The sequence below is a fragment of the Bifidobacterium pullorum DSM 20433 genome, assembly GCF_000771405.1.
GTDB lineage: Bacteria > Actinomycetota > Actinomycetes > Actinomycetales > Bifidobacteriaceae > Bifidobacterium > Bifidobacterium pullorum.
The window spans coordinates 1-41,920 of the sequence record NZ_JDUI01000015.1; the positions used below are offsets into that span (position 1 = coordinate 1).

At 64.3% G+C, this 41,920-nt stretch carries 31 protein-coding genes, 1 tRNA gene and 2 pseudogenes; 6 read left to right on the top strand and 28 right to left on the bottom strand.

Annotated elements, in window-relative coordinates; all coding sequences use genetic code 11:
• Positions 1-84: 84 nt before the first annotated feature.
• The 5 genes from OU11_RS07870 to OU11_RS07890 form a co-directional block, all read right to left on the bottom strand.
• Positions 85-1,494 (bottom strand): DEAD/DEAH box helicase, encoded by a 1,410-nt coding sequence (locus OU11_RS07870; RefSeq protein WP_033515943.1) that lies wholly within the window; start codon positions 1,492-1,494, stop codon positions 85-87.
• A gap of 47 nt (positions 1,495-1,541) precedes the next feature.
• Positions 1,542-2,219, bottom strand: a complete 678-nt coding sequence (gene orn, locus OU11_RS07875; protein ID WP_033515945.1) for an oligoribonuclease — start codon at positions 2,217-2,219, stop codon at positions 1,542-1,544.
• Between the two features lie 241 nt (positions 2,220-2,460).
• Positions 2,461-4,011 (bottom strand): IMP dehydrogenase, encoded by a 1,551-nt coding sequence (gene guaB, locus OU11_RS07880; RefSeq protein WP_033515947.1) that lies wholly within the window; start codon positions 4,009-4,011, stop codon positions 2,461-2,463.
• Positions 4,012-4,092: 81 nt separating this feature from the next.
• Entirely contained in the window at positions 4,093-5,316 is a 1,224-nt protein-coding gene (locus OU11_RS07885) for an MraY family glycosyltransferase (RefSeq protein ID WP_052122790.1), read from the bottom strand.
• Entirely contained in the window at positions 5,313-5,972 is a 660-nt protein-coding gene (locus OU11_RS07890; protein ID WP_033515949.1) for an L-threonylcarbamoyladenylate synthase, read from the bottom strand. The genes OU11_RS07885 and OU11_RS07890 overlap by 4 nt, the downstream gene beginning before the upstream one ends.
• Before the next feature lie 179 nt (positions 5,973-6,151).
• Here OU11_RS07890 and OU11_RS07895 point away from each other — a divergent pair, with 179 nt between their 5' ends.
• The gene (locus OU11_RS07895; protein WP_052122791.1) at positions 6,152-6,841 is read left to right on the top strand and encodes a sugar O-acetyltransferase; all 690 of its coding nucleotides are present in this window, start codon (positions 6,152-6,154) and stop codon (positions 6,839-6,841) included.
• Here the strand turns inward: OU11_RS07895 and OU11_RS09500 are convergent.
• The 6 genes from OU11_RS09500 to OU11_RS07925 all read right to left on the bottom strand — a co-directional run bounded on the left by OU11_RS09500 (position 6,829) and on the right by OU11_RS07925 (position 11,788).
• Entirely contained in the window at positions 6,829-7,995 is a 1,167-nt protein-coding gene (locus OU11_RS09500) for a N5-glutamine methyltransferase family protein (RefSeq protein ID WP_033515994.1), read from the bottom strand. The genes OU11_RS07895 and OU11_RS09500 overlap by 13 nt on opposite strands.
• A gap of 2 nt (positions 7,996-7,997) precedes the next feature.
• The gene (prfA, locus tag OU11_RS07905) at positions 7,998-9,086 is read right to left on the bottom strand and encodes a peptide chain release factor 1 (RefSeq protein WP_033515951.1); all 1,089 of its coding nucleotides are present in this window, start codon (positions 9,084-9,086) and stop codon (positions 7,998-8,000) included.
• 101 nt (positions 9,087-9,187) lie between these two features.
• Positions 9,188-9,400 carry a 50S ribosomal protein L31 gene (gene rpmE / locus OU11_RS07910; RefSeq protein WP_033507737.1) on the bottom strand — a complete coding sequence of 71 codons (213 nt, stop codon included), beginning with the start codon at positions 9,398-9,400 and terminating at the stop codon, positions 9,188-9,190.
• Positions 9,401-9,577: 177 nt separating this feature from the next.
• Positions 9,578-9,651: transfer RNA gene (locus OU11_RS07915), tRNA-Ile, on the bottom strand.
• Positions 9,652-9,694: 43 nt separating this feature from the next.
• On the bottom strand, positions 9,695-10,309 hold the full coding sequence (locus OU11_RS07920; protein WP_033515995.1) for an ECF transporter S component: 615 nt from the start codon (positions 10,307-10,309) through the stop codon (positions 9,695-9,697).
• Between the two features lie 255 nt (positions 10,310-10,564).
• The gene (locus tag OU11_RS07925; RefSeq protein ID WP_033515953.1) at positions 10,565-11,788 is read right to left on the bottom strand and encodes an ROK family transcriptional regulator; all 1,224 of its coding nucleotides are present in this window, start codon (positions 11,786-11,788) and stop codon (positions 10,565-10,567) included.
• A gap of 182 nt (positions 11,789-11,970) precedes the next feature.
• On the opposite strand from OU11_RS07925, the gene OU11_RS07930 reads away from it, so the two are divergent.
• Positions 11,971-13,500 carry a xylulokinase gene (locus OU11_RS07930; RefSeq protein WP_033515959.1) on the top strand — a complete coding sequence of 510 codons (1,530 nt, stop codon included), beginning with the start codon at positions 11,971-11,973 and terminating at the stop codon, positions 13,498-13,500.
• A 111-nt stretch (positions 13,501-13,611) separates the two neighbouring features.
• Positions 13,612-14,511: a nucleoside hydrolase gene (locus tag OU11_RS07935; protein WP_033515996.1), complete on the top strand. Its 900-nt coding sequence runs from the start codon at positions 13,612-13,614 to the stop codon at positions 14,509-14,511.
• Positions 14,512-14,520: 9 nt separating this feature from the next.
• On the opposite strand, the gene OU11_RS07940 is transcribed toward OU11_RS07935, so the two are convergent.
• From OU11_RS07940 to OU11_RS07955, 4 genes are all read right to left on the bottom strand, one after another.
• Positions 14,521-15,141, bottom strand: coding sequence for a sugar O-acetyltransferase (locus OU11_RS07940; RefSeq protein ID WP_033515960.1), 621 nt, complete (start codon positions 15,139-15,141; stop codon positions 14,521-14,523).
• A 74-nt stretch (positions 15,142-15,215) separates the two neighbouring features.
• Positions 15,216-16,301, bottom strand: a complete 1,086-nt coding sequence (locus tag OU11_RS07945) for a Gfo/Idh/MocA family protein (protein ID WP_033515962.1) — start codon at positions 16,299-16,301, stop codon at positions 15,216-15,218.
• Between the two features lie 11 nt (positions 16,302-16,312).
• The gene (locus OU11_RS07950) at positions 16,313-17,512 is read right to left on the bottom strand and encodes an iron-containing alcohol dehydrogenase (protein WP_033515964.1); all 1,200 of its coding nucleotides are present in this window, start codon (positions 17,510-17,512) and stop codon (positions 16,313-16,315) included.
• 28 nt (positions 17,513-17,540) lie between these two features.
• Entirely contained in the window at positions 17,541-19,313 is a 1,773-nt protein-coding gene (locus OU11_RS07955; protein WP_052122792.1) for a sialate O-acetylesterase, read from the bottom strand.
• 233 nt (positions 19,314-19,546) lie between these two features.
• Here OU11_RS07955 and OU11_RS09620 point away from each other — a divergent pair.
• Positions 19,547-19,670: pseudogene (locus OU11_RS09620) on the top strand (transposase); the annotation flags it as partial.
• Between the two features lie 342 nt (positions 19,671-20,012).
• Here OU11_RS09620 and OU11_RS07965 read toward each other — a convergent pair.
• The 10 genes from OU11_RS07965 to OU11_RS08010 all read right to left on the bottom strand — a co-directional run bounded on the left by OU11_RS07965 (position 20,013) and on the right by OU11_RS08010 (position 34,704).
• Complete coding sequence (locus OU11_RS07965) at positions 20,013-22,553, bottom strand: endo-1,4-beta-xylanase (RefSeq protein WP_033515976.1); 2,541 nt, start codon at positions 22,551-22,553, stop codon at positions 20,013-20,015.
• Between the two features lie 200 nt (positions 22,554-22,753).
• Positions 22,754-23,881: a family 8 glycosyl hydrolase gene (locus OU11_RS07970; RefSeq protein ID WP_033515981.1), complete on the bottom strand. Its 1,128-nt coding sequence runs from the start codon at positions 23,879-23,881 to the stop codon at positions 22,754-22,756.
• A 27-nt stretch (positions 23,882-23,908) separates the two neighbouring features.
• A complete protein-coding gene (locus OU11_RS07975) occupies positions 23,909-25,384 on the bottom strand; it encodes a carboxylesterase/lipase family protein (RefSeq protein ID WP_081963536.1) in 1,476 nt (491 codons plus the stop codon).
• Between the two features lie 34 nt (positions 25,385-25,418).
• Positions 25,419-27,386 (bottom strand): right-handed parallel beta-helix repeat-containing protein, encoded by a 1,968-nt coding sequence (locus OU11_RS07980; protein WP_033515983.1) that lies wholly within the window; start codon positions 27,384-27,386, stop codon positions 25,419-25,421.
• 205 nt (positions 27,387-27,591) lie between these two features.
• Entirely contained in the window at positions 27,592-29,211 is a 1,620-nt protein-coding gene (locus OU11_RS07985) for a glycoside hydrolase family 43 protein (protein WP_033515984.1), read from the bottom strand.
• Positions 29,212-29,301: 90 nt separating this feature from the next.
• Positions 29,302-30,123: an ABC transporter ATP-binding protein gene (locus OU11_RS07990; RefSeq protein WP_188599645.1), complete on the bottom strand. Its 822-nt coding sequence runs from the start codon at positions 30,121-30,123 to the stop codon at positions 29,302-29,304.
• Positions 30,124-30,134: 11 nt separating this feature from the next.
• On the bottom strand, positions 30,135-30,986 hold the full coding sequence (locus OU11_RS07995) for an ABC transporter ATP-binding protein (protein WP_033515985.1): 852 nt from the start codon (positions 30,984-30,986) through the stop codon (positions 30,135-30,137).
• A gap of 5 nt (positions 30,987-30,991) precedes the next feature.
• Positions 30,992-31,930, bottom strand: a complete 939-nt coding sequence (locus OU11_RS08000; protein WP_223224089.1) for an ABC transporter permease — start codon at positions 31,928-31,930, stop codon at positions 30,992-30,994.
• Positions 31,931-31,941: 11 nt separating this feature from the next.
• Positions 31,942-32,934, bottom strand: coding sequence for an ABC transporter permease (locus tag OU11_RS08005; RefSeq protein WP_033507725.1), 993 nt, complete (start codon positions 32,932-32,934; stop codon positions 31,942-31,944).
• 78 nt (positions 32,935-33,012) lie between these two features.
• On the bottom strand, positions 33,013-34,704 hold the full coding sequence (locus OU11_RS08010) for an ABC transporter substrate-binding protein (protein WP_033515986.1): 1,692 nt from the start codon (positions 34,702-34,704) through the stop codon (positions 33,013-33,015).
• A gap of 394 nt (positions 34,705-35,098) precedes the next feature.
• On the opposite strand from OU11_RS08010, the gene OU11_RS08015 reads away from it, so the two are divergent.
• Complete coding sequence (locus OU11_RS08015; RefSeq protein ID WP_033515987.1) at positions 35,099-36,142, top strand: LacI family DNA-binding transcriptional regulator; 1,044 nt, start codon at positions 35,099-35,101, stop codon at positions 36,140-36,142.
• Between the two features lie 198 nt (positions 36,143-36,340).
• A pseudogene (locus OU11_RS08700) lies at positions 36,341-37,325 on the top strand (ISL3 family transposase).
• A 580-nt stretch (positions 37,326-37,905) separates the two neighbouring features.
• On the opposite strand, the gene OU11_RS08025 reads toward OU11_RS08700, so the two are convergent.
• The 3 genes from OU11_RS08025 to OU11_RS08035 form a co-directional block, all read right to left on the bottom strand.
• Entirely contained in the window at positions 37,906-38,775 is an 870-nt protein-coding gene (locus tag OU11_RS08025; RefSeq protein ID WP_033515988.1) for a carbohydrate ABC transporter permease, read from the bottom strand.
• 1 nt (position 38,776) lies between these two features.
• Positions 38,777-39,814, bottom strand: a complete 1,038-nt coding sequence (locus OU11_RS08030) for a carbohydrate ABC transporter permease (RefSeq protein WP_033515990.1) — start codon at positions 39,812-39,814, stop codon at positions 38,777-38,779.
• Positions 39,815-39,958: 144 nt separating this feature from the next.
• Positions 39,959-41,236, bottom strand: a complete 1,278-nt coding sequence (locus OU11_RS08035) for an ABC transporter substrate-binding protein (RefSeq protein ID WP_033515991.1) — start codon at positions 41,234-41,236, stop codon at positions 39,959-39,961.
• Positions 41,237-41,920 lie beyond the last annotated feature (684 nt).

Here is a 41,920-nt window from a genome sequence, read left to right on the forward strand (position 1 = left end):
TTTCGCGCTCACTTATTTATGACAAACCTCGATTCCACCATTGTTTAGATTCCGCGAGCCCGCAGTCACACACAAGGAATGCTGTCAGAACAGTTCGGCCTGTTCGAATTCGTCGGATTCGGCTGGGGTGTCCGTATGCGGGGCGAAGGCGGCGGGGCCGTCCGTGGCCAGCAGCTCGGCTGCGGCATCGGAGCGGCGACGCAGGATCGAATCGAGCATCACCGCGTCGGGAGAGACCAGGAACGCGCGATTGTTGATGCCGCCCAGATACAGGCCGTCGAGATTCTCCACGCGCGAGAGCGCCACATACCCCATGCCGGGCGCGAACGTCCGCCGCAGGTCCATCACGGCCCGGTCCAGCGTCATGCCCTGCGACTTGTGGATCGTGATCGCCCATGCGCAGCGCAGCGGCACCTGTTTGACGCTGGCGAGCACGGTCTCGCCGTCCATCATCTCCCAGGAGGCCTGCTTCAACGTGACGATGTTGCCGTTCTCGAACTCCACGATCGGCCAGCCGCCCTTGGATTCGGGCGCGAACCCGCGCACCGTGCCGATTGACCCGTTGACGTACTGGTGGTCGGCGTCGTTGCGCAGCGCCATCACGGCGGCCCCGGTCTTCAACACCAGATGCTCCGGCGCGAGCATGTTCTTCTTCAACCGGTCCACCAGATTCACCGGCCCCGCCGATTCGGCGTAGAACTCGTGCTCGTCGTCCTCGATCTGTGCGAGCCGCAGGTCGTTCAGCCCGTCGGCCTGCCGGTTGACCGGGAACAGGTGCACGGCCACCTCGCCGGGCGCAGGTTCCAGCCCCAACCGGGAGGAGAGCACCATGCGGTCGTCGTCATCCACCATCCCCTGCCGGATATCGGTGAGCACGGTGAGCAGCTCGCCAGTGTCCTGACGGTGCTGCTCGGTCAGGTAGCAGACGACCGGGTTCAGTTCCGGCCAGACCAACGATTCGGTGACGAAGCCTTCCGGATTGCGCCCGGCCTTGGCGTAGCGTTCGCGGGCGGCCACGAATTCCGGAGCCGGGGCGATGACATCATTGTTGCGCCCGGAGACGCTGACCGGCGGCAACTGGAAGAAGTCGCCGGAGAGCACGACCTGCATGCCGCCGAACGGGCGCGGATCATGCCGGATGATGCGGCAGACCTGGTCGACCATGTCGAACAGCCAGGCGTGCATCATCGAGACCTCGTCGATGACGAGGATGTCGGTGTCCTGGATCTTGCGCCGGCGGCGCGAACGGATGAGTTTGATCAGCGGTTCGGTCAGTGCGGTGGCCACGCCGATGCCGCTCCACGAGTGGATGGTCTGGCCGTTGATATGCGTGGAGGCGATGCCGGTGGACGCGGTGACGGCCACGCTGGCGCCCTCGGCGCGGGCGTTATGGATGAACTCGTTGAGCACATACGTCTTGCCCGCGCCGGGCGCGCCGGTGAGGAACACGTTCGCCCCGGCGTCCAGAATCGCCAACGCCTCGGATTGCAGCATGCCGCGTCCTTCCCGATATCATCCGAACCGCCGGTCCTCGCCGCGGTTCAATCCCCCAGCGGATTGCCGTTCTGCTCGTACGTACGCAGCAGGCTCGTCTGCTCGATGCGTGCGGCGGCATCAGCCGCGGCCTGATCGTCGGGGCCGGGCGCGGGCACAAACAGCAGGTCACGGTAGTAGCGCAGCTCGTCGATCGACTCGATGATGTCGGCGAGCGCGCGGTGTCCGCCATGCTTGGCCGGCTTGTGGTTGTACGCGGCCGGATACCAGCGGCGGGAGAGTTCCTTGATTGTGCTCACGTCGATGACACGGTAGTGCAGGTGTTCCATCAGGCCGGGCATGTAGCGGTCGAGGAACTTCTTGTCGGAGCCGACCGAATTGCCGGCCAGCAGCGGGCGCACGCCCTGGGGAGTGAAGCGCCGCACGTATTCGATGACCTTGGCTTCGGCTTCGGAGACGTCCAGGCCGTGTTCCCATTCGTTGATCAGTCCGGAGTGGGTGTGCATCCTGCGCACGAAGTCGTTCATCTGGTCCACGGCGGCTTGGCTGGGTTTGATGACATAGTCGACGCCTTCGTCGAGCACATTCAGGTCGAAGTCGGTGGGGACCACGGAGATCTCGACCAGTTCGTCGTGGAAGATGTCCAGTCCGGTCATCTCGCAGTCGATCCAGATCAGGCGCGAATCCTGCGCCGTGTAGGTCTCGTTGTCGTGTGCGTCCACCATCGTGAGCCTCGTTTCTTCTGGGCGTGTACGGAACATCTCAGTATACCGCGCTGGCTGTCAGCGGCAGTACCGACATGATACAAATTGGGCGATCACCTTGTACTTGACAATTGTCAAGTACAAGGTGACCGCCCTACACGTATCCGTTCGTGCGGTCACACCGCGGAACGGCTTGGCTCTGCCCGATTGCCGCATTCCTCCGTTTCCGTATCCGGGACGGAGGAATGCGGTCGAATCGACGTCAGTTGGCGTGGAAGCCGGAGTAGTTCGGGGCTTCGGAGGTCATCACGATGTCATGCGGGTGCGATTCGCGCAGGCCCGCGTCGGTGATGCGGACGAAGCGGCCGCGTTCCGGCATCTCCTTGATGTTGTGCGCGCCGATGTAGAACATCGACTGGTGCAGGCCGCCGATCATCTGGTAGAGCACGGCGTTCAGCGGGCCGCGGTACGGCACCTCGCCCTCGACGCCCTCCGGGATGACCTTGTCGCTGCTGGTCACGTCGGCCTGGAAGTAGCGGTCCTTCGAATAGCTCTTCTTGCCGCGCGGGGCCATGGCGCCCAGCGAGCCCATGCCGCGGTACAGCTTGTACTGCTTGCCGTGCAGGAGCACCTTCTCGCCCGGGGCCTCCTCGCAGCCGGCCAGGGTGCCGCCGAGCATGACGGAGCTTGCGCCGGCCACCAGGGCCTTGGCGATGTCGCCCGAGTAGTGGATGCCGCCGTCGGCGATGCAGGGCACGCCCGCGGCGCGGCAGGCCAGCGCGGCCTCGTACACGGCGGTCAGCTGCGGGACGCCGACGCCGGCGACCACGCGGGTGGTGCAGATCGAGCCGGGGCCGATGCCGACCTTGACGGCGTCCGCACCGGCGTCGATCATCGCCTGGGCACCCTCACGGGTGGCGATGTTGCCGCCGATGATCTGTACGTCGCGGAAGGCCGGATCGTTCTTCAGACGACGGATCATGTCGAGGGCCAGACGGGCCTGGCCGTTCGCGGTGTCGACGACGAGCGCGTCGACGCCCGCCTCCATCAGCGCGGAGGCGCGCTGCCAGGCGTCGCCGAGGAAGCCGACGCCGGCGGCCACGCGCAGACGGCCCTGGCCGTCCTTGGTGGCGTCCGGGTACTGCTCGGTCTTGACGAAGTCCTTGACGGTAATCAGGCCGGCGAGCTTGCCGTCCTCGTCGATCAGCGGCAGCTTCTCCACCTTGTGCTGAGCGAGCAGACGGTGGGCGTCCTCCTTGGAGATGTTCGCCGGACCGGTGACCAGGTTCTCACGGGTCATGACGTCCTTGACCTTGAGGTGGTCGTAATCGTCGGACGGGATGAAGCGCATGTCGCGGTTGGTGATGATGCCGACGAGGCGGTTCTCCTTGTCCACGACCGGCAGGCCGGAGATGTGGAAGCGGCCGCACAGCTTGTCCAGGTCGGCCAGGGTGACGTCCGGGTTCACGGTCAGCGGGTTGGTGATCATGCCGGATTCGGAACGCTTGACCACATCCACCTGGGCGGCCTGATCGTCGATCGACAGGTTGCGGTGCAGCACGCCGATGCCGCCGTTACGCGCCATGGCGATGGCCATCTCGGCCTCGGTGACGGTATCCATGGCGGCGGAGATCATCGGGACCTTCATCGTGATCTCGCGGGTCAGATGCGTGGTGGTGTCCACCTCGGACGGAATGACATCCGTCTCGTTCGGCAGCAGCAGCACGTCATCATAGGCGAGGCCAAGCTTTTCGAAAATCGGGGGAAGCGGAGCGTACGCGGATTCTGCGTTCATATCAAGGTTTGTAGCCATAGGCCCACTCTAAAAGCAGGGACTGACACGCCGCCGCCGTGTGTCGCCGCAGCCCGTCACCTTGTTTTTCCGGTGCCGCCGTCAGCCCGAAACCCCGTCCGGCTCCCCGGCACCGGTGCCGGCGGACGTACTGCCGCCATCGCCTTCGGATGGCTTCGGACCGTGCACCGCAGCCTCCCGCCGCGCCGCCTCCAGTCGCGCGTTCTCCGCACGCAACTCCGGGATGCGGTGCTTGAGATACGGGTACATCGTGGCCACGGTCAGCAGTATCACCGCAATGACGAATCCGATGGCCACGAACCGTGCGGGGAAGAACAGGATCATGATCGACCCGAAGGAGATCAGCGCCGCCCACCCCCATAGGATCAGCACGGCGCCCTGCACGGAATGGCCGATTCTCAGCATCCGGTGATGCAGGTGCATACGGTCGGGGTGCATCGGCGACTGTCCTTTGCGTACACGCCGCACAATCGCCATGCACATGTCCAGCACCGGCAGGAACAGCACGAGCACCGGCAGCAGAATCGGCATGAACACCGGCAGATAGATGCTGGTGTGGATCGACGCCGGATCGAGACGGCCGGTCATGATGATCGAGGCGCAGGTGATGAGGTAGCCGAGCAGCATCGACCCGGAGTCCCCCATGAACAGCTTGGCCGGATGCCAGTTGTGCAGGATAAAGCCCACGCAGATACCGACCATGGCCACGTCGATCAGCGTGGCCATCGACGCGTAGGACGGCGAGGAACGGGCGATGATATAGGAGTAGATCGCGAACGCGATGCCGCCGATCGCCACGATGCCGGAGGCCAGACCGTCCAGGCCGTCCACGAAGTTCACCGCGTTGATCGATACGACGATCAGGAACGCCGTAATCGCGATCGACAGGCTCGGCGAAGCCGCGAACAGGGCACCGATCGGCAGCGAGATGATTTGCAGGCCTCCCCAGGCCACGAACACGGAAATCAGCAGCTGACCGGCCATCTTGAGCATCCAGTCGAGATCCCACAGGTCGTCGGCCATGCCCAACAGGCAGATTGCCACCGCGCCGATCAGCACCACCCAGGCCTGGTGGTTGTTCTGGAACAGGCCGCTGACGAACGGTATCCTGCTGGCGAACAGCATGGCCACGGCGAATCCCAGCATCATGGCGAGGCCGCCCATGCGCGGCGTCGGCACCGTATGCACGTCGCGGGCGCGCACCTTGCCGACCGCGCCGATCTGGATGGCGAGGTGCCGGATCAGCGGGGTGAGCAGATAGGTCGCCCCGCCGGCGATGGCGGCGATGAACAGGTAGACCCTCATGCGCCGAGACCTCCGCCGTTCACGATCAACGCCCTGCGGATCACCGATTCGCGGATCACACCCTCACGCAGGATCGCGATGCCGTCCCGAGCCAGCGGGTCGGCGGCCACCACCGTGCTGGAGACATGCCCCTGGGTCGGGCCGCCGTCCAGATACAGGTCCACGGAGTCGCCCAGCGCCTCGACCGCCTCCTCGACGGTCTGCGCGCTCTCGCCGCCCGAACGGTTCGCGCTCGACGCGGCCAGCGGACCGGTCGCCTTCAGGATGCGCAGACTCAGCGCGGAATTCGGAATACGGATGCCCTGCGTGCGCACGCCCGACGGCGTCTGACGGACCGTGGCCAACGTGCAATCCTCGCGCGCCACGGCGATCGGCGAGAAGGCCCCCGGCAGGAACGCCGCGGCCAGGCGGTTCAGCGGCACCGGCAGGTCGAGTCCCACGGCATCCAGCTCGTCGATCGAGGACAGCAGCACCTGCAGCGCCTTGAACCGCGGACGCCCCTTGATCTCGTAGATGCGGTCGATCGCCGCGGTGTTGCACGGATCGCAGGCCACGCCGTACACCGTATCGGTCGGCACCACCACCAGACCACCGTTACGGACGATTTCGGCCGCCTCGGCAAGGGAATCGTCATCGACCTTGCGAATCGCACTCATCGGCACCTCCCGTTCACGTTCTGCTTACAACCTTACTATGGCATCATCAGTATGCGACGAACCGATGCATCACGGTCACGGACGACGGAAACGGGTCACGGCCACGGACGATGACCACGGATGCCGTGACAATGGACTCTGACACATCGTTGCACACGCATTCCAAGGAAAGGACGCCGATGACCGCCGCACAGCACGACCCGCAGCCGCTGCCCGCCCCGATCCCTCCCGTCGAGCTGCGTACGCCGCGCCGCTCGGAACGCGAGGAGATGCTGGACGGAAAACTCTACAATCCCGCCGATCCGGAGCTGACGGCGCTGCGCGAGCGCGCCGGCGACCTGTGCACACAATTCAACGCGCTGCCGCGCGGCGATCACGAGACCCGCGCCGCGGTGCTCGACGAATTGCTCCCCCACCATGGCGAAAACCTGGACATCCTGGGACCGGTGTTCTTCGACTATGGCGTGCACACCACCATGGGCGACCGCGTGTTCGCGAACTTCAACTTCACGGTGTTGGACTGCGCGCCGGTGACGATCGGCGACGATGTGTTGTTCGGGCCGAACGTGTCCTTGCTGCCGCCGATGCATCCGCTGCGCTGGCAGGACCGCAATGTGCGCAAGGCGGCGGACGGCTCCTATTACGACTATGAGTACGGCCGGCCGATCGTCATCGGGTCGAACTGCTGGTTCGGCGGCAATGTCACCGTGTTGGGCGGCGTGACCATCGGCGAGGGATGCGTGATCGGCGCCGGCGCCGTGGTGACCAAGGACATCCCGCCGCATTCGGTGGCGGTGGGCAATCCCGCGCGGGTGATCCGCACGATCACCGACGCCGATGCCTCGGCGTTGCAGGATTACGCGCAATAGTCGTCGCACCAAGCGACCAGATACCGAGGTCGGCCGGTCCAATCATGACCGGTATGGGCCTGGGCGAAGCCATGGACCTGCGCGTATGCGACCAGCGCGGTGCCTTGGCTGATGTCATGCTCCATGACAAGCAGACCGCCCGGGCGCAGCAGCGCGGCGGCCCGGTCGATGATGCGTTCGGGAATCAACAGACCATCCGGGGAGCCACCGTACAATGCCAGTTCAGGGTCATGATCGCGCACCTCGGGCTGTTCGGGGATTTCGGATTCGGGCACATACGGCGGGTTCGTGACCACCAGATCCACGGTGCCGTCCAGTTCGGCCAACGTGTTGGAATCGGTGGCATCCCCGAGTACCAGATGATACCGGCGTCCCATGCCGGCGCCAGCCGTTTCCCGAGAAGCTCCACCATCCTCGAATCCCGTATCCGCTTGCCCCGCATCCGGGATTCGAGGTACGGAATCATGATTGTCGCCGGAGCGTTCGCATCCGGTCGATCCCAATACGGCCTCGGCATTGCGCCGCGTCCATGTGGCGGTGCGTTCGCTGAGTTCGACGGCCCAGACCTCGGCGTCGGCGGTTTCGGTCACGATCGACAGGCCGATCGCGCCGCTGCCGGCGCACAGGTCGACGACGCGCGGCACGGTGATGTGCTGCGCCACAAGCCAATCCAATCCCTCCTGCACCACGAGTTCGGTTTCGGGGCGTGGGATGAACACCCCCGGACCAACGGCGAGGTCGAGATAGCGGAACGGCGCATGCCCGACGATGTACTGCAACGGCTCGCGGACCGCACGGCGGGCGAGCATGGCGGCGAAACGTTGGTATTGGGAGGATTGGGGCGTCACGGAACAGCCCCAATCATCGGAAGCCGAGAAGTTCCTGTCTTGTGGGACTGGCGGCAGTTCCCCCGTCTGCCGCGAGGGAGCCCCCTCGTCGGAGGGGGCAGATGAGGCGGAAGAATGAATTGTCAGTGCCTCATCAGAAGGGGCAAGGGCGTTGAGAGGGGTGGATAGGAGCATGGCCTTGTCGATGTCGCTGAGCGTGCAGCCGTAGGCCTCGGTCAGGAGCAGCTTGGCGTCGTGCTCCGGGGTGTCGATACCGGCGTCGCGCAGCACGGCGGCTGCGCGACGGACCACCTCTTCAACACGCATCATCAGCTCTGGCGCGCGAGGCGTTCGGCCTCGTCGGCCTGGATGTCCGAGTCGATGACGGCCTGCAGGTCGCCATCGAGCACCTGGTCCAGGTTGTAGGCCTTGTAGTTCGTGCGATGGTCGACGATGCGGTTCTCCGGGAAGTTGTACGTGCGGATGCGTTCGGAACGGTCGAGCGAACGCACCTGGGAGTGGCGCAGGTCGGCGGCCTCGGCGGCCTCCTGCTCGTGCTTCATGGCCAGCAGGCGGGACTTGAGCACACGCAGCGCGGCCGCACGGTTCTGGATCTGCGACTTCTCGTCCTGCATGCTCACCACGATGCCGGTCGGGATATGCGTCATGCGCACCGCCGAATACGTGGTGTTCACCGACTGGCCGCCAGGGCCGGAGCTCATGAAGATGTCGATCTTCAGGTCCTTCGGATCGATCTCGATCTCGTCGTTGTCGTCATCGGCCTCGGGGAACACGATCACGCCGGCCGCGGAGGTCTGGATGCGTCCCTGCGATTCGGTGACGGGGATGCGCTGCACGCGGTGCACGCCGCCCTCGTACTTCAGGCTCGCCCACACGCCATCCTCCGGCGCGGGGGTGCCCTTGGCACGGATGGCCACCTGCACATCCTTGATGCCGCCCAATTCGGTGCGGTTCTCGCTCTGGATGACGGTAGTCCAGCCTCGCTTCTCCGCATACCGCAGATACATGCGCAGCAGGTCGCCGGCGAACAGCGCGGCCTCCTCGCCGCCGGTGCCGGCCTTGATCTCCATGATGGTGTCACGCGCGTCGTCCGGGTCGCGCGGAATCAGCGCCGTACGCAGCTTCTCCTGGACGGCGGGCAGCTCGGATTCCAGACGCTTGGCCTCCTCCGCGAAATCCGGATCCTCGGCGGCCATCTCGCGGGCGGCCTCCAGATCGTCGCGCACCTGCATATAGGCGGTGTATGCGGACACGATCGAACCGAGCTCGGCGTGACGACGGCCCAGCTTGCGCATCTTGTCCGGATCGGAGGCCACCTCCGGCTGGCTCATCTCCTGCTCGATGCGGCGATACTCCTCCAACGCGGTCTGCGCCGCGGGGAACTGTTCGTCTGCCATGTCTCCTCTTTCCGTGGTGTCTGCTGCGGATATACAAAAACGCCAGTCCCGCGGCGGCGCGCCGAAGCGCGCCATACCGAACGGGGCTGGCGTCGAAGAAGCTACTTGCTGCGCTTGCCGTAGCGCTTCTCGAAGCGGGCCACGCGGCCACCGGTGTCGAGGATCTTCTGCTTGCCGGTGTAGAACGGATGGCACTTCGAGCACACGTCGGCCGTCATGGCTTCGCCCTTGTAGGTCGAACGGGTGACGAAGGTGTTGCCGCACGAGCACGTGACCTGAACGGCATGATAATCGGGATGAATACCCTGCTTCATGGTGTCTCCTAAGGAATTCGGGGGACCCGGGTCGCCATGCCCCTATGGCTGGCGTGAACCGGAACCTATGGGATTATAGGCACGCGGCCGGACAGACCCGTTGGTGTGTCGCGTGCGGACGGCGGACCGTCCGGCCCCGGACCGGCGGGTCCCGGGTCGGACGATTCGGGAAACGAGTGGGGCCGCAGGGGCTTGAACCCTGGACCGGCGGATTATGAGTCCGATGCTCTAACCGACTGAGCTACGGCCCCACGTTGGGAAACCAACTCGACCACTATAGCAAACAGCCGGACGTTACGCGGCGAACCGCGCACGCCCTGATGCGAAGCGGTCCAACGCCCCCGTGGCGGCGATCGCGCGGTACAGGTACCAGCTCATCACGCCGGCGATCAGCACGCCGCCGACCAGTTCGCTGACCATATGCACAATGCCGCGCGCGCTGAGGAACGCCACGCCCTGATACCGGAACAACATCAGGTACACGCCGTATTCCACGGCGACCAACGCCCCCGACACCATGCTGATCAGCAGGTTGTAGACGCGGTACCGGGTGACCATGAACGGAATCTCGGCGAACAGTCCCTGCAGCGCCGCGGCGGCGAACACGAACCCGACCGAGAACTGGTTGCCCAGCAACATCTCGGCGGCGCTGCCGACCAGGTTCACATAGATCGCGGCGCCCGGCTTGCGCAGGATGATCACGGCCAGGGTGCCGGAGAAGTACCACAGCGGATGCAGTACGCTGGCCAGGCCCGGCAGGATGCCGCCGATTAGCGGAGAAAGCCACGCGTAGGCGAAGTTGAACCCCCAGAACACCAGTCCGCAGGCCACGCCCAATGCCGCACCCACGGCGATGTCCGCCGCGGTCCACCGCCAATGGCGGTTCTCCGGCTTGGATGACTGCCCCATGGGCGACGGTTCGGTGGTGATGATGTTGTCGGTTGAAGAATCGGTACGGTCGACCATGGGATGCTCCTGTTCCCTCATGGCTGCGCACAGCAATGGAGCGACAGCCGCTCACGCGTGCGGCTGGCGGACGATTCAGGATGTCGCCGCCGTACGCCATGTTCCGGGATGAGGAAATCGAGCCCCACACGACCGGCCTGCCGTCGCAGGCGCCCCTTGACCTGCGCAGCCCGGGCGGGGACGCCACGAGCCACTGTATCAGGCGGACACGAATCGCATCGGATTGTCGACGAAATGCCGCAGTCCCATCGCGGCGGCGCCGACCAGAGCCGGGCGCGAGGTGACGTCGGCCATCAGCACCTTGGCGCGGACCTCCGGGTATCCCAGCACCTGCCGCTGCAACGCGCTCTGCATCTGCACGGCGATCTCGGAACCGAACTGCGACCAGACGCCGCCCAGCACCACCGTTTCGATGTCGCACACGTTGATCGCCGAGGCGATGGAGGACACCATCGCCTCGATGGCCTTGTTCACCACGGCGGCCGCCCTGACGTCGCCGGCGCACCACCGGTCGATCAGCTCGTCGACCGATTCGCGACGCGCCGCGGCGGAGCCGCTGGCGATGCCCGCCGATTCCACCATCGCACGCCGTCCCGCATACGTCTCCAGACAGCCCCGCCGCCCGCACCGGCACACCGGTCCGCGCAGCTCCACCGACGTGTGGCCGAGTTCGCCGCCGAAGCCATGGTCGCCGATCTCCACATGGCCGTTGCGCACCACGGCGCCGCCGATGCCAACGTCGGTGGACAGGTAGATGAACGATTCGGAGGGGCCCACGATGCCGTCGCCGTCACGGCGCATGGCGTATCCGGGAATCTGCGCGAGCGCGGCCATATTCGCCTCGTTACCCGCGGTCACGTCCAGACGGCGCATCACGTCGAACCGGGTGAGGTCGAGCTGCTCCCACCCCAGGTTGCGGGCCATCAGCAGGCGCATGTCGCCCGTCACCAGGCCCGGCAGCGCCAGACCCGCCCCGGCCACCGTGTATCCGCGTTCGGCGAGCAGGGCCTCCTGTTCCAATGCCAAGGTGTTCAGTTCCGCGAACACCTCGTCGGCGTCGGGAGCGGACATGTCCGCATCGACCCACCGCTCCGAGATCACGGTGCCGTCCAAGTCCAGCACGATGACGCCGTAACCGTCCGTGTTCACCTGCAGGCCGATGCCGCAGTACCGCCCCCCGGCGATCAGCAGCGGCGTGCTCGGACGGCCGTACGACGACTGCACGCTCGGCTCCCCCTCGCGCACCACGCCGTCGTCGACGAGCATGGAGACCAGCAGCGACATGGTGGCCTTGGTCAGTCCGGTGCGTTTGGCCAGTTCGGCGCGGCTCAACGGCTCGGTGGTGCGCAGCAGGATGTCGATCACCACCGAAAGGTTGTGGTTGCGCAGGTCGTCTTGGTTGATTCGCCGCAATGCTGCCATGTCGGCTATCCTCCTCGTTATGTGCTTTGGTGCTTCATCGCCTCTGGCGTGCCTCCCACCGCAATGTGAATGGTACACACACCAGTATAGTTCATTCGTCTAACTATTTGGGTATGATGGAACCGTAATTCGGACAAACGCCGTCGGAGCACCGTTTCGGCGGCATGTTGCAAGGAGGCACAATGAGCAGAGTTCTGGTGGCCGGCGTGGACACCTCCACCCAGTCGACCAAGGTGCGCGTCACCGATGCCGCTACCGGCGAGATGGTCCGCTTCGGACAGGCCAAGCATCCCGATGGCACCAGCGTGAACCCCGAAGCCTGGTGGCAGGCGTTCCAGGAGGCGGCAGAGCAGGCCGGCGGGCTCGACGACGTGGCCGCGCTGGCGGTCGGCGGACAGCAGCACGGCATGGTGCTGCTCGACGACCACGGCCGCGTGATCCGCGACGCGCTGCTGTGGAACGACACCCGTTCCGCCACCAACGCCGACGTGCTCATCGCCCGCCTCGGCGAGGCCGAGAAGGCCGCCGACGGCAGCGAGGACGACCTGTCCGACGACCCGACGATGCGCGGCCGTCAGCGCTGGGTCAAGGCGGTCGGCTCGTCACTGGTCGCATCGCTGACCATCACCAAGGTGGCGTGGGTCGCCGCCAACGAACCGGAGAACGCCGCGCGCATCGCCGCGATCTGCCTGCCGCACGACTGGCTGAGCTGGCGCATCGCCGGACACGGCCCGCTGGGCGAGGATGCGACCGCCGAGGAGCTGAAGGCGAACCTGGACGCGCTGTTCACCGACCGTTCCGATGCCTCCGGCACCGCCTACTTCGACGCGACCGCCAACGAATACCGCCGCGACCTACTCGCCATGGCCCTGGGCCGCAGCGAGGAGGAGATCGCCGACATCGTGCTGCCGCGCGTGCTCGGCCCGACCGAAACCGGTGACGTGGCCGATCCGGCCATCGCGGGCAAGGACGTCGAGGGCGGCTGCCCGATCGGCCCCGGCGGCGGCGACAACGCGATGGCGTCGCTGGGCCTGAGCATGGGCGTGGGCGACGTGAGCATCTCGCTGGGCACCTCGGGCGTGGCCGCGGCCATCTCCCCCGTGCCGGCCTATGACATGACCGCCTCGGTCACCGGCTTCGCCGACTGCACCGGCCACTGGCTGCCGCTGGCCTGCACGATCAACGGCTCGCGCATCTCCGACGCCGGCCGCGCCGCGCTCGGCGTGGACTATGACGAGCTGGCCGAACTGGCCGCCGCCTCGGAGCCGGGTGCCGGCGGCATCACCCTGGTGCCGTATTTCGACGGCGAGCGCACCCCGAACCGCCCGGACGCCACCGCGGCGCTGTACGGAATGACGCTGGCGAACACCAAGCGCGAGAACATCGCCCGCGCGTTCGTGGAAGGTCTGCTGTGCTCGCAGCGCGACTGCCTTGAGCTGGTCAAGGGCCTGGGTGTGGACGTCAAGCGCATCCTGCTGATTGGCGGCGGCGCCAAGTCCGCGGCCGTGCGCGCGCTGGCCCCCGCCATCCTCGGCATGGACGTGGAGCTGCCGGAGACCGACGAGTACGTGGCGATCGGCGCCGCCCGTCAGGCCGCTTGGCTGCTGTCCGGCGAGGCCGAGCCGCCGGCGTGGCCGGTCAAGGTCGAGACCACGCTGACCGGCGAGCCGACCCCGCAGGTGTACGAGCAGTACGTGCGCTGGCGCGGCTGATTGCATCTGACACCAATCTGTGCGGCCTGGACGAAGGAATCCATTTCCTCGTCCAGGCCGCATGCGTTGAAAATCCAGCATAATTCGGATATCCTGATTCAGGAGTTTTTGATGATAGGTCATTACACCGTCCGCAACGACAAGCGCATCCGCGTCATCATCGATACGGATGCCGGGTGCGAAGCCGACGATCCCTTCGCCATCGCGCAGGCGCTGCTCACTCCGAAGTTCATCGTCAGGGCGATCTGCGCAGAACATTTCGCCGAACCCGGCAGCATGGAACGGTCCGCGAACGTCGCCGTACACGTACGAGATCTGATTGGCTCGGACGTTCCGGTGATGCGCGGCCACGATGGTCCGATCGGCAGTCCCAGCGAGATGTGTCCCCCACTGTCCGAAGCGGCCGCGTTCATCATCGACGAGGCGCTGCGCGAGGACGATCACCCGTTGTTCGTACTCTGCTTGGGAGCCATCACCAACGTGGCGGAGGCGTTGCGGGTGCGACCCGATATCGCACGCCGCATGACGGTGGTATGGATCGGCACCCAGAACGCCGATCCCGAACGTGAGGCGATACGCGAGTTCAACGCCGGCAACGACATCACCGCCGGCAACGAGGTGCTTTCGAGCGGCGTGGCGATGTGGATCATCCCGCTTTCGGCGTATTCCACGATGAACGTGAGCATCGCGGAATTGGACATGCGGGTGCGTCCGTGCGGCGAACTCGGGCGTTGGCTGTTCCAGCAACTCGTCGATTACAACAACAGCGATGTGGCCGCATGGACGTGCGGTGACGGCTGGTCGTTGGGCGACTGCCCCGCCGTGGCGGTGGCCATCAAACCCGATTGCGGCCGGTTCCGAACCGTGTCAGCTCCCATCATCGGAGCTGACACGGTGTCCCGATTCGACGCCTCACGCCCGACAGTCCGACTCTACGACACGGTGGACAGCCGGTTCACACTAGGCGATCTGTTTGCCAAGCTCGCACTGTTCGCGCAAGCTCAGCAGTAACGCCATCCGCTATTCGATTTCGGCGAACGCCGGATCGTGGTCCGGCAGCGGTTTGATGACACGGCACGGATTGCCGACCGCGATCGAGTTCGCGGGAATGTCGCCCACGACCACCGATCCGGCGCCGATGATCGAGTTGTCACCGATGACGGCGCCCGGGCAGATCGTCACGTTCGCGCCCAGCCACACGTTCGAGCCGATGCGCACCGGCGTGGTGTGTTCCCAGCCGTCCAGACGGGTCGCCGCATCCAATGCATGATTCGGAGTGCAGATCGTGCATCGCGGCCCGATCAGGCAGTCGGAACCAATCTCGACGTATCCGCCGCCAACGATCAGGAAATCCTTGTTGATGAACGTACGATCGCCGATCGTCAGCCCGATGCCGTAATCCAGATTGATCGGGGGTCGGAAGTCGACGCCGTCCCCGGTACCCGGCACCAGGTCGTAGAACAGGCGCATCGCCTCGTCCTGATTCTCGAAGAAGACGCGGTTGATGCGGTCGCAGGTCGATTGCGCCTGCCAGGTCAGGTCAGGCAGCGATTGCGACTTGCGGTACTGCATCGGACGCCCTTCGAACAAGCGACGCACATCGTCGTCGGTTTCCAACAGGGTGTTGAGGTCAACGGTCATGAGCTGACGATCCTTTCCATATCGACGGCATTCAGCCACCATTGTCGGGCCAATTCCCGACGGATGGCGTCGTTTCACCGCGCATCCATCCACGGCTCGCCTTCCACCCGCACATCGGCGCAGGTGCGCGCCGATTCGCCGATGGCCAGACCGAGCGCATGGTCGTGGATGCCTGCGGCGAGCGGGTAGATTTCGGGCCCTTCGCCGCGCGCGTACCGGCCCATCGCGATGAGGTGGTCGGCTACAGCCAGATCATCCTCCGACAGGTAGGATCCCGGGCAGGGGTTGCGCCAGATGACCGAACCATCGAAGCTGGCCGTCGCCACCTCATTGCCTTCAAGGTTCATGTCGCGCCCGAGCCTGCGGTACTCGATCCGCGACGGCATCGGCACGCCATCTTTGAAGCGCATCACCGCATCATCCACGATTTCACCGAGACTGCCGCGGATGACAATCCGTCGGGACAGCAGAGGGTTCCACCACTGGTTGTCCACGAAGTTGTACAGACCATACCGGCCGCCACCAAAATCGATGGTGGCGATCTGAGTCTCCAACGGTTTGGGTTGCGGGTTCTCCTCCCACCCGTCGAAATGCAGCGGATCCAGCATCGGCGCAGTGAATGAGCGGGCGTTGACAGTGGCTGGTTCGAAGCCGATACCCAGATAGTCTCGAATCAGGGCGACTGCGTGATACATGTGCGTAGAAGCGATCTCCACCGAATTCGGCGTGCCCACCACGCCGGAGCGCACCAGCGCGAGCCGTGAGGCGTGGCCGGGCATCCGATAGTACTGTTCGCCCACCTGCACCAGTTCGGCACGGTCGGCGATGCGGGCCCACAATGCCCGCAGCCCATCCATATCAGGGGCCGGCGGGGTCTCACAGTACACATACCGTCCCTGTTCGGCCAGCTGCGCCACAAGCCCGGGCGTGGCCGGCCAAGACACCACCACCGCCACGAAATCGGCGGAAGTGGCGGCCACGGCATCGGCATCGGTGGTCGTGGGCACCCCGTAGTCGCGCGCGATCGCCTCGAGCCGGTCGGCGTGATGCCCAACGACGAGGTTCACCCGTAGCTTGTCAGGCACGGCCTGCGCCATGCGGCACAGGAACCGGCTGCGCCAGCCGTCCCCGATAACGATCATTGAATATGGTTCAGCCATAATCGCTCCTTTCAGAACACGACCGGTGTCACGCAGGATGCGAGGATGGCGCGCGCGTCATCGCGGGTGATGTGGCGGTAGGAGCCGCCGACCTCGCCGGCATGGTCGGCGAGCTTGTCCAGCGTGGCCGAATCGGAGGGAATGCCGACCTCGGGGAGCGTGAGCGGGGCGCCGACTAGGCGCAGGAAATCGACGTAGCGTTCGATGCCCTCCTCGGCCACTTCGCGTTCGGATTTGCCGGTCGGGTCCACACCCCACACGTTGACCGCCCAACGGGCGAAACGCGCGGTGGCTTCGGGGCGCGACGTGTAGACGTACTTCATCCAGTGCGGATGGACCACGGCCAGACCGGCGCCGTGCGGGATGTCGAAGTAGGCGGAGAGCGCATGCTCGATGCCGTGCGTGACCCAATCCTCCTCCTTGCCGCGCGAAATGATGCGGTTGAGGGCAAGCGTGGAATCCCACATCGCGTTGCTGCGGGCCTCATAGCTGCGCGGATGGCGGCGGCAGGCGCGCCAGGAGCGCAGGATATGCCGTTGGATGGCCTCGGCCATCTCATCGGAGAGGTTGTCGTCGCTGGGTAGCGAGAAATACTGCTCGCAGGTGTGGCAGAACATGTCCACGAATCCGTAGGTGGTCTGTTCGACCGGCAGGGTGAGCAGATAGGTCGGGTCGAGCACCGAGAACTTCGGCGTCAACGGGAACGAGGTGTACCCCAGCTTGCGGTTGCGGGCCCAGTTGGTCAGCACGGCCGCATCCCCCATCTCGGAGCCGGTGGCCGCCGTGGTCAGCACCACGCCAAGCGGCACGAGGTTCTCGGGAGCGGGCTTGCCGGTTTCGACGTAGTCGTCCCACAAGTCCTCGTCCTCGCCCAATCCGGAGCCGAGCGAGATGAATTTGGCGCAGTCGATGACCGAACCGCCGCCGACGGCCAGGATCAGGGACACGCCATGTTCCTTGACCAGATTCACGCCTTCGAGGACCTTGTCGAGCCTCGGGTTCGGCGTCACGCCGGACAGTTCGATGACCTCGTTGCCGGCCTCGCGCAGCGCGGCCGTCACGTCGTCATAGGCGCCGTTGCGCTTGATCGAGCCGCCGCCGTAGACCAGCAGCACGGCTCCGGGGCGCGACTTGGCCTCCTCGGCCACGTGCACGGCCTGGCCTTCGCCGAAATAGATCTTGACGGGATTGTGGAAGATGAAGTTTCTCATACGTTCATTCCTTTCATGAACGGTTACGTCATGCAATGGGTTCGGCGAACGGCGGAACCGGCAGCCCGTTCGCCCCGCACAGCAGTCCACGGCTCGGGGCGTTGCGCCACGCGTACCGTACGGCCGTCGGTCTGCGCCACGGCACGGCGATGATTACGGCGTTGCCGTCGATGCTCGCCGGTACGGCGTGCCGGGAGCCGTCCTCCCACACCAATTCGAACTCGCCTGGATCTGCGCCGTCTAATGTGTCCAAGCCGCAATCGCCGGTGCCGTCGTCGAAGGTGATGGTCAGCCGGCCATCGGCCAGGCGCACATCGGTCGGCTCCGGCGAGCGCGGCGCGTCGTCCTTGCCGTAGACGAGGCGTTGCGCCGCGGCGAACAGGCGGTCTGCGACCACGCTCTTGTTCCACGGGTGCAGGTCGTTCCAATCGCCCGCGTCGAGGGTCACCACGGCGGCGACGTCCTCGATCGACTTGGCGGCCTGCCACTGGTGTTTGCGGACGAGTGCCCAGCCGCCGTCCTCCACACCGTCGATGGAGAACACCGGCAGCTGCACGATGAGGAACGGCAGCCGCTGCTGCCCCCATGCCTTGCGCCAGCAGCCGATCATCGCGGCCAGCATACGGCCGTAGTCGTCCGCCACGTCGCCGGTGTTCGACTCGCCCTGGTACCACAGCGCGGCGCGTGCGGCGTACCCGGCGCAGGTCGCGGTCATGCCGTTGTACAGGCCGAGCGGCTTCCAGCGCACGAAGTCCTCGCCGGGGCAGTCCGCGTCCGTGCGTGCGCCGATGGAGTAGGTCCAGGTGCCGTCGAGATTGTACGAGTCGTCGCCCATGTCGAGGTGCATGTGCTTGCCCGGCGTCACGCGGCCCGTGCCGTGTTCGACGACCAGGCGCACGTCGATCTCGTTGCATCCGGCCTTCAGCACGCCTTCGGGCACCATGTAGTCGCGGGAGAGGTACTGGTGTTCGGACTGGCCGACTTTGACCCCGTTGACGAAGGCTTCGTCGGAGTCGACCATGGCACCGAGATGCAGCGCCGCCGATTGTCCGGCCGCGTAGGCGGGCAGCGTGACCGTGCGGCGCAGGTGGATCACGCCGCGGAATCCGGTCAGTCGCGGATCGGCGTCCTTCAGGAACGCGGGCAATGTGAGCGTGCCGTGGCCCAGGTTCTCGGATTGGGCTTCGGTCTCTCGGGTCCGCAGGTCCTCATACCAGCGATTCATCGCGGCGATGCTCTGCTCGCTGCGGGTGCGGGCCACCTCGTCGTCGCGGTAGGGTTCCAGATCGGCGAGCGCCTTCGGCCATGCGGCGAGCGTCTGCTCGTCCATCCACGATTCGATCGGCGAGCCGCCGAGTGTGATATTGAGCAGGCCGACCGGCACGCCCAGCCACTGCCGGATCATCCGGCCGAAGAAATAGCCGACGCCGGTGAACTCGTCGAGCGTGTCGGCGGCCGCGCCAACCCAGCGGACCGGCTCGTCGAAATCGCGGCGAGGACCATGGAAGTCGAACCGGACGGGCACTTTGCAGTGGCGCAGCAGGGGGTCAGGGTCGCGTGCGAACTCGGACGGGTACCGCCAGCGCAGGAATTCCATCTGGTATTCCATATTCGACTGTCCCGCGCAGATGAACACCTCGCCCGCGTAGACGTCGTGCGCGATCACCGGTTCGTCGTTGTCATCGACCCGTACCTCCAACCGGTAGGGGCCTCCAGGCTCCAGCGGACCTAGCTGCACAGTCCAGTCGCCATCGTCCGTGGTCACGGCGTCGGACGATTGATCGGCGACGGTAATCCGCACCTGCGAACGAGACCTTCCAGTTCCCCAAATTCTCAACGGGGCACCTGACTGTAACACTCCCCCTTCGCCGAACAGCGGCGAAAGCGTTACGGCATCTTGCCCCTTATTCATCGTCTTCATCGTTCCTCCCACTCTTCGATAACGTCCGGATTGTTGCGCACTTTGGTTGAGCTCTGAAAGGAGACATGGGGCTGCGGACGTTTTCTTGGAGATAGTCATGCAGCCCCCAACCGATCGACCAATGGCGCAACCGGCCATTGGGACATTCGTACCCGTACCTGTTCATGGACGGCGTGCGGCGACAGGCGCACGTGGGGCGGGTCGGTGGAGAACGTGAGCGTGCTCGTCGCGGTCGGATACCCCAGATGCTCCACAACCTGCTTCGTGGACATCGGTGTGGAGAAATACAGCTCCACCGCCCGTTCACGCTCCTCGCGACCGGACACGGCAACAATCCTTCCGCTCAGTCTCCAAGAAAACGTCCACAGCCCCCAACCACTCTTCCTTGTACCATCGATACTCTCAGGAAGCACCGCTATTATTGAAGGGCCATTCCATAGGCTTGCACCACCAATGCCATGGCCTATGGAATGACCGGAACTGAGCGCTTACGCTCTCAGCTTGTGCACCCGCTTGCGGCCTTGTCGTCCGGCATTGCAGGGGCCGAAACGATTCGGCGCGCTGGCGGGTGTACAAGTCTCATCGACGCCGAGCGATGACCAGCCCGCATCCGGCGGCAACCAGCAGCAGCGCCACCACGGCGATTCCGATGACCGCGGAACCGGTCTGCGGCATCTTGTCGTCGTTGTCAGCATCGTCGGAAGGCCGCGGCTTCTCGTCGCCAGGCTTCTCGGTATCCTCACCGGGGGTTTCCTCGTCGCCAGGCTTCTCGGTATCCTCGCCAGGAGTCTCCTCGTCACCGGGGGTCTCGGGATCTTCTCCACCCGGGGTCTCGGTTTCGGAGGGATCGGCCAGCAGACGCAGCACGCCCCAATGGGACGCCGTCTGATAGCCGGCACCGGTCGGATCGGCCCAGTTGCGGATGCCGATTCGAGCACCGTTCTTCGCGTCGTTGATCTGGAAGTCGACACCTTCGAAGGTGCCGGCCTCAGCCGTTCCCAGATCGATGGCCATCTCGACGACATAGCCGCCATCGACGAGCTTGCCGGCGGTCTGGACCATGGACTTCTGGACATCCTCCGACGCGCCGGAGCCGAAGCTCAGCTCCGCACCATCGGCGGACACGCGAATCTGCTGGATGTCGTTGGTATACTGGCCGCTCTTGGTGTTGCCACGGTCGATGTACACCTCAACGGAGTCCTTCTCCCACGGATTCGAGTTGGTCAGATCGATGTCCGCGTCGGTCACTTCCATGAGGACATACAGCTTGCCGTCCGACCACAGGGTCTTGGCGGTAGCGGTCGCCTCGGGGGAAGGCGTGGCGGCGGTCACCTTACCCACGGGAACCTCGTTGGCTTCCGCCCAGACGGAATCCGACGGGTCGGCGTCAACGACCGGAGCCTGGGCGTCGGCGGGAACCTTCACGGCTTCCGTGTAGCTCAGCGGCTCGGCCAGCGTGACGGCGCCAGTGTCGTTCGTGCTCCACGCGCTGGTCTCCGTGGTGGCGGAATCCGTCGCGATGACGTTCATCTCGACGATGTCCTTCTCTGCACCGGTGTACGGGATATCGGCCACGACTTCGTATCCGGCATCAGACGAAACGACGTTGGCCTGCACACCCTCGCCGCCGGTCACACCGTTGCGGCCGATCGTATACTCGGCGTCACCCACACGCACGGTGACGGTGTCGTCATCCGCCGCGCTGGCATCGGCGACATCCGCGTAGACGACCAGAGAGCCGTCCTTCCAATAGACATTGAACGAGCCGGAAACGGCGTCATACGCAGACGGGGTCATCTCGACCAGCGAAAGACGTTCCCACGGAGAGGACGCGCCGGACTCGGCCACGGTACCGGGAAGCGCCGAGTCGATGCCCACGGCGTCATCCTTGAATGCGTTCATGCTCTTCAACGGCTCGGGAAGGTTGGCGCTATCACCGATGTAGCCGATGTACGCCGGCTTCTTCTCCAGGTTGTCGTCGAACAGCAGCGGCGCGCCCTCCTTGTTGCGCCAGGACTGGTCGTCGCTCAGCCCCCACACCGAAACCGAGAACAGCTGGTCGGCGTGCCTGTGGATGATCTGGTTGACGTCGTAGTAGTACCGTCCCTGCTCGATGAGCTTCGCCTCCGTAACCGGCGTTCCGGTGGCGACGTCCAGTTCGGTGATGGCCTGCTTCTTGCCGAGCGAGGACATATCGGTCAGCGCGTCGTCGAGATTCGACGAGGCCGTGGTCAACGACACATGGAACTGGTGACCGATGCCGTCAAAGGGAACCCCCTGCTGGATCATGCGTTCCAGAAGCGCCTTGTAGCGGGAACGCTTGCCCGCCTGCTCGGTGCCGTAATCGTTGATGAACAACGTCACCGGATGCTCCGCGTCGTCGGCGGCGTAGACGTCGTTCAGATACGTATTCGCGTTCCGGAACGCGTCATAGATGTAGTCCTCGCCCCCATAGGTCTGATACCACAGCGAATTGCGCATGCCGTTGGTGGCGGGGTCGTCGCTGTCGTTCACGGTCTCGTTGACCACGTCGAACGCGACGACGGGATTGGTCGGGCTGCCGAATTTTCCGAATTCGTCGGAGATGGCCTCCGCCACGTTCTCGATGTGCCTGCGCTGGCGTTCCTGCATCGTGGCCTTGTCGGCAAGCGGGCAGCTGGTGACGCCGGGGTTGTCGTTGGTGTCATGGCACCATTCGTCGGCCTGGAAGAACCAGTCGGGCGTCTGCGAGTGCCAGACCAGAACATGGCCGTAGACCTTGATGCCGTTCTCGCTGGCGAACGTCAGCAGGTTCCGCGCGTCATCCGACATGCGGAAATTATGCTGGTCGTCGTACCAGCCTTCCGGCTTCAGCGAGTTCTCCGGGGTGATCTGGTCGAAGTTCTCGACCAGGGCCTTCTCCTTGTCCTGGTTGAGGGTGTATGTCTCGATGGCGACACCAGCGTTGATTCCCAGCGGATTGTATTCGCCCTTGATGCCGCCCGGATAGTCGGGGTCGGCCGCCATGGCCGTCGGGGCGAACGCCAGCGGCACCAGCATGGCTGCGGCCGCAAGCGCCGCGACGATGCCACGGCGCTTGGACGCCCCACGCTCATCGGTTGTATTGAACAATGTATCCATCACTTTCCTCATTGATAATGGTGTATTCCTTGTCCGGCCCGCGTATCGGGCCGTTCGGTTCGGCAGCCACTCTGCCCCGAACCCGTTTGCTCGCACCTCCTTCCCTCTTGTCTCTCGCTGACGCATTGGCGCGTCAGCCTTGTTCCGAACCCATCGAACGGAGCGGCTCCGCAACCGATGGGTTCAAGACTGTCGGCACCTCACCAGGTGCGGTACTCCCCCGCCAGCGCCAGGAACGCGAAGGCGTAGAGGAAGTTGTCGTAGTAGCGGCGCGTGCCGGTGCGGATCGGGGTGTCCCACAGCAGGCGCACCCAGCGGATCGCGTTGTCGAGCGCGTCCGGCTCCTGCGAGTGCATCGCGGCGAGCGAGCCTTCGGCGGTGGCGGCGATGAAGCCGACCGGGTGCAGCACGGTCTCGTCCACCGGCGTGCCGTCGATCGCATACACGCAGGTGCGGTCGTGTTCGAGGAAGAAACGCTGCAGACGCGCATTCGCATCGCACAGTTCCGGCACGACGCCGTTCCACAGGCAGTCCAGCCCGATGTTGCCGGCGGTGCGGTAGGCGTCGGAGTAGAAATGCCAGTGGTCGCGCTCGTCGACGTGCGGCGTGCCATCATAGTTTGAGTATTCGGGGTTCATGCCGGTCTGCGGGTGGCAGGCGGTGACCAGGTACTCGCGGCTCGCCTTGGCGGCCTGCGCCCAGAACGGACGGTCGGCCTCGTCGGCGCGCTCGGCGAACACCTCGTAGAAGTGCGGCAGATGGTAGGACGGGTCGGTCCATTCGGTTTCCGGGATGAACTTGATCAGATGGTTCTCCGGGTTCCACATCGGATAGCCTTCACCGTCCTCGCCCTGGTGCACGCAGGTGTGGAGGATCGAGCGGGCGTGGCGGGAGTACTCGTACACGCCTTCGCCGTCGCCCCATCGCGCGGAGGCCAGGAACAGGTCCATCGCGAAGTATTCCTCGCCGTCCGGGGCCGGACCGTCGGCGTTCGGTACGCCGCTGGGGTCCACAGACCAGGCGAAGTAGCCCTGGTGCAGGCCCTCGGTCATGAACATGTATTTCATGACCCAACCCCACAGCTTGTCGAACACGTCCTTGCGGCCGTACTGCACGGCGATCATCATCGCGTAGCTCATGCCCTCGGTGCGCACGTCGTGGTTGCCGGTGTCCATCACGTACCCCAGGCCTTCGTCGTTCTCCCAGTAAATCTTGTCCGGGCCTTCGAACATCTCATACCAGTTGCGCTCCAGGCGGGCCTGGATGGCCTCGCGGCTGTAGCCGCACTGTTCGAACAGGCTGGTTTCGGAAGCGTTGTGGTCGGTCATCGGTGTTCTCCTTCGTGTTCTCGTGGTTCAGTTGGTCGTCGCGCTGCCCCATTGCAGCAACGCGTTGCGTTCGGCGTTCGTACTCCAGTCGCGGATCATGCGGGTCCGATGGCCGAGGCGCATGGCGTCGTCGCCGAACGGGGCGTACCGCGTCCATTCCGGCAGCGGCGTGCCGTCCGCATCGGGGCCGTTCGGGTCGCCGGTGGCGGCGAAGTTCGTCCAGTAGGCGACCATCCGGCGCGACAGGTCGTAGTGCCATCCGACGAACGGACGCCAGCAGGTGGCCAGCGTGCCGAACGAGAACCACAGTTCCGACGAGTGGAACGCGCCGGCGTCGTCCCCGGGCATGGTCACGTCGAACCGGTAGTAGTACGGCGCCTTGCGGCCGCTGCGGATCCATTCGGCGATCAGTTTGAGGTTGCCGACCTCGCCCGCGGGCAGCTGGGTGCCGTCGGTGTCGGTCTCCATGAACTCGCCGGTGGTGTTGCCCAGCATGATCTCGACCTCGTTCTGTTCCCCGCGTGCGATGGTGCGCGCGAACTGGTCGGTGAGGAACCGCCCGTCCACGCACGGCACCCAGTTGACCATCATCGACCATTCGCCTTCGCGGCCGGAGTCGGGCGGCACCGGCAGGTCCTCGGCCGCCTTGAGCAGGTCCGCGGCCGGCACCTGGCGCGCCTCATCGAGCGAGGAGACGCCCAGCGCGGCGAACAGCCGTTCGGCGTTGCGGTGGGATTGGTCGAAGGACTGCTGCTGGCGGTTGAACAGGCCGAGGCCTGCGCCGGACTGCATGATGGCCCGGCCGAACAGGCCCTTGTTCATCGGCGAGCAGATCTGCGCGAGCACGCTGCCCGCGCCCGCCGACTGGCCGAAGATGGTGATGTTCTCCGGGTCGCCGCCGAACGCGGCGATATGCTCGTGCACCCATTGGATGCCGGCGCGCTGGTCCAGGAGTCCGAAGTTCGCGTACGGCTCGCCGTCCTGACGCGCCTGCGACTGTTCACGCAGCCATTCGTGCGTCAGGAAGCCGAACACGTTGAGTCGGTAGGTCAGGGAGACCACCACCACGCCGCGGCGTGCGAGGGCGGAGGCGTCGAACTCCTTTTCGGCGGTGCAGCCGGACTGGTATGCGCCGCCGTGAATCCACACCATCACCGGCAGCGGGCGATCCGTGCTCACCCGTGTGTCCTCGTCGCTGCCGCGCAGCGCGGGGGTCCACACGTTCAGATAGAGGCAGTCCTCGTCGAGCGCGATGGCGGGGTCCGTGCCCCATTCGCGGTCATAGAACTCGTTCGAGTCTCCCGGTGTGGGCTGCGGACAGGCGGGGGCGAAGTCGTGCGCCGCCAGCGTGCCCGCCCAAGCTGCCACCGGCTGGGGTGCGCGCCAGCGCAGGTCGCCGACCGGCGGCGCGGCGAACGGGATACCACGGAAGACCGTGATCTCGGGTTCCGGTGCCGCAATGCCTTCGACGGCGCCGCAGCCGGTGTGGACGATGCGTAGCATGATCAGCTCCTTTGCTTGTCTGTTCGTGGTGCGCTCAGCGTGCGCGCCGGCCGATCACGAAACGGTTGGTTCCCGGATGCAGTTGCGCGAACGGCCCCGGCGCCACCGTACGGTTCCGCCGCTCGCCGGCGATGTCCGTGTCGAAGAGGATCGGGGTGCCGTTCGGGTTCTCGTACAGTGCCTCGACGATGCGCGGCGTGCCCAGATCCGCGGTGCCGACGATCGGCACGCGTTCGCTCGCCAATGCGGCGGGCACCTCGACGCTCACCACCGGGCCGTCATCGCTCTCATCCACGGCGATGGTCAACGGCGCGTCGATGTGGACCACGTCCCGTTCCTGTTCCGCCACCGGCACGCCGCAGTAGGCGTTGCCGCCGACGTACAACGGCTGCACCGGGGACGGGTCGCCGCCGCCCTGCAGGCCTTCGGCCACCGCCTTGTGGATGCTGGCGACGTATTCCTCCATCGAAGTCGGGTATCCGGCGTAGGCGCCGAGCGCGACCTCGCCGGGGCAGTCCCCGCCGCCGTCGGGCTGGGTGAACACGTTGTTGTAGTAGCGGTCGTCGCCGCCGGAGACGAACGCGCAGCCGGCCACCTCGGTGGTGTGCGGGAAATGGTACGGCGTGGAGCGGTCCATCACACGATGCAGGTCGATGCGGCCGGCGATCAGGTTGTGCACGAACGCGGTGCCCTGCGCGAACTGCTGGAACGTGCAGGGCGAGGCGAAGACGTTGTTGTCGAGCAGGCACGGCCCGTGGGTGACCTCGATCATCAGGTCGCGCACATTGTGGTGGAACACGTTCGCGCTGACGCGCGTGCCCTGCGCCTGCCAGTCAAGCCACAGGCCGAGCGAGCAGTCGTGGATGTCGTTGTGGTGGATCTGCGTGTCCAGCGCGGCGTGGAACTTGATGCCGGCCACCTCCCATCCGAAGAATTCACGCTTGAGGCCGATATGGTGGCAGTGGTTGTAGGCGATCTCGCTGAACGCGCAGCCCATATGGCCGACGATCGCGTTCTGTCCGCAGTGGTGGATGGTGTTGCCGATGACCTGGTGGCCGCCGACCACGCCTTTGGTCCAGCCGACGCGCAGTCCCTTGAACACGGCTTCGAGCTGATACTGGTAGCCGGTCTTGCGTTCGGTGCGGTACCACTCGTTGTCTCCGGTGGAGGCCTCCTTGCCCAGGCAGACCGCCGAGCATTTGGCGTCGTGCAGGATGTTGTCGCGGATGATCCACCCACGCGCCCAGTTGGGGCCGACCATGCCGATCTGCGGGGCCGTCGGCGGCGCCCACGGCGTGGCGGCCTGCGCCATCTCGAATCCGATGACGCTGATGTAGTCGATGTGGGTGCGCGAGGGGAAGAAGCAGCTGCGGCGCACGTTGATCTCGACCATCTCGGCGTTAGGGTCGGCTCCCTGGAAATTGGCCCAGATGGTGGTGGTTTCGGCGCGTTCGTCGACCTCGCAGTACCACACGTAGCGGGTCTGGTCGGGGTCGTCCACCGGACGGGTGACCTGCAGCGCGTTGTCGGTCAGCGTCGTGCGGATCTGCGGGTCGTCGAGCTCGGCGGGGTCGGTGACCTCGTAGAACGACCGGCCGTTGAGGTAGACGTTGCCCAGATGCTTCGGTGCATCGGTGTTGCGGTCCGGCGTGTTCAGCCAGTCGCCGAAGATCGGTTCGAGGTACGGGTTGAACGCGCCGAAGAACGTGTTGGGCAGCGTCACCTTCCATACATTGCCGCGATCGTGCTCCCAGGTGGTGATGCGTTCGGATCCCTTGATGACGGGACGCTCCCCCTCGGCCGCGCGATAGGTGATGCGTTCCAGATCGCTGACGCCGCCGTGGGCGGGATCGACCTGTTCGCGGTAGACGCCCTCATGCACGATGACGGTGTCCCCCGGGCGGGCCAGTTCGGCGGCCTTCGAAATCGTGGCGAACGGGTGCGCGAGGTCGCCCGCGGACAGATCGTCGCCATCGGGACGGACGTGGAACTCGAAAGCCATGATGCTGCAACTCCTTTGTCGTTGGCGTTTGGAAATCCGGCCGCACCGGCGCGGCCACCAATCATACAACGTTATACTTTACGGTTTTTTCAAGCGTTCCCTCGATGCGGGGTGTGCCGGATGTCTTCCGGCTGAGGGAGGGAGACGGGAACCCGCCTCCCTCCGGCGTTGCGCGTCGCCTCCCCCGCCGGAGGGAGGCTGGAACTCACAGCTCCTTGTAGTCGAAGTGGTCGAAGGTGGCCACCTCGCCGTAGCCGGAGTAGTCGACCGCGGCCAGACCCACGAATGCTCCGGTGAAGAAGCCGCCATATGTCTGGTTCACGTAGTCGTCGGAAAGGATCTTCGCATCCAGCTTGACCGGCAGCTCGGTCCAGGTCTGCCCGTCGAACGAGTACTCGTAGGTGTACCACTGGGTGCGCACCTTGGCGCGCAGCCACACACGCTCGACACCCTCGGGCACGACCACGGCGTTCTCGCGCAGGAACGAGGTGTAGTTGTTGCGGTCGTTCTGCGCCACCTCGATCACGCGGCACTTGCGGTCCTCGTCATACGTGACGAATGCCCACGACCAGTGCTGGTCGTTGTAGTAGTTCGTCAGACCGGCCATCGCCTGGTAGGTCTTCGGGTCGAACTCGACGCACGTTTCGGCGTCGAAATCGAACGCCTGCCAGCGGCGGGCCACCAGCGACAGGTCGAAGGTGTTGCACAGCGACCCCTGTCCGATCAGCCTCAGGCTGCCGCCACCGACCGAACCCATCTTCTCGTCGAACGGCACACGCAGCGTATTCCAACGCGGGTCGAGCGTATCGGACTCGAACTCGTCGTGCTGGTTGCGGGTCTCGGGCGCAACCGTCTCGATTGCGTCCTTCGGGGCCTCCACGTAGCGTTCGCCGCCATGGCCACCGACGATGTACGGCCAGCCGTCCTCGTCCCACTCGACCTTCTGGATCGCGGTCTCGCGGCCCAGCGTGCACCAGCCGCGCGGGTCGGTGAACGACTCGGTCTCGTGGTGCCACGGGCGGCCGCACAGCGAGGCGTAGTACCATTCGCCGGACGGGGTGTCCACCAGGGCGCCGTGGCCCTGCTTCTGCAGGTAGCTGCGCGGGGTGTCGAAATTCGTGATGAACGGGTTCGTGGGCGAGGCCTCGAACGAGAGCTCATCGAGCGTGCGGGAGCGTGCCACGACCTCCTGGTGGGTCCACACGGTGCCGCCCTCGGCCGCGAACAGGTAGTACCAGCCGTTGATCTTGTACAGGTGCGGGCCCTCGACGAGCTTGACGTCGTCGCCCATCCAGATCGTGCGGGCCGTCTCCGGCTTCAGCTGCATCGTCTCGACGTCGAACTCGGTCAGCGTGATGCCGTGGAACGCATGCTTGTATTCACGGTGATCCCAGGTCTGCTGCACCAGGTACTTGCGGCCGTCGTCGTCATGGAACAGGCTGGCGTCGAAGCCCACGCCGTTGACGCGAATCGGACCGGACCACGGGCCGTGGATGTCCTCGGTGGTGGCCAGGTAGTTGGTGCAGTCCTTGAACGCGCCGTTGACGACCTTCACGTCGGTGTAGATCAGCCAGAACTTGCCGTCGGCGTAGCTCAGGTCCGGGGCCCAGATGCCGCCGGAGGCCGAGTTGCCGCGCATGTCGAGCAGCTCGGTGGTGTTCAGCGCGGCGGGCAGCGGGTTCCAGTGGACCATGTCCTTGGATTCGTGCAGCTGCACGCCGGGGAACCATTCGAAAGTGGAGTTGGCGATGTAGTAAGTGTCACCGACGCGGATCATCGAGGGATCGGCGTGGAAGCCGGTGAGCACGGGGTTGGAGATCTTCATCATTGAATCCTTTGGTACGGCCGCGTCGGCCCTCCCGGGACGCGGCATTGGAAAAGGGCCGGCACGCGACCGGTGCCGGCCCGGTTGCCGTCATTGACGGGCGCGTTCCGCGCGGACCTTCGCGAAATGCTTCTCCGGGTCCGGGGCGGCGGCGAGCAGCACCTTGGTGTACTCCTGCTGCGGGTGGAGGATCACGTCGTCGGCGGGACCGTGCTCGACGATGTCGCCGTGGTACATCACCATGATCTCGTCGGAGAAGTGGCGTGCGGTCGCCAGATCATGGGTGATGTACAGCATGCCGATGTGCTCCTCCTGCTGGATGCGGGAGAGCAGGTTCAGCACGCCCAACCGCAGCGACACGTCCAGCATCGACACCGGCTCGTCGGCGATGAGTACCTTGGGCTGGGGCGCCAGGGCGCGCGCGATGGCGACACGCTGGCGCTGGCCGCCGGACAGCTCGTGGGGCCTGCGGTACATGAACTTCGTCGCCGGGGTGAGCTCCACTCGCTCGAGCAGCTCGATGACCTTCTGTTCGTATTCCTCGCGGCTGTTCGCCAGATGGTTGAGCATCAGCGGACGGGCGATGTGATGGAAGATCGTGTGGTACGGGTTCAGCGAGGCGAACGGGTCCTGGAACACCATCTGGACGTTGTGACGGTACTCGTACAGCTTCCTGCCGTGCGTGGGGACTGGCTCGCCGTCCAGCGTGATGGTGCCGGACGTGGGCGTCTCCAGGCAGGTGATCATCCTCGCGATGGTCGACTTGCCGGATCCGGACTCACCGACCAGCGCGATCGTCTTGTCCGACGGCAGTTCGAACGTCGCATCCTTCACCGCGTGGATGGTGGTGGTCTTCAGTCCGTCGCGGAGCTTGAAGTCCTTCTTGACGTGGTCGAGTTTCAGTACTGACATTGCTGCTCCCTTCACTTCTTGCGGGGAACGCGGACGAACGAGCCGCGGTCTCCCGTCAGCGACGGGAACGAGCTCAGAAGCCGCTGGGTGTACGGATGCTGCGGGTTGAAGTACACATCCTCGGACACGCCCTGCTCCACGATGACGCCGTCCTTCATCACCGCGATCTTGTCGGTGATCTCGAGCAGCATCGGCAGATCGTGGGTGATGAAGATGACGGAGAAGCCCTTCTCGCGGCGCAGCTCCGATATCTCCTCGATGATCTCACGCTGCACGACGACGTCGAGCGCCGTGGTCGGTTCGTCCATGATGATGAGCTGCGGTTCGAGGGCCAGCGCCATCGCGATCATCACGCGCTGGCGCATGCCGCCGGACAGCTCGAACGGGTACGCCGCCAGACGGTTCGGATCAACGTTGACCATCTCCAGCAGATGGGCGCAGCGATCGTGGCGCTCCTTCTTCGGCATGTCCGGACGGTGCGTCTTGTAGATGTCAGCGAGCTGCTTCTCGATCTTGGTCACCGGGCTCAGCGAGTTCATCGCGCCCTGGAACACCATCGAGGTCTTCTCCCATCGGTACTCGCGCAGCGCCTTGCCGGACAACTTGCGGATGTCGATGTCAGTGCCGGACTTGTCATGGAAGATGACCGTGCCGGAGTTGATCTTGCCGGGCTCCTTCAGCATCTGGTTGATGCTGTAGGCCAGCGTGGTCTTGCCGCAGCCCGATTCGCCGGCTAGGCCGAGCATTTCGCCGCGGCGCAGTTCGAAGCTCGCGTTCTGGACGGCGTGCACCGGGGTGTCGGTGTCGTAGATGACATCGAGGTTCTTGACCGTGAGCAGGACGTTGGGATCTTGTGTCGTCATCACACTCACCTCTTCTTCTTTCCCTTGTTCTTCTTCGATGAGGTCTTGCGCAGACGCGGGTTGATGACCTCGTCGATGGAGAAGTTGATGAAGGACAGGCCCGCGCCGATGATGGCGATCATCAGGCCCGGCGGCAGGAACCACCACCAGGCGCCAGTGTTCAGCGCCGAGCCGTTCTGCGCATAGAACAGCATCGTGCCCAGAGAGTACGAGGAGGTCGAGCCCAGGCCGATGAAGGACAGCGACGACTCGCTCAGGATCGCCATGATGACGGCGAACACGAACTGCGAGCCGATGACCGGCAGCAAGTTCGGCAGGATCTCGACGGTGATCACGCGCCACGGGCGTTCGCCGGCGATCTTCGCGGCGAGCACGTAGTCGCGGCCGCGCATCGACAGCGTCTGCGCCCTGAGCACGCGGGCCGAGCCGGCCCACGCGGTGATCGAGATGACGATGACCAGCATCATGGTGCCCTTGCTCGGCATCAGCGCGGCAATCACGATGGTCAGCGGCAGACCGGGGATCACCAGCATGATGTTGGTGATCAGGGAGAACAGATCGTCCCAGATGCCCCCGATGTAGGTGCCGAGCACGCCGAAGATGAACGACATCGCGGTGGCTATGATGCCGACCGAGAAGCCGATGGTCAGCGAGCCGCGGACCGAGTAGCCGAGCTGGGTGAACACGTCCTGGCCGGACTGCGTGGTGCCGAGCCAGTGCTGGGCGGACGGCGCGGACAGACCGATGTCGTTGATCTTGTTGGGATCCTTAGTGAAGATTGGGACCACGATGGCGAAAAGCACCATCAGGCCGACGATGGTCAGGCCGGCGATCAGCTTCGGGGACCGCTCGGGCAGCACCCTCTTGACCGAATCCCAGATAGGATGGCGCCGCTTGGGGACGACGGTCTTCGCGGCGGAAGTGGCGGTATTCATTTCAGACATTGCCTCTCACCTCAGTTCTGCTGCCGGGTTCGCGGATCGATGATGCCGTAGAGCAGGTCGATGATGAGGTTCACCACCAGGACCGTCACCGTGATGATCAGGAAGATGCCCTGCATCAGCGCGTAGTCGTTGCTCTGCACGGCCTGCAGCAGCATCTGGCCGACGCCCGGGTAGGAGAACACCTGCTCGGTGAGCAGTGAGCCGCCCACGACGGCGCCAATCGACGTGCCGAAGCCAGAGATCGAGGGAAGCACGGCGTTGCGGGCCGCGTAGCACATCATGACGCGACGCGGGCTCAGGCCCTTGGCCTCGGCCGTGACGATGTAGTCCTCGGACAGCGTGGAGACCATCATGTTGCGCATGCCGACGACGCCCATGCCCAGTGAGCTGATCAGGATGGTCAGCGCCGGCAGCGCCGCGTATTCGAGCGCGCTCAGGAAGAAGTCCAGCGTCGGTCCCGGCACGACCTCCCTGTAGTTGTATCCGCCGGCCTGCGGGAACCAGTGCAGGATGCGGGCGAACAGCCAGATGAAGATGAGCGCCAGCCAGAAGTACGGGACGGACTGCAGCACCGTCGCCACCGGGGAGACGATGTTGTCGAAGACGCCGCCGTGCCTCCATCCGGCCCAGATGCCGAGCGCCTGCTGAATGAAGAAGGAGATCACCGTCGTGGTGCCGACCAGCGCGATGGTCCACGGCAGGGCCGAGGCGATGGACGTGGTCACCTGATTGGGGAAGTACAGGACGGACACGCCCCAGTTGCCGGTGAAGATGTTCTTCAGGTAGTCGATGTACTGCTGGATGATGTTGCCACCGTCCTGGCCGAGCATGGCGGTCACCGCCGCCCTGGTCTCCGGGGCCACGGTGCCGCCGCGCGACGCCAGCCTGTTCAGCACCGCCGCGACGGGATCGCCGGGCATCATGCGCGGGATGGCGAAGTTCAACGTCAGCGCCGCGAACAACGCCACCAGGTAGAATCCTATCTTTCTCAGGTAGAACTTCATTGTTGCCTCACTTGGTCGAAAACGGTGCGCGGCGGCTCCGTGCGGCGGCGCCGCGCACCGGTGGTTCGAACGCTCAGATCACTGCTTGACCTTGAGGTTCTTCAGGACGATGCCCAGGTCGGGGTTGGCCCAGGTCTGGGGATTGGCGTAGACGTTGTCGTTCGTCGGCCAACCGGTCACCTTGTCGGTCCACATCTCGGTGAGGCCGGACTGGCGGAGAATCGGGATGTACGGCATGTCCTGGAACACCTGGTTCTGGATCTTCTCGTACTCCTCGGTCTTCACGTTGACGTCCGTGGTGCCGTTGATGACGTTGAGCGCGTCATCGACGGTCTGGTTGCTGTAGCGGGCGTAGTTCGGCCAGGCGCTTTCGCCGACCGGGGCGGTGGAGTTGGTCGCATAGAACTGGTTGTAGAACATCCAGGGTTCGGCGCCCGCGACCCACAGGCCGTAGACCGACATCTCGAACTCGCCCTGCTGCATGGCCTGGGTCCATTCGTTGGAGGACATCTGGTCGGCGTGGATCTCGATGCCGGCCTCCTTGAGCTGCTGGGCCGCCACGTTGATCGTGTTGATCCAGTCAGAGTAGTCGCTCTGGACCGCCACGGCGATGCTCAGCTTCACGCCGTCCTTCTGGTAGATGCCGTCGTCGCCCTTGGTGTAGCCGGCGTCCTCGAGGATCTTCGTCGCCTCGTCGACGCGGGCCTCACCCGGAATGGGCGAATCGGGGACGTCCTCGGACATGTACTTGGTGAACTGTCCGTAGGGGTAGAGCGAGCCGGCGAGCTCGCTGTACTGGTCGTTCAGCGCGAGCTTGTTGATCTGGTCGCGGTCGAGCGCGTAGTAGATGGCCTTACGGACCGCCGGATCGGTGATCGGGCCGGTGCAGCCGAGGTCGGCGTTCGAGCAGGTCATGAAGGCCATCTGGCTGGAGGGCACGTCGACGGTCGCGATGTCCGGGTAGCCGGAGAGCACCTGGTCCATGTTCGGGAAGATCGCCGACATCCAATCGACGTCGCCGCCGGTCAGCGCGTTCTGCGAGGCCTGGGTGCCGCCGGTGATCAGCACGTAGCGCACGCCGTCCACCTCGGGCTTGCCGTCTTCCCAGTAGTACGGGTTCTTCATGAACGTATAGGCGGTCGGGGAGAAGTTGCCGCCTTCGACGGTGAACGGGCCGGAGCCGACCGCGTCCTCGTTGGTGTAGGTCACCGGATCGTCGATGTTCTCCCAGATGTGCTTCGGGACGATCATCGTGCCGGACAGGTAGGACAGCGCGTTCACCGACTCGGACTTGTCGAGGGTGATGCGGACCTCGGTGTCGCTCAGTACCTCGGCGGTGCCGGCGAAGCCGCTGGTGTTCAGCGAGGCGTTGGAATCGACCAGGTTGAAGGTGTAGGCCACGTCCTCGGCGGTGTAGGGTTCGCCGTCGGACCACTTCTCGCCCTCGCGAATCTTGACGTCGATGGTCTTGGCGTCGTCGCTGATCGTGTAGGACTCGCCCATCAGCGGCTCGAGCTGGGTCGGGTCGTCCTTGAGGTTGTTCATGAAGAACAGCGGCTCGTACAGGGCGCCGACCACGCCGGAAAGGGCCGTCGGGGAGAACGGGTTGTAGTTCAGCGACGCCTGGGAAGACGAGTTCATCACGCTGTTGATAATGACCTGGTCGGACTGCGGACTGCCGCCGCCGTCGCTGCCGCATGCCCCCATCGACAGCGTCATCAGGCCGGCCACGGCCAGGGCCGCCGCCTTTCGCCATCTCTTTGTGTTCATCTTCGAACTCCTTTGCTGTGGAATTGAGAAGGTTCGGGTTATTCGCTATAAATAGTCCGAAATTTCGATTTCTTCTCTCGAAACAATTTACAGCATAAGTTTAGTTAATTCATTTGTCAAACTTAAGACACTGGCATGAAAGGTGCTCAAAATTGTTGATTTTCCGGTATTTTTTCACATCACACCGTGTCCTTTTGTCCACAATATGAGAGAAATTCGAAAATAATTCAGTATTTTCGATGATATTTCACCTATCGGCGACCCCGACGCGCCGCTAAACCAGCCACACTGTTGAAATATCATTATACTCGAAAGCAGTTGAAGGATGCGCTGGTGGAATACCGATAATTTCGTCGTTCCGTCACCGTCAGACGCCCACCCCCAAGGAACACCCATGTCAGATTCGCAGACGACACCCGGCAGCGGCCATACGGTCCAGCTCTCCGACATCGCCAAGGCCACGGGATTCTCCCTCGCCACGGTGTCCAAGGTGCTCAACGGACGGACCGACGTCGCGCCGCAGACCAGGAAAACCATCGAGGAGGCGCTTCGGGCCAGCGGCTACACCAAGCGCATCTCCACCACCAAGAACCGCAAGCTCATCGAAGCCGTGTTCCAGAACTTCGACAACATCTGGTCGCTGGAGGTGCTGCGCGGCATCGTGCACGAGGCCAGCGCCCATGAGATGAGCGTCGTCACCACCGAAAGCGGCGACCGCTCGCACCCCGATTCCCGGTGGGTCGAAGGCGTGCTGCGCCGGCAGCCGCTCGGCGTGGTGCTGATCTTCTCGAACCTCACCGAATCGGAGAAATCACGCCTGCAGGCGTTCAACATCGACTATGTCACGCTCGACCCGGCCGGCGACCCCTCCCCCGACAACCTCTCCGTACAGGCCGACAACTGGACCGGCGGCCTCATCGCCACCCGTCACCTGCTCTCCCTGGGGCACACCCGCATCGGCATCATCACCGGACCGAACTCCATGCTGTGCTCCAAGGCGCGACTCGACGGCTACAAGGCGGCCCTGGACGAGCACGACATCCCCTTCGACCCCGACCTGGTGCGCGAAGGCGACTTCTCCACGGCCGGCGGCTACCTGCAGGGACTGTCGCTGCTCAAGAACTCCGCCAAACGCCCCACGGCCATCTTCGCCGGCAGCGACCTGCAGTCCATGGGCGTCTACGAGGCGGCGCGCACGCTGGATCTGAGGATCCCCGAGCAGCTGTCCGTCATCGGATTCGACGACGTGCAGACGGCGGCGTACATGGGCCCGGCGCTGACCACGGTCCGCCAGCCGCTGCAGGACATGGCCGCCGCGGCCGTGCGCATGATCATCGACAAACCGCACGGTCGACCGATCCAGAACCGCTCCATCTACCCGACCACGCTGATCGTCCGGGACAGCACGCGCCCACTGGAGATCAGCGAACCGCACTGAGCGGTCCCACGCGTTCGGCGAACTTGCATGATGGATCGTATCAACTCTCCAAAACCTTGATATTGCAATGATTACAGGCTCTTCCGGTTTTCGTGTGTGTGATGGGGGAGCCGTGGGGCATCATGGTTGGTTGTGCAAAAGATAACCGAAGATGCCTCACGGCCTGTACGCGAGTTTAGCAGGTTCGACGGGGATGCGTTGTTGGGGTTGGATTCTCTGGGATTGAGGGGCGTGGCACAGCGTCATGTGCCATGTGGCGGCCGGGGCGGCGTGTGGGAGATCCGTTGCGAGCCCATTGAGCCGGCGAGGGTCTGCCGGGATTGCGGGGTGCCGGCGCCGGTGCGCAGCTCGCGTTGGCGCCGCTTCGTCCACGTGCCGTTGGGCAAGGCCGGGGTCCGGCTGCTGGTCCGCTGCCGGCGTTACGAATGCCGCGGGTGCGGCGGCGCGTGGGAGGACGACCTGTCGCGCGTGGCCGCGGACGGGCGGCGGCTGACGGAACGGGCCGCGTGGTGGGCGGTCGCCTCCGTGGTGCTGGACGCGATGAGCGTGCGCAGTGTGGCGGCGACGCTGGGGTGTTCGTGGGATTGCGCGAACGACGCGGTCCTGGCCAAGGGCATGAAGCATCTGGCCGGCGACGAACACCGCCTGGACGGGGTCACCCACCTGGGCGTGGACGAGCACGTGTGGCGGCACACGCCCCGTGGCTCCAGATACGTGACCGTGGTCGTGGACCTGACGCCCAGGAGGGACGGGCGGCCGGCCCGTCTCCTGGACGTGGCCGAGGGCAGGAGCGGCACGGCGTTCGCCGGATGGTTCGCCTCCCGCTCCGAGGAGTTCAGAAGGAACGTGCGGGTCGTGGCGATGGACGCGTTCGCCGGATACAAGCACGCCGTCATGAAGGCCGTGCCCCACGCCAGGGAGGTCCTCGACCCGTTCCACGTCGTCAGGCTCGCCGGCGACAAGCTCACCCAATGCCGCCAACGCCTCCAGCAGGAGGCCACCGGCAGGCGCGGCACGAAGCAGGACCCGCTGTACCGGGCCCACCGAAGCCATCAACGGCCGGCTCGAACACCTGCGCGGCATCGCCCTCGGCTTCACCAACCTCGGCAACTACATCACCCGAAGCCTCCTGCACGCCGGAGGATTCAAACAAACCATACAAAACCAGATCAACCAACCATGAACCCCGATCACACACACGAAAACCGGAAGAGCCAGATTACCACGAGAACAGACAACTGTACCCGGCCAAATTTCTACTAAATGAATTGACGGGATATCGCATCAGCAATCGTTCCCTCTGCTGTAATTGTCTGCATTGCGTCGACGTCCACCGCATCCCGGGACGTCGTCCAATCACAGCGATGAATGACAACGCCAACGCTTCAGCGATTGCCCTGCCGCATCCTTGGTCCGGCCGACGCGCAGGCCTTTGAACACGGTTTCAAACTGAAACCGATAGCCGGTCTTACGTTCGACCAGACCGCAAATCGCGCAACGTTGTATTATATCGTTTTTCTAATATTTATCTCTCGATGAGGGGACGGCTGACAACATCAGCGGGAAAGCGGGATTCATTTTCAGGTTGTACAGCGATCCGTAGTCGATCAGTTTTGAACAGTCCATCATCAATACGGATATCAACGGATTCGTCTAGAACCCAGCGAGCAATGTATTGGAGATCTTCGTGCTCCATATCAGGAAGGGCACCCCCTTCTTGGGGGTGCCCTTCCTGATGACCAATCAGCTTTTGACTGCGCCGATTAGCCCTTGACGGCGCCGGTCAGACCGCCGACGATCTTCTTCTGGAAGATCGTGAAGCAGATCAGGGCCGGCAGCATGGCCAGCGACGTAAACGCCAGCACGGCGGCCGTATCGACCGAATGCTCCGAGCTGAACATGGACACGCCGAGCGGCAAGGTGTAGTTGTCGGAGCTGCTCAGGACGAACAACGGCAGCATGTAGCCGTTCCAGCTGCCCACGAACTGCAGGATGCCGACGGTGGCCACGCCCGGCATGGCCAGCGGGATGACCATGCGCCAGAAGAAGCCGAGACGCGAGCAGCCGTCGAGCAGCGCCGCCTCCTCAAGCTCGTTCGGGATGGACTGCAGGAAGGGCACCAGGATGATGATGGTCTGCGGCAGGCCGAACGCGATCTGCGGCAGGATGATGCCGGCGAGCGAGTTCGACAGGCCGAGGTTGCGGATCATCAGGTACAGCGGCGTGATGCCGACGGTCATCGGGAACATCAGGCCCGCCGAGAACAGCGAGTACATGAGCGGCGCGTACTTGAACTTGTAACGCGCGATCACGTAGCTGACCATGATGCCGAGCACGACCACGCCCAGCATGGTGAAGATCGCGACGATCAGCGAGTTCTTGAGCTCGACCCAGAAGGTGTCGCTCTGCGCCACATTGACGTAGTTCTGGATGACCCACGGATCCGGCAGACCCGACGGGTTGTTGGTGATCTGCGAGTTGGTGCGGAAGCCACCGATGATGATGTACAGCACCGGGACCGTGCAGATCGCGACCAGAATCACCGAGAGCAGATAGACGACCGGGTGGCCCCACGGGGTCTTCTGCGAGACGCGGTAACCGTTGGCCTTGGTGTATTGAGTGTTCTTGGCCATCTCACTTCACCTCGCTTGCAGCCAGCCGCTGCGCTTCCTTGGCGCGCTTGGCGGCGCGCTTCTTGGCCTGCTTCTGTTCGGTCAGGGCACCTTCCAGATCGCGGTTGAGCACGAACTTCTGATAAACGAGCGCCACGACCAGGGAGATGATGAAGATGATGATCGCGACGGCGGAACCGTAACCGTAGTTGCCGGAATCGCGGCCGTTGCGCACCATGTAGGTAGCCATCGTCGAGACGCCTGCGGTCTCGGAGATGTAGCTGCCCCAGATGATGTTGACCAGATCGAACAGCTGCAGCGAGCCGATCATCGACAGGAACACCCAGATACGCAGGGTGGGGGCCAGCAGCGGCAGCGTGATGCTCCACTGGGTCTGCCAGAAGCCGGCGCCATCGACCTTGGCCGCCTCGTACAGCTCCTCCGGGATGGATTGCATGCCGGCGAGCATGAGGATGACGGCGAAGCCGATGTACTTCCAGCTGATGATGACCAGCAGCGTGATCATGGCGATCTTCGGGTCGGCGAGCCAGTCGGGACCGTCGATGCCGATGTAGGACAGCAGCTCGTTGACGGCGCCGGTCTTCTGCAGCAGCAGGCTCCAGCCGGTGCCGACGATGACCTCGGAGATCACGTACGGCACGAAGATGAGCGTACGGACCAGACCGCGGCCCTTGAACTTCTGATTGAGCAGCAACGCGAACAGGATGGCGACCGGGGCCTGAATGACCAGCGAGCCGATGACCACGATGAACGTGTGGCCGAGGGCGGCCTGGAAGGTCGGATCCTTAAGCGCGGTGATGTAGTTGTCAAGGCCGGCGAACTCACCGGTCTCGGACGGCATGCCGAAACCCTTCCACCGGTAGAAGCCGTAGTAGAAACCGAGAATCAGCGGCAGGATGACGAAGCCGACGAATACGATGATGGCCGGCGCCGCAAGCAAAAGTATTTCGAGGTTGCGCTGCAGCTTGCCATTGCTCGGCTTCTTCTCCTTCTTGGCGGAACGGGGCCGGGCCGCTTCCGCTTGGATTGCACTTGTCATGGCATCTCCATTGATTGTCTGTTGAATGCTGTGAAAAGGGACGGCGGCCGGAACCGGTCGGGGGTGGTCCGTGTCTTCTTCGGTCCGAACCATTCGCCCGTCGGTTCCGGCCGCCGTATTCAGTCAGAGCGTGCCTCGGCTATATCAGCCCTTGGCAGCGGCGTCGTTCATCGCCTTGACGATGTCCTCCGGGGTACCAGTACCGGAGAGCATGTTCACCACGCCGGTGTTCAGCGCGGTGCCGATGTTGGCGCCGAGCGAGCTGTCCATCCACAGCTTCATGCCATCGGAGGCGTTGAGAGCCTCAATCAGGCCAGCCAGGCTCTCATCTTCAACGTCGGCCTGCGATTCGGCGCTGGCCGGGATTGTGGAGAATGCGGTGGCATACTTGTCCTGCCACTCCTTCTCAGCCATCTTGTTCACGAAATCGATTGCAATCTCCGGGGCCTCCGGGTTCACGCCGAAGCTGGTGGCGGCACCCATCAGGGCGCCCTCCTCACCCTCGCCACCCTCAACGGACGGGAAGGCGAAGAAGCCGAGGTCGGCCATCGGCTGCTGGTCCGGGGTCAGATCCTTGAGCACGCCCGGCTCCCAGGTGCCCATAAGCTCCATGGCGGCCTTGTGATTGGCCAGCAGACCGGCCGACGAGCTCGCGCCCTGCTGGGCGGTGGTGGTCAGGTAGCCCTCGTTGAAGTAGCCAGCGTCGTTGAGCTCCTGCAGCTTCTCGCCCGCAGCGGTCCAGCATTCGGCGGAGAAGTCCTTGTTGGCCATGCTCTCCTCGTAGACGTCCGGCGAGCAGATGCGCAGGGACAGCCAGTAATACCAGTGAGCGGCCGGCCAGGCATCCTTGGCGCCGACGGCGATCGGGTCGATGCCGGCGTCCTTGAGCTTCTGGCAGGCATCCATCAGCTCCTCCCAGGTGGTCGGAGCCTCGGTGATGCCGGCCTGGGCGAACAGATCCTTGGAGTACCAGATGCCGCCGGGCTGGACGGTGGTCGGCACGCCGTAGATCTTACCGTCATACGTCGCCGAGTCGAGCGAGGCGGCCATCTGAGTCTTGACGGTGTCACTGATCTTGTCGGTCAGGTCCATGAGCTGGCCGGCGTCAATCATGTCCTGGTCCTTCTGTCCACCGAGGGTCATGAACACGTCCGGGCCGGAACCCAGATCCTGCATGGCGGTAGTCAGCTTGCCCTCGAAGTCCTCATTCTGGATGGCCTCGATCTGGACGGTGACGCCCTCGTGCTCCGACTCGAACGCCGCGGCGAAATCCTCCCAGTACTGACGACCGTCACCTGCGGTGGCGTTGTGCCAGAACACGATGGTGTTGTCGTCGGCGGACGAGCCTCCGCCGCCGCAGGCGGCCATGCCCAGCACGGCAGCGGCCGAAACACCGGCGGCCAGAATCCTCTTAAACTTCATCGTTCCTCCTATATGCCGTTCGAAACCGCAGCCACCTCGGCGACCCGACGCAGCATCCTTTCTCCCGGGCTCAGGAACCTTCCGCCGTTGTGCAGCGTTACGGCCCGTCGAACCCGATCGCCTCGCGATTCCGAATTCTAATATTCCGAAAACTTTCATTGTTTTCGATAGAAAACATACTATCGCGAGTTAGTTAAATCGTCAAACTTACAGCGCGCGGCGTGTCGCGGCCCACGCCCTAAACCCACTCCCACACACCCCGCCTACCGCAGAAGCATCGGTGCAAACGTTTGACATCACTTGATTACGGCATTATTTCAGTCTTTCGCACATCCCCCACACCGCCCAGCACCCCCATCAAGCAGCCACACATCACCCGCCCAGACATCTACCGCCGTCTCAACAGCCACCGACGACACTCTACATTCAACACTTTCCGAAGATTTTCGAAAGTTTTCGACGCTTTCATGTTTTCAGACGGCACTCTTCGTGTGTTGTCGAAAATTTCGATATACTGGACTCCGGTATTCACGAATACGTTGTACGTCATATCGTAGAAGGGGTTGCATATGCCCGACACCGCACGTCGTCACCGAGCGTCGTCCAAATCCACGCAGCTGGCCGACATCGCCGAACGCACCGGGTATTCCCTGGCCACGGTGTCCAAGGTGCTCAACGGACGGA

What these genes read in the sequence shown, in the direction of transcription:
- OU11_RS07870 (WP_033515943.1), bottom strand. Translation starts at nt 1,494, where the DNA reads ATGCTGCAATCCGAGGCGTTGGCGATTCTGGACGCCGGGGCGAACGTG.
- orn (WP_033515945.1), bottom strand. Translation starts at nt 2,219, where the DNA reads ATGGTGGACGCACACGACAACGAGACCTACACGGCGCAGGATTCGCGC.
- guaB (WP_033515947.1), bottom strand. Translation starts at nt 4,011, where the DNA reads ATGGCTACAAACCTTGATATGAACGCAGAATCCGCGTACGCTCCGCTT.
- OU11_RS07885 (WP_052122790.1), bottom strand. Translation starts at nt 5,316, where the DNA reads ATGAGGGTCTACCTGTTCATCGCCGCCATCGCCGGCGGGGCGACCTAT.
- OU11_RS07890 (WP_033515949.1), bottom strand. Translation starts at nt 5,972, where the DNA reads ATGAGTGCGATTCGCAAGGTCGATGACGATTCCCTTGCCGAGGCGGCC.
- OU11_RS07895 (WP_052122791.1), top strand. Translation starts at nt 6,152, where the DNA reads ATGACCGCCGCACAGCACGACCCGCAGCCGCTGCCCGCCCCGATCCCT.
- OU11_RS09500 (WP_033515994.1), bottom strand. Translation starts at nt 7,995, where the DNA reads ATGCGTGTTGAAGAGGTGGTCCGTCGCGCAGCCGCCGTGCTGCGCGAC.
- prfA (WP_033515951.1), bottom strand. Translation starts at nt 9,086, where the DNA reads ATGGCAGACGAACAGTTCCCCGCGGCGCAGACCGCGTTGGAGGAGTAT.
- rpmE (WP_033507737.1), bottom strand. Translation starts at nt 9,400, where the DNA reads ATGAAGCAGGGTATTCATCCCGATTATCATGCCGTTCAGGTCACGTGC.
- OU11_RS07920 (WP_033515995.1), bottom strand. Translation starts at nt 10,309, where the DNA reads ATGGGGCAGTCATCCAAGCCGGAGAACCGCCATTGGCGGTGGACCGCG.
- OU11_RS07925 (WP_033515953.1), bottom strand. Translation starts at nt 11,788, where the DNA reads ATGGCAGCATTGCGGCGAATCAACCAAGACGACCTGCGCAACCACAAC.
- OU11_RS07930 (WP_033515959.1), top strand. Translation starts at nt 11,971, where the DNA reads ATGAGCAGAGTTCTGGTGGCCGGCGTGGACACCTCCACCCAGTCGACC.
- OU11_RS07935 (WP_033515996.1), top strand. Translation starts at nt 13,612, where the DNA reads ATGATAGGTCATTACACCGTCCGCAACGACAAGCGCATCCGCGTCATC.
- OU11_RS07940 (WP_033515960.1), bottom strand. Translation starts at nt 15,141, where the DNA reads ATGACCGTTGACCTCAACACCCTGTTGGAAACCGACGACGATGTGCGT.
- OU11_RS07945 (WP_033515962.1), bottom strand. Translation starts at nt 16,301, where the DNA reads ATGGCTGAACCATATTCAATGATCGTTATCGGGGACGGCTGGCGCAGC.
- OU11_RS07950 (WP_033515964.1), bottom strand. Translation starts at nt 17,512, where the DNA reads ATGAGAAACTTCATCTTCCACAATCCCGTCAAGATCTATTTCGGCGAA.
- OU11_RS07965 (WP_033515976.1), bottom strand. Translation starts at nt 22,553, where the DNA reads ATGGATACATTGTTCAATACAACCGATGAGCGTGGGGCGTCCAAGCGC.
- OU11_RS07970 (WP_033515981.1), bottom strand. Translation starts at nt 23,881, where the DNA reads ATGACCGACCACAACGCTTCCGAAACCAGCCTGTTCGAACAGTGCGGC.
- OU11_RS07975 (WP_081963536.1), bottom strand. Translation starts at nt 25,384, where the DNA reads ATGCTACGCATCGTCCACACCGGCTGCGGCGCCGTCGAAGGCATTGCG.
- OU11_RS07980 (WP_033515983.1), bottom strand. Translation starts at nt 27,386, where the DNA reads ATGGCTTTCGAGTTCCACGTCCGTCCCGATGGCGACGATCTGTCCGCG.
- OU11_RS07985 (WP_033515984.1), bottom strand. Translation starts at nt 29,211, where the DNA reads ATGAAGATCTCCAACCCCGTGCTCACCGGCTTCCACGCCGATCCCTCG.
- OU11_RS07990 (WP_188599645.1), bottom strand. Translation starts at nt 30,123, where the DNA reads ATGTCAGTACTGAAACTCGACCACGTCAAGAAGGACTTCAAGCTCCGC.
- OU11_RS07995 (WP_033515985.1), bottom strand. Translation starts at nt 30,986, where the DNA reads ATGACGACACAAGATCCCAACGTCCTGCTCACGGTCAAGAACCTCGAT.
- OU11_RS08000 (WP_223224089.1), bottom strand. Translation starts at nt 31,930, where the DNA reads ATGTCTGAAATGAATACCGCCACTTCCGCCGCGAAGACCGTCGTCCCC.
- OU11_RS08005 (WP_033507725.1), bottom strand. Translation starts at nt 32,934, where the DNA reads ATGAAGTTCTACCTGAGAAAGATAGGATTCTACCTGGTGGCGTTGTTC.
- OU11_RS08010 (WP_033515986.1), bottom strand. Translation starts at nt 34,704, where the DNA reads ATGAACACAAAGAGATGGCGAAAGGCGGCGGCCCTGGCCGTGGCCGGC.
- OU11_RS08015 (WP_033515987.1), top strand. Translation starts at nt 35,099, where the DNA reads ATGTCAGATTCGCAGACGACACCCGGCAGCGGCCATACGGTCCAGCTC.
- OU11_RS08025 (WP_033515988.1), bottom strand. Translation starts at nt 38,775, where the DNA reads ATGGCCAAGAACACTCAATACACCAAGGCCAACGGTTACCGCGTCTCG.
- OU11_RS08030 (WP_033515990.1), bottom strand. Translation starts at nt 39,814, where the DNA reads ATGACAAGTGCAATCCAAGCGGAAGCGGCCCGGCCCCGTTCCGCCAAG.
- OU11_RS08035 (WP_033515991.1), bottom strand. Translation starts at nt 41,236, where the DNA reads ATGAAGTTTAAGAGGATTCTGGCCGCCGGTGTTTCGGCCGCTGCCGTG.